At 58.9% G+C, this 40,545-nt stretch carries 37 protein-coding genes (1 of these 37 running past the window's edge); 17 read left to right on the forward strand and 20 right to left on the reverse strand.

What is annotated here, in order from left to right:
• Together MMG91_RS24785 and MMG91_RS24790 are read left to right on the forward strand one after the other, a co-directional pair.
• Window positions 1–162 carry the final stretch of a pilin gene (locus MMG91_RS24785; protein WP_310660988.1) on the forward strand. Its footprint begins 264 nt before the window's first position, so 162 of the gene's 426 nt are visible here — the last part of the coding sequence; its start codon lies off the left edge, out of view; it ends in the stop codon at window positions 160–162.
• A gap of 317 nt (window positions 163–479) precedes the next feature.
• The gene (locus MMG91_RS24790) at window positions 480–836 is read left to right on the forward strand and encodes a BON domain-containing protein (RefSeq protein ID WP_310660989.1); all 357 of its coding nucleotides are present in this window, start codon (window positions 480–482) and stop codon (window positions 834–836) included.
• Between the two features lie 179 nt (window positions 837–1,015).
• Here MMG91_RS24790 and MMG91_RS24795 read toward each other — a convergent pair whose 3' ends face one another.
• From MMG91_RS24795 to dksA, 15 genes are all read right to left on the reverse strand, one after another.
• Window positions 1,016–1,312: a DUF2845 domain-containing protein gene (locus MMG91_RS24795; RefSeq protein ID WP_305449860.1), complete on the reverse strand. Its 297-nt coding sequence runs from the start codon at window positions 1,310–1,312 to the stop codon at window positions 1,016–1,018.
• The gene (locus MMG91_RS24800) at window positions 1,312–4,302 is read right to left on the reverse strand and encodes a DUF748 domain-containing protein (protein ID WP_310660990.1); all 2,991 of its coding nucleotides are present in this window, start codon (window positions 4,300–4,302) and stop codon (window positions 1,312–1,314) included. Before MMG91_RS24800 ends, MMG91_RS24795 begins: the two co-directional genes overlap by 1 nt.
• Window positions 4,303–4,363: 61 nt before the next feature.
• Window positions 4,364–5,380, reverse strand: coding sequence for a class I SAM-dependent rRNA methyltransferase (locus MMG91_RS24805; protein ID WP_305446923.1), 1,017 nt, complete (start codon window positions 5,378–5,380; stop codon window positions 4,364–4,366).
• Window positions 5,381–5,673: 293 nt separating this feature from the next.
• Window positions 5,674–7,611: an acetate--CoA ligase gene (gene acs / locus MMG91_RS24810; protein ID WP_305446922.1), complete on the reverse strand. Its 1,938-nt coding sequence runs from the start codon at window positions 7,609–7,611 to the stop codon at window positions 5,674–5,676.
• A 229-nt stretch (window positions 7,612–7,840) separates the two neighbouring features.
• On the reverse strand, window positions 7,841–9,505 hold the full coding sequence (gene pgi / locus MMG91_RS24815; protein WP_305446921.1) for a glucose-6-phosphate isomerase: 1,665 nt from the start codon (window positions 9,503–9,505) through the stop codon (window positions 7,841–7,843).
• A 229-nt stretch (window positions 9,506–9,734) separates the two neighbouring features.
• Complete coding sequence (gene panD, locus MMG91_RS24820) at window positions 9,735–10,115, reverse strand: aspartate 1-decarboxylase (RefSeq protein WP_003228271.1); 381 nt, start codon at window positions 10,113–10,115, stop codon at window positions 9,735–9,737.
• 195 nt (window positions 10,116–10,310) lie between these two features.
• Window positions 10,311–11,171, reverse strand: coding sequence for a pantoate--beta-alanine ligase (panC, locus tag MMG91_RS24825; protein ID WP_310660991.1), 861 nt, complete (start codon window positions 11,169–11,171; stop codon window positions 10,311–10,313).
• Complete coding sequence (gene panB / locus MMG91_RS24830) at window positions 11,168–11,968, reverse strand: 3-methyl-2-oxobutanoate hydroxymethyltransferase (protein WP_123361272.1); 801 nt, start codon at window positions 11,966–11,968, stop codon at window positions 11,168–11,170. The genes panC and panB overlap by 4 nt, the downstream gene beginning before the upstream one ends.
• 376 nt (window positions 11,969–12,344) lie before the next feature.
• The gene (gene folK / locus MMG91_RS24835; RefSeq protein WP_305446919.1) at window positions 12,345–12,830 is read right to left on the reverse strand and encodes a 2-amino-4-hydroxy-6-hydroxymethyldihydropteridine diphosphokinase; all 486 of its coding nucleotides are present in this window, start codon (window positions 12,828–12,830) and stop codon (window positions 12,345–12,347) included.
• A 3-nt stretch (window positions 12,831–12,833) separates the two neighbouring features.
• A complete protein-coding gene (locus MMG91_RS24840; RefSeq protein WP_008068509.1) occupies window positions 12,834–14,234 on the reverse strand; it encodes a polynucleotide adenylyltransferase PcnB in 1,401 nt (466 codons plus the stop codon).
• Window positions 14,235–14,945: 711 nt separating this feature from the next.
• The gene (locus tag MMG91_RS24845) at window positions 14,946–16,382 is read right to left on the reverse strand and encodes a sigma-54 dependent transcriptional regulator (protein WP_310660992.1); all 1,437 of its coding nucleotides are present in this window, start codon (window positions 16,380–16,382) and stop codon (window positions 14,946–14,948) included.
• 22 nt (window positions 16,383–16,404) lie between these two features.
• Complete coding sequence (locus MMG91_RS24850) at window positions 16,405–19,359, reverse strand: ATP-binding protein (RefSeq protein WP_310660993.1); 2,955 nt, start codon at window positions 19,357–19,359, stop codon at window positions 16,405–16,407.
• Window positions 19,343–19,519, reverse strand: a complete 177-nt coding sequence (locus tag MMG91_RS24855) for a hypothetical protein (protein ID WP_003176118.1) — start codon at window positions 19,517–19,519, stop codon at window positions 19,343–19,345. The genes MMG91_RS24850 and MMG91_RS24855 overlap by 17 nt, the downstream gene beginning before the upstream one ends.
• 77 nt (window positions 19,520–19,596) lie before the next feature.
• On the reverse strand, window positions 19,597–20,493 hold the full coding sequence (gluQRS, locus tag MMG91_RS24860; RefSeq protein ID WP_305449859.1) for a tRNA glutamyl-Q(34) synthetase GluQRS: 897 nt from the start codon (window positions 20,491–20,493) through the stop codon (window positions 19,597–19,599).
• A 207-nt stretch (window positions 20,494–20,700) separates the two neighbouring features.
• Complete coding sequence (dksA, locus tag MMG91_RS24865; RefSeq protein ID WP_305446916.1) at window positions 20,701–21,144, reverse strand: RNA polymerase-binding protein DksA; 444 nt, start codon at window positions 21,142–21,144, stop codon at window positions 20,701–20,703.
• 333 nt (window positions 21,145–21,477) lie between these two features.
• On the opposite strand from dksA, the gene MMG91_RS24870 reads away from it, so the two are divergent.
• Both MMG91_RS24870 and sfsA read left to right on the forward strand, forming a co-directional pair.
• Window positions 21,478–22,650 carry a pyridoxal phosphate-dependent aminotransferase gene (locus MMG91_RS24870; RefSeq protein ID WP_310660994.1) on the forward strand — a complete coding sequence of 391 codons (1,173 nt, stop codon included), beginning with the start codon at window positions 21,478–21,480 and terminating at the stop codon, window positions 22,648–22,650.
• Complete coding sequence (gene sfsA / locus MMG91_RS24875) at window positions 22,650–23,363, forward strand: DNA/RNA nuclease SfsA (RefSeq protein ID WP_123361265.1); 714 nt, start codon at window positions 22,650–22,652, stop codon at window positions 23,361–23,363. Before MMG91_RS24870 ends, sfsA begins: the two co-directional genes overlap by 1 nt.
• Here sfsA and MMG91_RS24880 read toward each other — a convergent pair.
• Window positions 23,360–23,677: a Rieske (2Fe-2S) protein gene (locus MMG91_RS24880; RefSeq protein ID WP_305503301.1), complete on the reverse strand. Its 318-nt coding sequence runs from the start codon at window positions 23,675–23,677 to the stop codon at window positions 23,360–23,362. The genes sfsA and MMG91_RS24880 overlap by 4 nt on opposite strands.
• 160 nt (window positions 23,678–23,837) lie before the next feature.
• On the opposite strand from MMG91_RS24880, the gene MMG91_RS24885 reads away from it, so the two are divergent.
• From MMG91_RS24885 to MMG91_RS24900, 4 genes are read left to right on the forward strand one after another with little or no spacing between them, the layout of a single operon-like run.
• Window positions 23,838–24,710: an ABC transporter substrate-binding protein gene (locus MMG91_RS24885; RefSeq protein WP_310660995.1), complete on the forward strand. Its 873-nt coding sequence runs from the start codon at window positions 23,838–23,840 to the stop codon at window positions 24,708–24,710.
• A 50-nt stretch (window positions 24,711–24,760) separates the two neighbouring features.
• Entirely contained in the window at window positions 24,761–25,744 is a 984-nt protein-coding gene (locus tag MMG91_RS24890) for an iron ABC transporter permease (protein WP_310661010.1), read from the forward strand.
• Entirely contained in the window at window positions 25,744–26,511 is a 768-nt protein-coding gene (locus MMG91_RS24895; RefSeq protein ID WP_310660996.1) for a heme ABC transporter ATP-binding protein, read from the forward strand. The genes MMG91_RS24890 and MMG91_RS24895 overlap by 1 nt, the downstream gene beginning before the upstream one ends.
• Window positions 26,512–26,532: 21 nt before the next feature.
• Window positions 26,533–27,399 (forward strand): ChaN family lipoprotein, encoded by an 867-nt coding sequence (locus MMG91_RS24900; protein ID WP_310660997.1) that lies wholly within the window; start codon window positions 26,533–26,535, stop codon window positions 27,397–27,399.
• Between the two features lie 269 nt (window positions 27,400–27,668).
• Here the strand turns inward: MMG91_RS24900 and MMG91_RS24905 are convergent, their stop codons facing one another.
• The 3 genes from MMG91_RS24905 to MMG91_RS24915 form a co-directional block, all read right to left on the reverse strand.
• Window positions 27,669–27,941: a TfoX/Sxy family protein gene (locus MMG91_RS24905; protein ID WP_007902045.1), complete on the reverse strand. Its 273-nt coding sequence runs from the start codon at window positions 27,939–27,941 to the stop codon at window positions 27,669–27,671.
• Between the two features lie 244 nt (window positions 27,942–28,185).
• Window positions 28,186–28,530, reverse strand: coding sequence for a pentapeptide repeat-containing protein (locus MMG91_RS24910; RefSeq protein WP_052967693.1), 345 nt, complete (start codon window positions 28,528–28,530; stop codon window positions 28,186–28,188).
• Window positions 28,531–28,621: 91 nt separating this feature from the next.
• A complete protein-coding gene (locus MMG91_RS24915; RefSeq protein ID WP_310660998.1) occupies window positions 28,622–30,178 on the reverse strand; it encodes a bifunctional aminoglycoside phosphotransferase/ATP-binding protein in 1,557 nt (518 codons plus the stop codon).
• Between the two features lie 118 nt (window positions 30,179–30,296).
• Between MMG91_RS24915 and mrcB the strand changes: the two genes are divergently transcribed.
• From mrcB to MMG91_RS24930, 3 genes are read left to right on the forward strand one after another with little or no spacing between them, the layout of a single operon-like run.
• Window positions 30,297–32,615 carry a penicillin-binding protein 1B gene (gene mrcB / locus MMG91_RS24920; protein ID WP_310660999.1) on the forward strand — a complete coding sequence of 773 codons (2,319 nt, stop codon included), beginning with the start codon at window positions 30,297–30,299 and terminating at the stop codon, window positions 32,613–32,615.
• A gap of 16 nt (window positions 32,616–32,631) precedes the next feature.
• Window positions 32,632–33,366, forward strand: a complete 735-nt coding sequence (locus MMG91_RS24925; protein WP_310661000.1) for a tetratricopeptide repeat protein — start codon at window positions 32,632–32,634, stop codon at window positions 33,364–33,366.
• On the forward strand, window positions 33,366–33,701 hold the full coding sequence (locus MMG91_RS24930; protein ID WP_310661001.1) for a YqcC family protein: 336 nt from the start codon (window positions 33,366–33,368) through the stop codon (window positions 33,699–33,701). Before MMG91_RS24925 ends, MMG91_RS24930 begins: the two co-directional genes overlap by 1 nt.
• On the opposite strand, the gene MMG91_RS24935 is transcribed toward MMG91_RS24930, so the two are convergent.
• Window positions 33,702–34,124 carry a DUF4124 domain-containing protein gene (locus tag MMG91_RS24935; RefSeq protein WP_310661002.1) on the reverse strand — a complete coding sequence of 141 codons (423 nt, stop codon included), beginning with the start codon at window positions 34,122–34,124 and terminating at the stop codon, window positions 33,702–33,704.
• A gap of 401 nt (window positions 34,125–34,525) precedes the next feature.
• Here MMG91_RS24935 and MMG91_RS24940 point away from each other — a divergent pair, with 401 nt between their 5' ends.
• From MMG91_RS24940 to msrQ, 6 genes are all read left to right on the forward strand, one after another.
• A complete protein-coding gene (locus MMG91_RS24940; protein WP_310661003.1) occupies window positions 34,526–36,250 on the forward strand; it encodes an acetolactate synthase 3 large subunit in 1,725 nt (574 codons plus the stop codon).
• Window positions 36,251–36,252: 2 nt separating this feature from the next.
• Window positions 36,253–36,744, forward strand: coding sequence for an acetolactate synthase small subunit (gene ilvN / locus MMG91_RS24945; RefSeq protein ID WP_003176102.1), 492 nt, complete (start codon window positions 36,253–36,255; stop codon window positions 36,742–36,744).
• A gap of 48 nt (window positions 36,745–36,792) precedes the next feature.
• The gene (gene ilvC, locus MMG91_RS24950; RefSeq protein WP_003185459.1) at window positions 36,793–37,809 is read left to right on the forward strand and encodes a ketol-acid reductoisomerase; all 1,017 of its coding nucleotides are present in this window, start codon (window positions 36,793–36,795) and stop codon (window positions 37,807–37,809) included.
• Between the two features lie 146 nt (window positions 37,810–37,955).
• Window positions 37,956–38,813 carry a CDP-diacylglycerol--serine O-phosphatidyltransferase gene (gene pssA, locus MMG91_RS24955; protein WP_008006914.1) on the forward strand — a complete coding sequence of 286 codons (858 nt, stop codon included), beginning with the start codon at window positions 37,956–37,958 and terminating at the stop codon, window positions 38,811–38,813.
• A gap of 63 nt (window positions 38,814–38,876) precedes the next feature.
• Window positions 38,877–39,890: a protein-methionine-sulfoxide reductase catalytic subunit MsrP gene (msrP, locus tag MMG91_RS24960; protein ID WP_310661004.1), complete on the forward strand. Its 1,014-nt coding sequence runs from the start codon at window positions 38,877–38,879 to the stop codon at window positions 39,888–39,890.
• Window positions 39,890–40,510 carry a protein-methionine-sulfoxide reductase heme-binding subunit MsrQ gene (gene msrQ, locus MMG91_RS24965; RefSeq protein ID WP_310661005.1) on the forward strand — a complete coding sequence of 207 codons (621 nt, stop codon included), beginning with the start codon at window positions 39,890–39,892 and terminating at the stop codon, window positions 40,508–40,510. Before msrP ends, msrQ begins: the two co-directional genes overlap by 1 nt.
• Window positions 40,511–40,545 lie beyond the last annotated feature (35 nt).

Here is a 40,545-nt window from a genome sequence, read left to right on the forward strand (position 1 = left end):
GGTGTGGGCAGTATTGGTTGCACGATTCTCAATGCACCGGGGCCGGTGCTCGGCAAAACCATCACGCTTTCGCGCACGCTCACTGGCGGCTGGACTTGCGCCACGACGGTTGAACAGGAATACGCGCCTAAAGGCTGCACTGGCGTTGCCGCTGCTGGCTGATCCATTGTCATCCTGTCGAATGCCCTGCGTTTCACGACGCGGGGCATTTTTTTGCTCGTCATTTGTAGGTCAATTCAATAATCAAAAAAATCCCCGACAATTCATGGCTTTAGGCCTGCGTTAAAACCCGCATGTTGCATGTAGATAATTTCGCAGTCATGCAATTTGCATGATCTCGAAAATTGCCATTGTTGTTAAGTTATTGATTTATAAGTGTTTATTTTTTATCTGACAGTTGGCACACCGTTCGCACTATCTCCTGTAACCCTGCTGACAAGACACGCAGCAGACTTTCCAGAAATACAGGAGTTACTCGTATGAAGAAGTTCGCTATCGCTGCCGCTACTGCTACCGCGTTGACCCTGACCATGGCCAACGCTGCATTCGCACAGACCACCCAAGCGACTCAGGCACCCATGATGCTGGCCGCCGGTGAAGTCACTGAAGCGAAAGAGGATGTTTCCGATACCTGGATCACAACCAAAGTCAAAGCAGACCTGGTGACCGAAAAAGGCATCCCTGGCACTGACATCAAAGTCGAAACCAACAAAGGCGTTGTTTCCCTGTCTTCCATGACCGTTCTGACAGATGCCCAGAAAGACACCGCCGTGGCTATCACCAAGAAAATCAAAGGCGTCAAAGCGGTGTCCGCTGACGGCCTGAAAACCGAGTAAAACAAGGCTTCTCGCCTGGACCGGGAGAAGGTGCGGTAGGCGGGCCGAGTCATACGTCTGCCGCTACTTGAGCGTTCATGCGAAGGCCACAAGGATGTGGCCATTACAGGCCCCGGCATTTGTGTCGGGGCCTGTTCTATTTTGGGGAACAAAGATCAGAAGAAAGATCTTTTGATTGTTCAGTTGCCGCGCTTGCTGGTGATTCGAACCAACCGGTTTCCTTCAAAGCGCAGGTACTGGTACATCCCGCTGTTGGGTCCGTAGGTCCATTCCTCGACCTGAAACTCTTCCCGTCGATTGGCGCTACGCTTGTAGCCCAACAAGTCGCGGGCAACCGGCTCTCCGCATTTCTGCAGTACTTCGCCGGCCCTGTCCCCAACGCTGATCAATTGGCTGCCACAGCGCAAGGTGTCGGCCGCCGCAGCCTGGCCGGCAACCAGCAACAGAGCCAGGCTCAGAAGCCCGCGTGCGCCCATCACTCGGCATCCAGATGCATGGGGGTAATAACCCGGCCATCGCTTTCTGCCTCTGCAAGGCTGGCGTCGATGAAGTACACGCGGTCATCGGCCAACTGACCCTTGTCCACCAGATAATCCTTGATGCTGCTGGCCCGTTCTTGCCCCAGTTGACGTAACAGCACCTCGCTGGAGCTCCAGAAGGCGATCACGCTTTCACGCATTTTTTTGCTGCGTTCTTCCTTGCCCAGGTCCTTCCATTCGGCGGGCGGCTGGGTCTTCAGGCGCGTGCGGTAGATCCCTTCGAGCAGCGGGCCTTTCTCGCTGTCCGGCACTTCCAGCAATGAGGCCTGGGCCGGCACCTTGTCACCGCGGCGCTGGAGCATTTTGTAGTAGTTGTACTGGTATTCCCGCTCCAGGCGTTGCTCGGCAATCAGCGGGCCATCGCTGCTCTTGGCGGCGGTGCCTTCGATTTCCAGGCGCAGGGCCGGACGTTCCTTGAGCGCCTGGGACAGCTTGACCAGTGCCGCTTCGGCGTCTTTACTCAGGTCGCTTGAGCCCGGTGCAAATGCCACGGTGCCCAAGTCTTCCGAACCACCGCCGCTGACCAGCCCGCCAATCATTTTGAATGGCGCTGCGGCGGCTTTCACGATCAGGTTGCGCAGGGTCTGCCAGATAATAGGCATGACACTGAACTGCGGATTGTTCAGGTCGCCGCTCACTGGCAGTTCGATGGAAATCTTGCCGTCGACATCCTTGAGCAAGGCAATCGCCAGTTTCAGCGGCAGGCTCACGGCGTCTGGACTGTCGACCTTTTCACCCAGTTGCAGCTGCTCGACCACCACTTTGTTTTCGGCCAGGAGCTGGCCGTTGGTGATCTTGTAATGCAGGTCGAGATTGAGCCGGCCCTTGCGGATACGGTAACCGGCGAACTTGCCGGAGTAGGGCGTCAGCGTGGTCAGTTCCACCCGTTTGAAACTGGTGGCGATGTCCAGGCTGGCCATAGGGTCGAACGGGTTGACCGAACCCTTGATGGTCACCGGCGCATAGCGGTCGACCTTGCCTTTGACGTCGACGCTGGCCGGTTTTGCCTGGCGGCTGTCGATGGTGCCGATCTTCCCGTTGAGCTGTTGAACCGCTGTGGCGAAGTTCGGGGTCAGGCTGAAGTCGGCGAAGTTGGCCGAACCGTCATTGATGGCAATGCCGCCAACGTGGATGCCCAGCGGTTTTTCTTTCCCGGCTGCCGGTTTGGCCGCAGCGGTGGTTGTGGCGCCGGAGTCGGCCGGTTGCGGGATCAGCAAGTCATCGATGTTGGTGGTGCGATCATCGTTGATCATGAAGCGTGCATAGGGCTGGAACAGGTTGACCTTGTCGATCGACAGGCTGTCGCCATGTTGATAATTCAGACCTTCGAGCACCAACTGTTGCCACTTGAGGAAGTCGCGGGTTTTCAGGGTGTCGAGGGTATGCAGTTGATCGACCTGGGCGCGACCGGTGATGTTGAACGCCAGCGGCTCGGTGCTTTTCAGGTCGACCGCCAGATCACTGCCCAGCATGCCGCTGCGCAGTTCGAGACGAATGAACGGGTTGATGTAGGACTGGGCGACGCGCAGGTCGATGTCCTTGGTCTGCACGTTCAGTTTGGCGCTGATCGGGGCCAGATTGACCACGCCGTCCGCCAGGATCTTGCCTTGCTTGCCCACGCCGGTGTCGAGCTTGAGGTTGAAAGGTGAGCCATTGAGGCTGTCGAAATTTTGCAGGTCCAGGTTCAGTGGGCCCAGCTCCAACGCCACCGCCGGTTGTGCCTTGCGGTCGGCCAGGTGCACCTGATAATCGCGCAGTTGCACGTCTTTGAGCAGCACCTGCCAAGGCTTGCTCGGTGCGGTCGGTTCAGGCTTCGGCGAATCGGCAGCCGCTGGTGCGCTGGTCGGCTCGGCATTGGCCTTGGCGGCCGCTTTGGACGGCTGACTGGCGAACAGTTTTTGCCAGTCGAGTTGCCCGTCGGCTTCGAGGGCGGCCCAGGTTTCCAGTTTCTGGCTGCGAATCTTGCCGACCACCACTTGCTGCTTGGCCAGGTCCACGGTGGTTTCGCTGATGTCCAGCCGCTCGAGCTTGGCCAGCGGTCGACCGTCCGCAGTCTTGATGGCGAAAGGCGCGACGCTGACGGCAACGTTGCTCAGCAGCAGTTCGGTTTCCTTGGCCAGGTTGAGTTTGTAGTCGGTGCTGAGGCTGACGACGCCATCTTCGAGTGCGAGTGGGACAGCATCGCGCACATAAGGCCAAAAGGATTTCATCTTGCCATCGGTGATTTTCAGCTTACCTTCGGAGGCGATCGGGATCAGGCTGAAGTTACCGGTCCAGTCGATCTGACCACCTGCCGGGCCGACGGCCACCAACGTCATGTCGGCGCTGTCTTCGGGCAAGGTGCTGAGGTTTTTCAGTTCGAAGTCGAGTTTGTCGTAGAGGAATTCGATGGGTTCGCTGGGCCGTGCATCCTCGAAATGGACGGAGCCGCTGGCCAGTTTGATCCGCTCCACACGCAGCGGGAATGGTTTGGCGTCCGGATCGGCCGGGGTCGGTTCGCTGGCGGGGATTTTGAACAGGCCGAGCAGGTTGAGCTTGCCGTCCTTGCTGAAGAGGATTTCGGTCTTGGGTTTGTCCAGTTCGATATCGGACAAGTGCAGCGCCTTGGTCCAGAGGCTATCGATCTGCAGGTTGGCGTACAGCCGTTCGAAGCCCACCTGTTCCTTGCCCGGCTCGCCGATGACCAGGCCCCAAAGGGTGACTTCAAGGCTGAACGGGTTGAGTTCGATCCGCGAAATCGTGGCGGGCGTCGTGGCGTAGTTGGCCAATTGTTGGTTGGCGATTCGCAACGCGATGCCCGGCAAAATCAGAAATCCCAACAGGCTATAAAGAGCCAGGGCAGTCAACAAGGCGCCGATAGCGCGAATCAATCCTTTGGGCATGTGCGGCTTCATCTGTCGGAATCGGAGTGCCTTGGAGTATGGCATGCGTTTGCGGTTCCGAAGCAACCACGCTTTATAGGATTTATCTGATTATCGGCGTGAAATTTCAGAGCTGCAGGATCAGCGTTTTCAGCGGCGGCTGCAGGTCCATCGACGGGAAATCGCTGCCCGGTGTCAGCGCTGTCCACTCACGCACCGGTCGCCCGGCCTTCTCTGCGCAGCGCAAAACCTGTTCGCGCCAATCGTCCATGCTGACCTTCGCCAGGTTGTTGCAGCAGATCAGCACGCCATCGTCGGCGGTGGTCAGCAGCGCCGGTTTGAGCAGGCTCTGGTAGTCACGTAACAGGTCGACCGTGCCAAAGGCACTCTTGGCCCAGGCCGGTGGATCGAGCAGCACCAGATCGTACTGACGCGGGTCCAGACGTTGATAGCTCGGCAGTTTCTGGCCGCGACGCTGGCTGATCGGCAGGCCGGCCAATTGACGAATCGCCGGGAAGTAATCGGACTGGATGAATTCCATGGTCGGCAATTGCGGGTTGAGCAGACCGTTCTCACGACCGACCGCCAGATTACCTTCGGCAAAGTCCAGGTTACACACCTCGCTCGCACCACCTGCCGCGGCGCTGAGGCCGACGCCACAGGTATAGGCAAACAGGTTCAGTACACTTTTGTTTTTGCTGTGCGCCTTGACCCAGCCGCGAGCGTTGCGCAGGTCGAGAAACAGCAACGGATCCTGGCCAGCGTGGCGCCCGCGAACCCGGTAGTTCAGTCCCCATTCGTGGCCGATCAAATCTTGCAGGGCGGCTTCGTCGGCGCGGTAGACGGTGTCTTCGCGGTCGATGCGCGAGTTGCCACGGGAACGGTCGTTGTAGACCAGCAAGGTGTCGAGGCCCAGTTGTTGATTGACGATCTCGTGCAGTTGCAGCAGGGCGTCACGCTCCAGTGCCTGGTGAAAACTCTGCACCAACAGTTGCGGGCCGTAGCGGTCGATGGTCAAGCCGCCGGCGCCTTCCTGGCTGCCGTGGAACAGGCGATAGCAATCGGTGCCTTGCTGATGCAACTCGGCAAGCAGGTCCTGACGACGATCGAGGGCGGCGCGCAGCGCCTGATTCAAGGGAGACATGCTGGGCGCCTTGCAGGAGGGAATTGGGGGCGCGGGAGTTTAACAGCTATGGACTGATCGTTCCCACGCTCTGCGTGGGAATGCCTCACCGGACGCTCTGCGTCTGCTTCTGGGACGCGGAGCGTCCCCTGGCTGCATTCCCACGCAGAGCGTGGGAACGATCATTGCGCGAACGATTTACGAGTTCAGGCGNGGAATGCCTCACCGGACGCTCTGCGTCTGCTTCTGGGACGCGGAGCGTCCCCTGGCTGCATTCCCACGCAGAGCGTGGGAACGATCATTGCGCGAACGATTTACGAGTTCAGGCGTTTGTCGATCAAACCCTGCACCACGCTCGGGTCGGCGAGGGTCGAGGTGTCGCCCAGGCTATCGAGTTCGTTACAGGCGATCTTGCGCAGAATTCGTCGCATGATCTTGCCCGAACGGGTTTTCGGCAGGGCCGGGGCCCATTGGATCAAATCCGGTTTGGCGAAGCTGCCGATTTCCTTGCTGACATGCGCCAGCAATTGGTTCTTCAGTTCGTCATTGGCTTCGGTGCCGTTCATGGGCGTGACGAAGGCATAGATGCCCTGGCCTTTGACGTCATGGGGATAACCGACCACGGCAGCCTCGGCGATGCTGTCGTGCAGCACCAGCGCGCTTTCCACTTCGGCCGTGCCGATGCGGTGCCCGGAGACGTTGATCACGTCATCGATGCGCCCGGTGATCCAGTAGTCGCCGTCCTCGTCGCGACGTGCCCCATCACCGGTGAAGTAATAGCCGGGGTAGGGTTTGAAGTAGGTTTCGATCATCCGTTTCGGATCGCCGTAGACGCTGCGGATCTGCGCCGGCCAGCTGGACTTGATGGCCAGTATGCCGCTGCCGGCGCCTTTGATTTCCTTGCCGTGTTCGTCGAGCAATACCGGTTGCACGCCGAACATCGGTTGGGTGGCGCAGCCGGGTTTGATCCGTTGAGTGCTGACCAACGGGCTGAGCATGATGCCGCCGGTTTCGGTTTGCCACCAGGTATCGACAATCGGGCAGCGTTGCTCGCCGACCGTATTGAAATACCACTCCCAGGCTTCCGGGTTGATGGGCTCACCGACGGTGCCGAGTAACCGCAGACTCTCGCGGGACGTTTCCTTCAGCGGCTCGGGGCCTTCACGCATCAGCGCACGCAACGCGGTCGGAGCGGTGTAGAAGATGTTCACATGGTGCTTGTCGATCACCTGCCAGAAGCGCGAGGTGCTGGGGTAGCTCGGCACACCTTCGAAGATCAGCGTGGTCGCCCCGTTAGCCAGCGGCCCGTAGACGATGTAGCTGTGGCCGGTGACCCAGCCGACATCGGCGGTGCACCAGAAGACTTCACCGTCGCGATAGTCGAGCACGTACTTGAAGGTCATGGCCGCTTGCAACAGATAGCCGCCGGTGGTGTGCAGCACGCCTTTGGGTTTGCCGGTGCTGCCGGAGGTGTAGAGGATGAACAGCGGGTCTTCGGCGTCCATCGGCTCTGGCGGGCAATCGTCGCTGACGTCGCGCAACGCCTGGTGGTACCAGATGTCCCGATCGTCGACCCAGTTAATCTGGCCTTGGGTACGTTCGACCACGATCACGGTATTCACGTTGGGGCAGCTTTGCAGCGCCGTGTCGACGTTCTGTTTGAGTGGCACGAACTTGCCGCCGCGCACGCCTTCGTCGGCAGTGATCACGGTGCGGCAATCGGCGTCGAGGATCCGGTCACGCAGCGAGTCCGGGGAGAAGCCGCCGAACACCACCGAATGAATCGCGCCGATCCGCGCGCAGGCGAGCATGGCGTAGGCGGATTCGGGGATCATCGGCATGTAGATGCACACGCGGTCGCCTTTCTTCACGCCACGGCTTTTGAGCACATTGGCCAGTCGGCAGACGTTGTGATGGAGTTTCTTGTAGGTGATCTGGGCGGATTCGGCGGGGTCATCGCCTTCCCAGATGATCGCGGTTTGATCGCCGCGTTTTTCCAGGTGACGGTCGATGCAGTTGTAACTGACGTTTAACTTCCCGCCGGCGAACCAACTCGCCTCACCGGTTTTCAGGTCGTAACGCTGGACGGTTTTCCACGGTGCGCTCCAATCAAGAAAGCGTGTGGCCTGTTCGGCCCAGAAGGTGCTGGGGTGCTCGATGGATTGGCGGTACAGGCGTTGGTAGTCGTCTTGACTTAACTGTGCGGCCCGGCGGACGGCATCGGCTTTGGGGAACGTGCTGATATCGAACATGACGGTTCCTTATTCTTGTAACGACAAGTAATAAAGATGCGCCGAGTGGGGAAAGGGTTCAAGTCAGATGCCGGTGTAGAAGGTGCCGGCCGCAAAATTTTGTGACCGCCATAAACCAATGTGGGAGCGAGCCTGCTCGCGATGGCGTCAAAACATTCAACATCATTTGAATGTCAGACCACTATCGCGAGCAGGCTCGCTCCCACAAGGGCAACCGGGTGGCGTCAAATCAACCGCGGTGACGACCGCGGAAGTAGTTGATCAGGCCTTGGGTGGAGGCATCGTCAGCCGGGGTTTCTTCGCTACCGACCAGACGGTTGTAGACGCCTTTGCCCAACTCTTTACCCAGCTCTACGCCCCACTGGTCGAAGGCGTTGATGCCCCAGACCACGCTTTGCACGAATACTTTGTGTTCGTACAGCGCCACCAGTGCGCCAAGACGACGCGGGCTGATGCGTTCGACCACCAGGGTGTTGCTTGGACGGTTGCCCGGGATCACCTTGTGTGCCGCCAGCTTCTGCACTTCATCCTCGCTCATGCCCTTGTCACGCAGCTCGGCCTCGGCCTCGGCGCGAGTCTTGCCCAGCATCAGTGCCTGGCTTTGCGACAGGCAGTTGGCGTACAGCCACTGGTGGTGGTCGGACACCGGGTTGAAGCTGACGATCGGCACGATAAAGTCGGCCGGAATCAGCTGGGTGCCCTGGTGCAGCAACTGGTGGTAAGCGTGCTGACCGTTGCAGCCGACGCCGCCCCAGATCACCGGGCCGGTATCGGTGGACACTGGCGTACCGTCCTGGCGCACGCTCTTGCCGTTGGATTCCATGTCCAGCTGTTGCAGGTGTTTGGTGATGTTGCGCAGGTAGTGGTCGTACGGCAGGATCGCGTGGCTCTGCGCGCCCCAGAAGTTGCCGTACCAGACGCCGAGCAACGCCAGCAGTACCGGCATGTTCTGTTCGAATGGCGCGCTCTGGAAGTGCTGGTCCATGGTGTAGGCACCGGACAACAGTTCCTTGAAGTTCGACATGCCGATGGCCAGTGCAATCGGCAGACCGATAGCCGACCACAGCGAGTAACGGCCGCCGACCCAGTCCCACATCGGGAAGATGTTTTCTTCGCGAATACCGAACGCAACCGCCGCAGCATTGTTACTGGAAACGGCAATGAAGTGACGGTACAGCTCGGCTTCCGAACCACCCTGAGCCAGATACCAGGCGCGTGCGGCCTGGGCATTTTTCAGGGTTTCGAGGGTATTGAAGGATTTCGACGAGACGATGAACAGCGTGGTCTCGGCGCGCAGCTTCATGGTCAGTTCGTGGAATTCACTGCCATCGATGTTCGCCAGGTAATGGCAGCGCACGCCTTTCTGGGCGTAGGACAGCAGCGCTTCGGACACCAGTTCAGGGCCGAGGAAAGAGCCACCGATGCCGATGTTGACCACGTCAGTGATCGGCTTCTCGGTGTAACCGCGCCACAAACCGTCGTGGATGCGGCCCACGAGGTCGGTGATCTGGTTCAGAACCTTGTGCACGTCAGGCATCACGTTGACGCCGTTGACCGACAGTTTGTCGCCCACCGGGCGGCGCAGTGCGGTGTGCAGCGCGGGGCGGCCTTCGGAAGAGTTGACGATTTCGCCATCGAACAGCGCTTTGATCGCGCCTTTGAGGTCGACTTCGTTGGCCAGGCCCACCAGCAGATTGCGGGTCTGGGCGTTGATCAGGTTTTTCGAGTAATCGAGAAACAGGCCGCAGCTGCTGAGGGTGAATTGAGTAAAACGCTGCGGATCGGCATTAAAGGCTTCGCGCATGCTGAAATCCTGCATGGCTTGGCGGTGGTCATTCAACGCTTGCCAGGCGGGCAGAGCGGTAACGTCGTGGGGAGTGCGGTAGTACGCCATCGCTGCGGTTTTCCTTTTTACTTGAACGGCCTTTTGAACACTAAAAATCCCGGAGCGCTGTGGGTGGGCGTCCGGTCAACTGCGTCGACACGATTTCATGGCGCAGGGCGAATACAGTAAACCTCGCGCTGCAATCTGTCTTGACTTTGTCTGACCTGCTCCCGGTACTTTTTTAACATTTAAGCAGGAGCGGTCCGACAAACGGAAGGCTGACAGGGGAGTGGCTCGATCAGGCGACCTGAACCGGAATGGCATTGCTGGTGTGGCTCAGCTCGTTACCCGGTGCCATGTAGAGCATGCGCGGTTTGAAGTTGAGCAGTTCGGCTTCACTGTAATGGGCGTAAGCGCAGATGATCACGCGATCGCCGACCTTGGCCTTGTGCGCCGCAGCACCGTTGACCGAAATCATGCGCGAACCTTCTTCGCCACGAATCGCGTAGGTGGTGAAGCGTTCGCCGTTGTCGACATTGTAGATCTGGATCTGTTCGTACTCACGAATGCCAGACAGGTCCAGCCATTCGCCGTCGATGGCGCAAGAGCCTTCGTAATCGAGTACAGCATGGGTGACTTCGGCGCGATGCAGCTTGGCCTTTAGCATGATGGCGTGCATGAGTGTTTCCCCAGGTCGGAATCGAACGGCGGGCAGTTTGCCCGAAGGCATGAAGGGCGGCAATACGATGTGGAAATTGACACAGGACCAATGTGGGAGCGGACTTGCCCGCGATGGCGTACTAACAGTCAACATCTCTGTCGACTGCTAAATCGCTATCGCGGGCAAGCCCGCTCCCACAGGGTTTGGTGGTGTTTATGCGGGTACGTCGAGGTTCAGATGCAGGTTGTCGATCAACCGCGTCGTGCCCAGGAACGCCGCTACCAGAATCACCAGATCCCGATCTTCCGCCGTCGCCGGACGCAAGGTCAGCGCATGGCGAATTTCCAGATAATCCGCACGCAGGCCAGCGGCTTCAAGCTGTTTGATCTGCTCGTTGATCAACGTCGGGTAATCCCGCTCACCCTGTTTAATTGCATCGGCAATATGGGTCAGGGTGCGATAGACGACTGGCGCGACGGCCCGCTGTTCTTCGCTGAGGAAACCATTGCGCGACGACAGCGCCAGACCGTCGGCGGCACGCACGGTGGGTTCGCCGATGATCTGGATCGGCATGTTCAGGTCATGCACCAGGGCGCGAATCACCGCCAGTTGCTGGAAGTCTTTCTGGCCGAAGATCGCCAGGTCTGGCTGGACCATGTTGAACAGCTTGCTGACTACGGTCGCCACCCCTTCGAAATGCCCCGGACGGCTGGCGCCGCACAGGCCTTCGGACAGTTGCGGAACGCTGACGCGGGTTTGCCCGGCCATGCCGTCGGGGTACATTTCTTCGACGGTCGGTGCGAACAGCAGATGGCAACCGGCCTGGAGCAGTTTCTCCTGATCGGCGGCCAGGGTCCGCGGGTACTTGTCGAGGTCTTCGCCGGCGCCGAACTGTAGCGGATTGACGAAAATGCTCGCGACCACGAAATCAACCCGTTGGGTGGCTTTGGTAATCAGCGCGATATGCCCGCTGTGCAGGTTGCCCATGGTCGGCACGAAGCCGATGCGTTTGCCTTCGCTACGGGCACGGGCCACGGCGGCCCGCAGTTCGCGTACGGTTTTTACGGTGTTCATGCAGAGAATCCGTGTTCGATGCCAGGGAAAGTCGCCGCTTTGACTTCAGTGACGTAAGCGCTCAAGGCGGCTTGAATGCTGGTTTGGCCAGTCATGAAGTTCTTCACGAATTTGGGCACGCGGCCGGTGATGGACAGGCCAAGCATGTCGTGCAGGACCAGTACCTGGCCGTCGGTGCCGCTGCCGGCACCGATGCCAATCACCGGGATCTTTACCGCCTGGGTGATTTCTTCGGCCAGTTCGCTGGGCACGCATTCGAGCAGCAGCATGGCCGCGCCGGCCTGTTCCAGGGAGATGGCGTCGGCCCGCATTTGCCGCGCCTGGTTCTCGTTGCGGCCCTGGACTTTATAGCCGCCGAGGATGTTGACCGATTGCGGCGTCAGCCCCATGTGGGCGCACACCGGGATGCCACGTTCGGCCAGCAGACGGATCGAGTCCGCAAGCCACAATGCCCCTTCAACCTTGACCATGTGCGCACCGGCCTGCATCAACAGGGCGCTGTTGGTCATGGTTTGTTCAATGGTGGCGTAGGCCATGAAGGGCAGGTCGGCGAGGATCAAGGCATCGGCGTTGCCGCGTTTGACGGCTGCCACGTGGTAGGCCATTTCAGCGGTGGTCACCGGCAGAGTGCTGTCGTGACCTTGCAAGACCATGCCGAGGGAGTCGCCCACCAGCAGCACTTCAACCCCGGCCTCATTGCAGGCATGGGCGAAGGTCGCGTCATAGCAGGTCAGCATGGTGATCTTTTCACCTTTCTGCTTGAGGCTCTGGAGCGTGGTCAGGGTGATGGCTGGCATGAAAAAAATCCTCATTACAGGCGCTATGGAAACTACTGCGAGTAACGCGCGTGATTCGTCATTTATACAGGCGCACCTTCTTTCGTGGTGCTTGTAAGGCCTGGATTGCGCCCTTTGGCGCCGCGTTGGCGGCAGCGGGACGCCTATAGTCGTGAGGAGAACCAGGGAAGTCAATTGCGTGTGTTACCGCATTGTTACGCGTGGGGTGTTACCGGCGTTACTGATGCGATTCAGCAGATTTTTGCTGCTGCAAATCTTGATACGACAGAAACCATTGTGGGAGCGGGCTTGCCGGCGATAGCGACTGTACATTCAACATCAATGTTGACTGATAGTCCGCCATCGCGGGCAAGCCCGCTCCCACAGGGATTTTTTGTCAATTCGGGGAGAGGCGTTCCAACCCGACGAATGGGCAGGCGGCGAGTAATTCTGTGAGGGTGCGGCCATCGACCAGGCGCAAATCCGCCGGCGCCAGCTCGGCCAGCGGATAGAGCACAAAGGCCCGTTCCTGAAGGTGATAGTGGGGGACTTTGAGGCGAGGTTCGTCGATCAGTCGATCGCCGAACAGCACGATGTCCAGATCCAGCGTGCGCGGGCCCCAGCGTTCAAGGCGCTCGCGGCCTTGGCCATTCTCGATGGCTTGCAGCGCATCAAGCAGGTTCAGCGGCGCGAGGCTGCTGTCGAGGGCGGCGACCGCATTGGTGTAACGCGGTTGGCCGGGCAGCAGCGAGTCGCTTTGATAAAACCCGGAAACCCCGACCAGTTCGGTTTGCGGCAATTGCGCCAGCGCTGCGACAGCGTTGCGTAGTTGTTCGGCGGGGTCAGCCAGATTGCTGCCCATGCCGATGTAGATGCGTTCCATGGCTTATTCGCCTGTAGCGCTCGGTGCGCCGGCAGCGCGCTTGCGCTTGGCGCCGCCACTGCGGCGACGTTTGCGTGGAGCACCGGTGCCGTCGTCCTTGCCACTGAGGTCGCGGATCATGTCCCGGCGTTCGCTGTCGTTGGCGTCCTGATAGTCGGTCCACCATTCGCCCAGGCCATCGGTCTGCTCACCAGCGCTTTCACGCAGCAGCAGGAAGTCGTAACCGGCGCGGAACCGCGGATTGTCCAGCAACAGGTCGGCGCGTTTGCCGCTGCGCCGTGGCAGACGCTCCTGCATGTCCCAGATCTCGCGGATCGGCATGGTGAAGCGTTTCGGAATGGCGATGCGCTGGCACTGTTCGGCGATCAACTCGTGAGCGGCTTCCTGCATCGCCGGAATCGGCGGCATGCCGCGTTCTTGCAGACGCAACACACGGGCCGGCAAGGCAGGCCAGAGCAGGGCGGCAAACAGGAACGCCGGGGTGACCGGTTTGTTCTGTTTGATTCGCAGGTCTGTATTGATCAGCGCTTCACTGATCAGCGTGTGGGTGTAGGTCGGGTTGTACTCCAACGCTGCCGCACTGGCCGGGAACAGCGGATCGAACAACTGCAGGTCGACCAGCATTTCGAAGGTGTCCGCGGCATAGCCGGAGAGGAACAACTTGAGCACTTCTTCGAACAGACGAGCCGACGGGATCTCGCGCAGCAACGGCGCCAGTTCGCGGATGGGCGTGGCGCTGTGTTTTTCGATGCCGAAATTCAGTTTGGCGGCGAAACGCACGGCCCGCAGCATCCGCACTGGGTCTTCCTGGTAGCGTTGCTTCGGATCGCCGATCAGGCGGATCAGATGATTGCGGATGTCGTGTACGCCGTTGGCGTAGTCGAGAATGCGCTCGCTGACCGGATCGTAATACAAGGCGTTGATGGTGAAGTCGCGGCGTTGCGCGTCTTCTTCCAGGGTGCCATAGACGTTGTCACGCAGAATGCGCCCGCTTTCGTTACGCGACGATTGGTTGCTGTCTTCGTCCTCGTCGTTTTGCGGGTGATTGGCACGGAAGGTCGCGACTTCAATGATTTCGCGGCCAAAGTGGATATGCACCAGTTTAAAACGCCGACCGATAATCCGCGCGTTGCGGAATTCGGCACGTACCTGTTCAGGCGTGGCACTGGTGGCAACGTCGAAATCTTTCGGCGTAATGCCGAGCAGCATGTCACGCACACAGCCGCCGACCAGGTAAGCCTGGTAACCGGCGTTCTGCAGGCGTTCGACGATATTCACCGCGTAACGGCTGAATTGCGCCTTTTGCAGCGAATGTTGGCCGCTGTTGAGCACTTCAGGCGTACTGCGAATGTGTTGCGTATGACGCTTGGGAGAACGGAATGACTGGAACAACTTCTTCAGCATGGGATGCACTGTTTGAAGGAATGTTCGGCCATAACGAAGAATGACCGCATGATGGGCCGGGATTCTAGCATTTAGTCGGGGGATGGTGTAGGAAGCTGAGCAAGCGTGTGGAAGGGGATGTCGCGTGGCGTGCCCAAACGCCAGAAACCACAAGGGGAGCCGAAGCTCCCCAAGAAGTAGTTGCATGCTCTATTTTTATTATTGGTTTCGGGCTTCTTGTTTTTGTTGAGCGCCCTCGCCATGAAGTGTTCCTTCATGACCCTCCCAATCGGGAGCCAAGAGCAAACGGATTGCTTTGGTCGCTGTGTTGCTGTGATCGTTCGATCCAACCAGTTCAGGCACTGTCTTGAGACAGTTTTTTATTATTCTCGGCCTGGTCGTGGGGCAAGCCCCAAATGCAACGCCTCTCCAAAAGAATCAGTTAGCTACGCCTCTCGCCGTCTTGTTTTTATTGTGCGTGAGTCGATACGTCTTATTTTTATTGTCTTGTGCATTGCTTGTTGTTGTTCTTGTACTAAACATATAGCAGGGTGCGTGCCAACTTTTGTGATGCCCAGTAAAACAAGGGGTTAGGTGGGCTGATGGTGTTTTTCGAGGCCCAAAAAAACCGGGGCTTCGTTACCGTAAGCCCCGGCTTCTGTTACGCGAAAAAGCTGAGGTAACAGTTTTTTCACAATGTCATGTGTTACCCGCACATCCGACAGCTGCGGTTCAGCTCTCGCTGGCCACCCCGGTCTTGCGCCGCGGAATGCCCAGGCGCTGACGGCGTTCCCACAGGCATTTGCGACTGACCCCGAGTTTGCGGGCCAGTTCGGTTTCGGTCATGTGGTCCTGATGCTCGAGAACGAAATGCTGGAAGTAGTCTTCCAGGGACAAATCTTCGGTCGGCTCGTGGCTGGTGTTACCGGCGCCGTTGCCCTGCTGGGGCGCCAGGCCGATGAAGTCATCGTCATCCAGATCGCTCAGTTCGATGTCGATGCCTAGCAGCTCGGCGGAAATTTCCGGGCTCTCGCACAGAATCACCGCACGCTCGACCGCGTTTTCCAGTTCGCGAACGTTACCCGGCCAGGAGTAATGCCGAATCGCCTGTTCGGCATCCAGGGCGAATTTCAGATCGGTGCGGTTGACCCGTGCGCTTTGCCGTGCGAGGAATGCAGTGGCAATTTCATTGACGTCCGCGCCGCGCTCGCGAAGGGCCGGCAGCTTCAAGGCGATCACGTGAAGACGGTAATACAAGTCTTCACGGAACTGGCCAATCTTCGCCAGGCTCTTGAGGTCCCGGTGGGTCGCGGCAATCAGGCGTACATCAACCTTCTGCGACTGCACCGAACCGACCCGGCGGATTTCCCCTTCCTGCAACACGCGCAGCAGGCGGGCTTGAGCTTCCAGTGGCAGTTCACCGATTTCATCGAGGAACAAGGTGCCGCCGTCCGCCGCTTCCACCAACCCGGCACGCCCGGCACTGGCGCCGGTAAACGCGCCTTTTTCGTGGCCGAACAGCTCGGACTCGATCAGGCTTTCCGGAATGGCCGCGCAGTTCACTGAAATCATCGGCGCCTTGGCGCGTTTGGACAGGTTATGCAGGGCGCGTGCTACCAGTTCTTTACCGGTACCGGATTCACCTTGGATCAGGACGTTGGAATCGGTTGGCGCAACTTTACGGATCTTGCTGTAGAGGTCCTGCATCGGTGGGCAGGAGCCGATAATGCCAATTTCGCCGTTGCTGTTGTCGACACCGTTTTTCGCGGCACCATGGGTCGTTTTGCCGACGACCGGTTCACCGCTGGCTTGCGCCGATTGCCGGTCACGCAGGATTCGCGCTACGGCCTGGAGCATTTCGTCATGATCGAAAGGCTTGGCGATGTAATCCACCGCGCCCATCTTCATGGAGTCGACGGCCGAACGCAGGCTGGCGTAACTGGTCATGATCAGCACCGGAGTGCCCTGGCCAAGTTTGATCAACTCGGTACCGGGTGCGCCTGGCAGACGCAGGTCGCTGACGATCAGGTCAAATGTGGGAATGCTGAAACGCTCTTGTGCTTCCTGCACGGATCCGGCTTCGCTGACCTGGTACTGGTTACGTTCCAGCAGACGGCGCAAGGCGGAGCGGATAATTGTTTCGTCTTCGACGATCAAAATGTGCGGCATTGATTCGATACTCTCGACGGTCTCAGTTCACAGCGGACGTCGCTTCGACATGACGCGGCAAAGTTACCCGGATACGGGTGCCGCGTTGGCTTTGAACATCAGCCGGGCTGTCGATGGTGATTTGTCCATAATGCTCTTCAACGATGGAATAGACCAGTGCAAGGCCCAGACCGGTGCCTTCGCCAGGGTCCTTGGTGGTGAAGAAAGGTTCGAACAATCGGTCCATGATGTTCTTCGGAATACCGCTGCCTTCGTCTTCCACGATCAAATCGACCGTGTGTTCGCCGGCTTCGCTTTTGACTCGTACCGCACTGCCCGGAGGCGAGGCGTCGCGGGCGTTTGAGAGCAGATTGATCAATACCTGGGCGAGCCGCTGCGGATCACCTTCAACCCAATGATCGGGATCGCACAGGTTGTAGAACTGTACTTCGAAATTGCGCCGGTTCAGGGCCAGCAGGCCGATGGCGTCCTGAGCCACTTCCGCCAGACAGACGGGCTCGTCACTGTGCTGATAACTGCCCGCATGGGCGAAGCTCATCAGGGACTGAACGATGCGTGACACGCGTTTGGTCTGTTCGAGGATCTGCCCGCTGATTTCCGTGAGTTCGGCGTCTTCTTCACGCTCTTCGCGCAGGTTTTGCGCGAGGCAGGCAATGCCGGTGATCGGGTTGCCGATTTCATGGGCCACACCGGCTGCCAGGCGGCCGATGCTGGCCAGACGCTCGGAGTGCACCAGTTTATCTTCGAGCATCTGGGTTTCGGTCAGGTCTTCTACCAGCAATACCAGGCCACTGTTACCCGGCGCCAGCGGTTCATCGATCGCCGCTTTGTGCAGGTTCAGCCACCGCGTCTGACCGTCGAGGGCCAGGTGCTGTTTGTGCAAATGCTCGTCCGGCAGATTGATGAAGCCTTGCAGCAGTTCTCTCCACGGATCGCTAATGGTGCTCAGGCGTGAACCGACCACACGCTGTGCGGCAATCCCGGTCAGTTCCTCCATGGCTTTGTTCCACATGAGGATTTCCTGATCCTTGGCCAGCGAGCACACGCCCATCGGCAATTCCTGCAAGGTCTGGCGGTGGTAGCGGCGCAGGGCATCGAGTTCGGCGGCGAGACCGGTGAGGCGCGAGTGGTAGTCCTCAAGGCGGCTTTCGATGAAGTGGATGTCTTCGGTGACGTAGTTTTCGCCGCCAGCCTTGTAGGGCAGGAAGGTTTCGACCATGTCCTGCGCCACGCTCGGCCCCATCAGGCCGGAGAGGTTGGCTTCGATACGGTCACGTAGACGGCGCAAGGCGTATGGACGGCGTTCATCGAACGGCAGATAGAGGTCCCGCAGCGCCTGTTCGACTTCTTTCTGTGCTGCCTTGGCACCCAATGGTTTTGCAAGCTGAGTGGCGAATTCCTGAGGTGAAGCGGCATGCAGTTCGCGGCGTTGCGGGCGACGAACGTTGTCCACCGCGCAGGCTTCGGCGGCGCTGGCCTCTTCGGGGCTGGCGTTGGTGAACAACGAGATCAGCGTGAACATCAGCACGTTGGCGGCCAGCGAGGCGATTGCTGCCATGTGCCAGCTGGTGTCGTCCAGCACGTAAATCATGTTCAACAGTGGGATGTAGAAGCCTTGCAGATTGCCGACCAGCGGCAGCAGCATGGTCACCAGCCACACCAGAATCCCCGCCAATAGACCTGCGATGAAGCCGCGACGGTTGGCGGTCGGCCAGTACAGTACCGACAACACCCCCGGCAGGAATTGCAATGTGGCGACGAAGGCGACGATGCCGAGGTTGGCCAGGTCTTGCTCGGCGCCCAGCATCAGGTAGAAACCGTAACCGGCCATGATGATCGCGACGATCAGCGCCCGGCGGGTCCACTTCAACCAACGGTAGATATTGCCTTCGGCCGGCGGCTGATAGAGCGGCAGCACCAGATGGTTCAGCGCCATCCCGGACAGCGCCAGCGTGGTGACGATGATCAGGCCGCTGGCCGCCGACAATCCGCCGACATAGGCCAATAGCGCCAGGGCTTTGCTGTTGGCGGCGATGCCGATGCCCAGGGTGAAATATTCCGGATTGGTCGTGGCGCCGAGTTTCAGCCCGGCCCAGAGAATCAGCGGCACCGCGAGGCTCATCAACAGCAGAAACAGCGGTAAACCCCAGCTCGCACTGACCAGTGAGCGTGGGTTGAGGTTTTCGGTAAAGGTCATGTGGTACATGTGCGGCATCACAATCGCCGAGGCGAAGAACACCAGCAGCAGCGTGCGCCACGGGCCTTCCTGCAATGGCGTGTGCAAAGCGGCGAGGGCGGTCTGGTTTTGCAGCAGCCACAGTTCCAGCTGCTGCGGGCCATCAAACACGCCGTACAGCGCATACAGACCGACGCCGCCAAGCGCGATCAGTTTGATCACCGACTCGAAGGCAATCGCAAACACCAGGCCTTCATGTTTCTCGCGGGTGGCGATGTGGCGTGAGCCGAAGAAAATCGTGAACAGCGTAATCAGTGCGCAGAAGCTCAGGGCCACGCGATGCTGCACCGGCTCGCGGGTGAGGATGCTGATGGAGTCGGCCACAGCCTGAATCTGCAACGCCAGCAACGGCAGCACGCCGATCAGCATGAAAATGGTCGTCAGTGCGCCAGCCCAGGTGCTGCGGAAGCGAAACGCGAACAAGTCGGCCAGGGACGAGAGTTGATAAGTGCGGGTGATTTTCAGGATCGGGTACAAAAGCACCGGCGCCAGCAGAAAGGCCCCGGAAACCCCGAGGTAGCTGGACAGAAAACCGTAGCCGTACTGATAGGCCAGGCCCACCGTGCCGTAAAACGCCCAGGCACTGGCGTAGACGCCCAGCGACAGGGTGTATGTCAGCGGGTGGCGAATGATCGCCCGGGGGATCATGCCCCGTTCGCTGATCCAGGCCACACCGAACAGCACCGCCAGGTACGCGGCGCTGATCAGGATCATCTGGGTCAGGCTAAAGCTCATCGGCATCTTTTTGGCTCTGCAGGATGAAGGTCACGACGATCAGAATCAGCCAGAGCAAATACGGGCGATACCAGGCCCCAGTGGCGTCGATCCACCAATCCATGATGGCCGGGGAGAACAGATAAATCCCCACTACCAGGAGCAGGACCAAGCGATAAATATACATCCCGGCCTCTCTTTTTTATGCGCGTGCCCGAAAACGTGCGGCGATGGTAACGGATGGGCGCGCCACTGCAAGTGGCATCACTGCAGTTGCGCTTCGGGCAGCGTCAGTGTGCGCGGGATCAGCGATGCATCCCAGTGGGCAATGCCCCAGTTCAGCACCTCCCGTGGTGTGGCGTCATTCAGTTCGATCACAGGCTTGTGCCCCAGTGCCCGCAATGCGCGCAGCAACAGCGGCGTGGCCTGATCTTCGGTCAGCGGCGGCGAGCGATAGGATTTGCCGAGTTTGTGGCCGTCCGGCTGGGTAATCAGCGGGATGTGCAGGTAGCGCGGTTGCGGCAGGCCGAGCAGTTCTTGCAGATAGAGCTGGCGCGGCGTGGAATCCAGCAGGTCGGCGCCGCGCACGATATCAGTGATGCCCTGCCAGGCGTCATCCAGCACCACCGCCAATTGATAGGCGTAGAGCCCGTCGCGGCGACGAATCACGAAATCGCCGACTTCCCGGCCCAGGTGTTGACGGAACTCGCCCTGCACCCGGTCGATGAAGTGGTATTCCAGTTCCGGTACGCGCAGGCGAATCGCCGCGTTCTCGGTGCCGTGCCCCGCGTTGCGGCAGAATCCGGGATAGATGCCGTGATACGGCTCCAGTTGCTTGCGCGAGCAGGTGCAAGCGTAGGCCAGGCCCTGATTGAACAGGCGATTGATGACTTCGTCATAGGCAGCGTGCCGCTCGCTCTGTCGGACCATGTCGCCATCCCACTCGAACCCGTAGCTTTCCAGCGCCTTGAGAATCGCTGCCTGAGCGCCGGGTTCTTCGCGCGGCGGATCGAGATCCTCCATGCGCACCAGCCAACGGCCGCCAACCGAACGGGCGTCGAGGTACGAGGCCAGCGCGGCGACCAGCGAACCGAAATGCAAGTGGCCACTGGGCGTAGGGGCGAAACGTCCGATGTAGGCGGGGGGAACGATGGTGGTCATAAGGGTGGCGTCAGGCTGTTCAATCGTTTTGAGCATGGCTTGAAGCCGCCTTCGCGAGCAAGCTTCGCTCCTACAGAAGATTGCGCTAGCTTTTGGAGGAGCGAAGCTTGCTCGCGAAGGCGATCTTAAATACGCAACAAATCAGCAAAGTCAGAAACAAAAAAACGGAGCGTTCGCACGCTCCGTTCTTCATTCAAGTCGCAAAGATTACTTGCCGACTTGTTTTTCCTTGATTTCCGCCAGGGTCTTGCAGTCAACGCACATGTCGGCGGTAGGGCGGGCTTCCAGTCGCTTGACGCCGATTTCGACGCCGCAGGACTCACACCAGCCGTATTCTTCGTCTTCGATCAATTGCAGGGTTTTGTCGATTTTCTTGATCAACTTGCGCTCGCGGTCGCGGGCGCGCAATTCGAGGCTGAACTCCTCTTCCTGGCTGGCACGGTCTGCCGGGTCAGGGAAGTTGGCCGCTTCGTCTTTCATGTGATCAACCGTGCGGTCGACTTCCTGCATCAAGTCCTGTTTCCACTTATTCAGGATCTTGGTGAAGTGAGCGCGCATGGGTTTGCCCATGTACTCTTCGCCCTTCACTTCTTTGTAGGGTTCGAAGCCGCTGATCGACTGGTTCGGTTGTTGCTTTGCTTGGGTGGGCATGAAATGGACCGCCTCTACTCTTGTAATCCATTGCGCAGGATTGCTCCATCACCGACACCTGCCGGCCCTGCGGCTGCAAGCGGGCGAACTTACCAGATCAAATCGGGCCGCGCTACTCCCGGATGTCGAGCCCGCGGCCCGTGGGCCTTGCAAAAGATTGCAAAGCCTTGCCTGGTGGCTCTGGAGACCTGATCAATTATTGATTTTAGTCAAACCTGGAGCATACGCTTGAACCGTTTGAGACCAGCGTTATATGGGCTCTGACCGCTTTAGGTTCTCGCTCGTTCCTGCGCTTGGGTAGAATCGATTCTTTTCCCGTTGTAAGGAAGGCTAATGGCTCTGTCCTACAGTGCGCGCAGTCGCGCTATCGAACCGTTTCACGTCATGGCCCTGCTGGCGCGGGCCAATGAGCTGCAAGCGGCCGGCCACGACGTGATTCACTTGGAAATCGGCGAGCCGGACTTCACCACCGCCGAGCCGATCATCCAGGCCGGCCAGGCCGCGCTGACGGCGGGGAAGACCCGTTATACCGCCGCCCGCGGCCTTCCCGAATTGCGTGAAGCCATTTCGGGCTTTTATCAGCAGCGTTACGGGCTGAACATCGATCCGCAACGCATCCTCATCACGCCCGGCGGTTCAGGGGCGTTGCTGTTGGCCACGGCGTTGCTGGTCGATCCAGGCAAGCATTGGCTGCTCGCCGATCCGGGTTACCCGTGCAACCGGCACTTCCTGCGGTTAGTGGAAGGCGCGGCGCAACTGGTGCCGGTCGGCCCGGACGTGCGTTATCAGCTGACCCCGGACCTGGTCGCACGTCACTGGGATCACGACAGCGTCGGCGCCCTGGTGGCATCGCCGGCCAACCCGACCGGGACCATTCTGACCCGCGATGAACTGGCCGGGCTCTCTGCAGCGATCAAGGCCCGCCACGGCCATTTGGTGGTCGATGAGATCTACCATGGCCTGACGTACGGCACGGATGCGGCCAGCGTGCTGGAAGTCGATGACAGCGCCTTCGTCCTCAATAGTTTTTCCAAGTATTTCGGCATGACCGGCTGGCGTCTCGGTTGGCTGGTAGCGCCAGAAGCCGCGGTCGGTGAGCTGGAGAAACTTGCCCAGAACCTCTACATCAGCGCGCCGAGCATGGCGCAGCACGCCGCATTGGCTTGCTTCGAACCCGCCACCATCCAGATTTTCGAGGAGCGCCGCGCCGAGTTCGGCCGACGTCGGGATTTCCTGCTGCCCGCTCTGCGGGAATTGGGCTTCGGTATCGCTGTAGAGCCTGAAGGCGCGTTCTACTTGTACGCCGATATCAGCAAGTTCGGCGGCGATGCCTTCGCGTTCTGCCAGCATTTTCTCGAAACCGAGCACGTTGCGATTACCCCGGGCCTGGACTTCGGGCGTTATCAGGCCGGGCATCATGTGCGGTTTGCCTACACCCAAAGTCTTCCACGCCTGCAGGAAGCGGTTGAGCGCATCGCTCGTGGTTTGCGGAGCTGGCAAGGCTGATGCGTTTTCATCCTCCCCTCGAAGAAGGTCGTTTGATTCGTCGCTACAAACGTTTTCTTGCCGATATCGAAACCGTTAGCGGCGAGTTACTGACCATTCACTGTCCTAACACCGGTTCGATGCTTAATTGCCAGGTCGAAGGCGGGCAGGTCTGGTTCAGCCGTTCCAACGACCCCAAGCGTAAGTTGCCCGGCACCTGGGAAGTCGGGGAAACCCCACAGGGGCGACTGTTCTGCGTAAACACCGGACGCGCCAATGGTTTGATTGAGGAGGCATTGCGGGCAAATGTCATCACCGAGCTGAACGGCTTTACCGAACTGAAGCGCGAAGTGGCCTACGGTCAGGAAAGCAGTCGCATCGATTTCCGTCTCGATTACCCGAGCGGGCCTGCGTATGTGGAAGTCAAAAGCGTCACCCTGGGCTTCGATGGCTCGTTGGTGGCGGCATTTCCCGACGCGGTGACCCAGCGCGGGGCCAAGCATTTGCGGGAGTTGGCGCATTTGGCCCGGGACGGGATTCGTGCCGTGCAGTTGTATTGTGTGAACCTGACCGGCATCGACTCCGTGCGTCCTGCCGAAGAAATCGATTCGGCCTACGCGGCGGCGTTGCGCGAAGCAGTGGCGTGTGGAGTCGAAGTGCTGGCGTATGGCGTGCACTTGACCCACGAAGAGATGGTGGTCGATCGGCGGCTGGATGTTTTGTTGAACGGTTAAAGCGTGACCCAGATCCCTTGCTCGTCTTCGCGGCAGGGGATGGTGGTCAGGGATTGCCCGGCGCACGGGCCGGCGACGCATTCGCCGTCTTCGATCAGAAACAGTGCGCCGTGGGTGGCGCACTGGATCAGGCTGTTGCTGGGGTCTAGAAACTGGTCGGGCTTCCATTCCAGTCCGACACCCCGGTGCGGGCAGCGATTTTCATACACGTACACCCGACCATCCCGGCGCACGGCCAGGAGCTTCTGACCGTCGACGTCGAAACCGCGACTGCTGGCGTCAGCCAATTCGGCGCCTGTGCAAAGAAGCTTCATGTCTATCCTCAAGTCCTGCTCGTGACCAGATATGTCCGAGCTTGACGTTCAAATGCAAACAATTATCAAATGGCCGCTCACCCACAGGGCGATTGCCGGATGCCGAGGATACTTGGCCTGTCCTCTCGATGCCCGGGAAAACCTCTAAAGGAAGCTGTTTATGCGCCTGAGTACCCGCGTTGCTGTGCTCTGTGTCGGACTGTTCATCAGTCACCAGGCCTCGGCAGCCGAGTTGCCGCAACGTTGGGTCAGTGCTGGTGGTGCCTTGTCGGAATGGGTCAGTGCGCTGGGTGGTGAGTCGAAACTGGTGGGTGTCGATACCACCAGTCAGCACCCCGAATCGCTGAAGGCTCTGCCGAGCATCGGCTATCAACGGCAACTCTCGGCAGAGGGGGTTCTGAGTCTGCGCCCGCAGATCCTTGTGGGCACCGAAGAAATGGGGCCGCCACCGGTACTTTCACAGATTCGCAGCGCGGGCGTTCAGGTCGAACTGTTCTCGGCCCAGCCAGATTTGGCGACATTGCGGGGCAATTTGCAGCATCTGGGCAAATTGCTGGGGGCTGAAGATCGGGCTTCGCAAGTGTTTCTGAGTTATCAACAGCAGCTCGATCAGCAACAAGCCCGGGTCAGTCAGGCGCAACTCAAACACAAAGCACCGGGTGTATTGCTGCTGTTGGGTCACGCGGGCGGCAAACCGTTGATTGCCGGTAAAGACACCGCCGCCGATTGGTTGCTGCAACAGGCCGGTGGCCACAATCTGGCAACCCATACTGGCTACAAGCCATTTTCCGTAGAGTCCCTGGCCAGTCTAAATCCCGAAGTGCTGGTGTTTGCCGACCGTGCGCTGACGGGCGATGCGGCGCGCGCGGCGTTGTTCAAGGAAAATCCGATCCTCTCGTCCACCCGCGCGGCCAAGGACGGGAGAGTCATGGAGCTGGACCCGACGTTGTTGGTGGGGGGGCTGGGGCCACGGTTGCCGGAAAGCCTTACCAGGCTGGCTGACGAGTTCTATCCCGGTATGACCGGCCAATGACCCTTCTGGTTAAACCCCGTGCATTATTCATTGGCCTGAGCCTGCTTTGCTTGCTGGCGATCTGGTTGTCGCTGGCGTTGGGGCCGGTGAGTTTGCCGTTGTTCGACACGTTGCGTGCGGCGTTGCGGCTGATTGGTTTACCCATCGCACCCGACGGGTTGGAGCAGGCCGAGTTGATCCTCGGGCAGATTCGCTTGCCACGAACCTTGCTCGGCCTGGCGGTGGGCGGCGTTTTGGCGCTGTCCGGTGTGGCGATGCAGGGCTTGTTTCGCAACCCTCTGGCCGATCCGGGATTGGTCGGGGTCTCCAGCGGCGCGGCATTGGGCGCGGCCATCGCGATTGTCGGTGGCTCGGTGTTCGGCAGTCTGCCTGAGTCCTTCGGGCCATATCTGTTGTCGGTGTGCGCGTTCCTCGGCGGGCTGGGTGTGACGGCGCTGGTCTATCGACTGGGGCGACGCAATGGCCAGACCAATGTCGCCACCATGCTGCTGGCCGGTATTGCCTTGACTGCCCTGGCCGGTTCGGCGGTTGGGCTCTTCACCTATCTGGCGGATGACGCGACCCTGCGCACGCTGACGTTCTGGAACCTGGGCAGCCTTAACGGCGCCAGTTATTCGCGACTCTGGCCATTGCTGTTGGTGAGCACTGGTGTGGCGCTGTGGTTGCCGCGTCGGGCCAAGGCCTTGAATGCATTGCTGCTCGGGGAGTCGGAGGCTGGTCACTTGGGCATCGACGTCGAAGGCCTCAAGCGCGAACTGGTGTTCTGCACGGCGCTGGGCGTCGGCGCGGCGGTTGCGGCAGCCGGGATGATCGGCTTTGTCGGGCTGGTGGTGCCTCATCTGGTGCGGTTGCTGGCCGGTCCTGATCATCGTGTGCTGTTGCCGGCGTCGGTATTGGCGGGGGCCAGTCTCTTATTGTTTGCCGATCTGGTGGCGCGACTGGCCCTGGCGCCGGCCGAGTTGCCGATCGGGATCGTCACGGCTTTCATCGGCGCGCCGTTCTTTCTGTATTTACTGCTCAGAGGGCGTGCCTGATGTTGCGAACGCAGAACCTGCAAATCCGGCGCGGTCGAAAGATTGTTCTCACGGACATCACCCTTGAACTCAAACCGGGCGAAGTTCTCGGTGTGCTGGGCCCCAACGGTGCCGGCAAAAGCACCTTGCTCGGCGCCCTTTGCGGCGAATTGCAGGCGGACCACGGCAGTGTCTGGCTCGATGAGCGCGAGCTGAGTCATTGGGCCGGGGCGCAGCGAGCCCAGCGCTTGGCGGTGTTGCCGCAGGTGTCGACCCTGGACTTTGCCTTTCGCGTTGAAGAAGTGGTTGGCATGGGCCGTTTGCCTTATCAAAGCGGCCGGGTCCGGGATGACGAGATCGTCGCCGCCGCGCTGCGCGCGGCCGATGCGCGGCACCTAAGTGGCCGCAGCTATCTGGCGCTGTCTGGCGGTGAGCGTCAGCGTGTACATCTGGCGCGCGTCCTGGCGCAGCTGTGGCCGGGGGAGGCGGGGCAAACGTTGTTGCTTGATGAACCTACATCGATGCTCGACCCGCTGCATCAACACACTACTCTGCAAGCGGTGCGCGAGTTCGCTGATCGTGGCGCTGCGGTGCTGGTGATTCTGCATGATCTGAATCTGGCAGCACGTTATTGTGATCGTCTGTTACTGCTCGAAGGTGGGCGTCCCGTGGCGCTGGATACGCCGGAGCAGGTGCTGCGCCCGGAACCGCTCAAGGCGGTGTTCGGGCTGGAAGTACTGGTGCAGCCGCACCCGGAGCGTGGGCATCCGCTGATCATCGCCCGCTGAGCATTTCATCGAGGTGAAAACATGCGTGTGAGGGTGATACTGGCTGTGCTGTTACTGAGTGCCTGTCAGCATGTGCCGGTGGTGCCGCCACCCGTCAGCGGCGAGATCCGGGAGCTGCGCAGCGGTCAAACCCTGGCAGCGCAGGAACTACTTGCACGGTTAGCCAAACCTTCGCGGCTGATCGTTGGCGAGCAGCATGACAACCGTGATCACCATCAACTGCAATTGTGGTTGTTACAGGCGCTGGGTGATCGGCGGCCCCAAGGCAGTTTGCTGTTGGAAATGCTCACGCCGGATCAACAAGTGCGCGTCGATCATGTTCGACATGCTTTACCGCTACCAACTGACTTGCCCAATGCATTGGCCTGGCAATCGGGTTGGGACTGGAATCTGTATGGGCCGATCGTTGGTTTTGCCCTGACTCAGCCGTACCCGTTGCTGGCGGCCAATCTGGATACGCTTGAAGTCCGTACTGTCTATGCCAAACCGCCAACACTGAATGGTTCGCGCTCCAACGCCCCGATGGTCAAGGAAACGTTGCTGGCACAAATCAGCGATTCTCACTGTGGCTTGCTGCCCACATCGCAAATGCCCGCGATGCTGACTGTCCAGCAGCAACGTGACCGGCGGATGGCCGAGCGATTACTGGTCGCACCTGCGCCTTCACTGCTATTTGCCGGCGCGTACCACGCGCGCAAGGATGTCGGGGTGCCGATCCATGTGCAGGACTTGGGTGAGCACGAGGCGCCAACCGTATTGATGCTGGCAGAGCAGGGCGCCGAGGTCACGCCGGCCATGGCCGATTACGTCTGGTATACGCCCGCCACGCCACCGCAGGATTACTGCGCGCAAATGCGTAAACAGTTCGGCAAGCAGTCAGGGCAGTAAAACCTGGCGAGTTTTCCACAGGCAAAAAAAGACCCGGCAAGAGCCGGGTCAAATAACCGTGATTAGCCTGATGAGGAGATAATCTGAGAGTCCGAACCAAGGGCTTTTCAGAATATCGACCAGTCTCGCGACCAGTTGTGATAATCATAGCGATTCTCATTACCATGTCAACCGCTGATTCTTGATTTCTGTGAATCTCCCCCAGTTCCCTTGGTGAAGGCCCTGCAATCATTGGTCTTCAGGCTGTGTACGTAAGCGTCATTACCCGTTCAAATCTTGTGGCGTGACGAGATAGCGTCCAGTTGTTTGTTCAAGGCTTCCTTGCGTTCGGCGGGGATGTCGTTCCAGTGAACATCCATCAGTGCGCCTTCGATCGCATACAACAACACCTTGGAAGCCCGAAAACCGCGCGTGCGCACGGCCCGATAAGCATCCACAGCTCCCAGCCGACGCAAATCCGATGCACTGTGGATGCCCACGGCATGCAGCCATTGCGCCGACGTCTTGCCAAGATTTTTCAGGTGTTGCAGTTCATCATTCATCAAGCCTCCTTGCGACAGCCGAACGGTGCGTGGGCGAGCCTCTCAGCAGTGTAGCCATCAGTAGGAAAAGCGTGATTGTTTGGTCGGTTTCGACGCAAAAGCTTCTAAGAGACGGGCTCAAGAAGCTGCGTGAAAAGGCTGCGAGTGCTGTCGGAAGACGGGCGGAGGGCTGAGTTTCAGGGTAGAAAAAAGTACAGGGTCCAGCGCAAAGCAGCGGCGCCGGACCTGGTAAAAAACGTCGCTTTTAGCGGGTGCGATAACGCAGTCGCGTACCAAAATTCATCGACATCAGAATCTCATCGGCACTCAGCTCTGGCGGGAAGTAGGCGCCGGAGATCTGCGCGTGGGCCAGGCTCGCACCTTCCAGGGAAGAGTTGCGAAAATCGATGCCGCGCAAGTCGGCAGAGCGGAAATAGGCATCGGTGAAGTCGACGCCGTCGGCGTTCAGTTCACGCAGATCGAGACCACGAAAGTCGCCACCGACCATGTCGATAGGTCCATCTTTCGGGCGCTCATTGTTAAAGCCTGTGATGTCGTCTTTGTGCAGCAAGGCATAAAGCGGGGTGTCGAGAAGTTTCGGCTGGCTCATGTCGCATCACCTGATGGTTTTATGACGCCAGTATAGTGCCACTATCTGACAGCCGTGAAGCCGGTGAAGGCTTCACGGTTGAAATAGTTTTTTACAGGCCTGGCAGGCGTTGGCGAATCTGCGCAACGACGGTATCGAGCGTGCCACTTTCATTGGTCTGGACGCGTTTGCTGCACAGAATTTCTGCTGGCGTCAGGGCCTCGCGGCTGGCTTGCTGGGCGGCGATAACGGTCAGGTTGGCATCGGACGGATCCTTATTGTCTGCTTGACGTTGCTTCAACCAGCTCTCGATCACCGCTTGCGGTGCGTCGCAATCGAGGATCAGGAACGGCGCACCGGTGGCTTCGGCGATTTTTGCCGCGCCGTCGCGCTGGTCGCGCTTGAGGTACGTGGCATCGATCACTACCGGGAAACCGGCATGCAGAATCACACCGGCAACTTCATGCAGACGGCTGTAGGTGGCAGCGCTGGCATCAGCACTATAGATGCCGGCCTGCGGGTCGTTCGGTACGGTTTGCTCGCCGAACATACGCTTGCGCTCGACATCGGAACGCAGGCGAATGGCGCCCAGCGCTTCCACCAGGCGCATGGCCACGTGACTCTTGCCGACGGCGGAAACACCGTGGGTAATCGCCAGGAAGCGCGAAGGAATGGTGCTGTAGCTTTCCGCCAGGTTGGCGTAGTTGCGGTACTGACGCAGAGTAGTGGCGCGCTGCACCGGATCGGCCTCGGCCGGCATGCTGAACAGGCTGACCTTGGCGCGAACCAGTGCGCGGTAGGCTTTATAGAAGTTCAGCAGCTCAAGGCCCTGATAGTCGCCGGTCAGCTCCAGGTATTGGCTGATGAAACGGCGCGCCAGGCTCTTCAGGCCACGGTCTTCCAGGTCCATTGCCAGGAAACCGGTATCGGCGTAAACGTCGGTGAAGCGGAATGGCTCGTTGAACTCGATGCAGTCGAAGATCACCACGTTGCCGTCGATCACGGTGGCGTTGCCCAAGTGAATGTCACCGTGGCATTCACGGATGAAACCGTCGGCCTTGCGCTGGGCGAACAGCGGCTTGAGGCGTTCGAAGCTGCTTTCGGCCCAGGCTTGCAGCGCATCGAGTTGCAGCAGGTCGGCCTTGTCGCTGAGGAACGGGCGGATCTGTTCGAAGTTCTGCCGTACCGGCGCCATGACGCTGTCCGGCGTGCCGGCTTCGTGTTCGGCAGGCACTTTCGGTGCGCTCAGGTGGAATTGAGCGATTTGTGCGGCCATCTTGTCGATGTGCGTGGTGGTCAATTCGCCGTTGGCTTGCAAGGTGCTGAGCAATTGGCTTTGTGGGAACTGACGCATTTTCAGGGCGTAATCGACAACCGGGCCATCGCCGCCCAGTTGTGGTGCCTCGGCGCTGCCGGTGATCGGCAACACTTCAAGATACAAATCATGGGTCAGGCGTTGGTTCAGACGCAGCTCTTCAGCGCAGAAATGCTCGCGAGCCTCGAGGCTGGTGAAGTCGAGGAAGCCGAAATTCACTGGCTTCTTCACTTTATAAGCGTAGGGGCCGGTGAGCAGCACCCAGGAAATATGGGTTTCGATGACCTGAAACCCTTCTACGGGATGCGGGTAGAGGGCCGGGTTTTGCAGGGCAGCGATCAGGGACTGGCTCACAGGCGATCCTTCAGAGTCTGGGGAAAATTCAAGGCCGCCATTATGGCCGCAAGTCCGCCCGACGCAAACCTCAGCGGGCTTCTGTTGAGTATGAATAAAGTGCGTATAATCCGCCGCCATGACTCGTACTCGATCCCCTCGCCCCCCCAAAAAACCACCTTCCAAGGGCATGCGCCCCTGGCTGGGCTGGGCCCTTAAACTCAGCCTGGTCGGCCTTGTGGTGCTGGCCGGGTTCGCGGTTTACCTCGACGCCGTGGTCCAGGAGAAGTTTTCCGGCAAGCGCTGGACCATCCCGGCCAAGGTGTACGCGCGCCCGCTTGAGCTGTTCACTGGCCAGAAGCTGAGCAAGGAAGACTTCCTCACCGAGCTCGATGCCTTGGGCTACCGACGCGAAGCCGTCAGCAACGGCCCCGGCGCGGCGGCGGTCAATGGCAATACCGTCGACTTGAATACCCGCGGCTTCCAGTTCTATGAAGGCATGGAGCAGGCCCAGCCCGTGCGTGTGCGCTTCTCCGGCGATTACGTGGCCGAGCTTTCGGCGACCAACGGTTCGAAGCTTTCTGTGGTGCGACTGGAGCCGCTGCTGATTGGCGGGATTTATCCGAAAAACCTTGAAGACCGCATCCTGATCAAAATCGATCAGGTTCCGCCGTATCTGCTCGAAACCCTGATTGCCGTAGAAGACCGGGATTTCTACCACCACTGGGGCGTGTCGCCGAAGTCGATTGCCCGAGCCATCTACATCAACACCTCGGGTGGCAAGATGACCCAGGGCGGCAGTACGCTGACGCAACAGTTGGTCAAGAACTTCTATCTCACCAGCGAACGCAGCCTGACCCGTAAGCTCACCGAAGCCATGATGGCGATGCTGCTTGAGTTGCATTACGACAAGCGCGAAATTCTTGAGGCTTACCTCAATGAAGTGTTCGTCGGCCAGGATGGTCAGCGCGCGGTCCACGGTTTCGGCCTGGCCAGCCAGTTCTTCTTCGGGCAGCCATTGTCCGAGCTGAAACTGCATCAAGTCGCTTTGTTGGTGGGCATGGTCAAGGGGCCGTCCTATTACAACCCGCGTCGCAACCCAGAGCGGGCGCTGGAGCGGCGCAATCTGGTGCTCGATGTTCTGGGGGAACAAGGCGTTGCCACCGCCGAGCAGGTTGAGGCAGCGAAGAAAATGCCTCTGGGCGTGACCACTCGCGGCAAGTTGGCCGACAGCTCGTTCCCGGGCTTCCTCGATCTGGTTAAACGTCAGTTGCGCGAAGACTACCGCGACGAAGACTTGACCGAAGAGGGGCTGCGGATCTTCACCAGTTTCGACCCGATCCTGCAGATGAAAGCCGAAGCCTCGGTCAACGACACGTTCAAGCGTCTGGCCGGACGCAAGGGTTCTGATGAGGTTGAGGCGGCGATGGTCGTGACCAACCCGGAAACCGGAGAAGTCCAGGCGATGATCGGCAGCCGTCAGGCGGGTTTTGCCGGTTTCAACCGGGCGCTGGACGCAGTACGACCGATTGGCTCGTTGATCAAACCGGCGGTTTATCTGACAGCCCTTGAGAAGCCGAGCCAGTACACGCTGACCAGTTGGCTGTCGGACGAATCCTTCTCGGTCAAAGGTGCGGACGGTCAGGTCTGGAAACCGCAGAACTATGATCGCCGCTCCCACGGTACGGTGTTCCTTTATCAAGGGCTGGCGCATTCCTACAACCTGTCGACCGCGCGTCTCGGGTTGGCGGTGGGCGTACCGAATGTCTTGAAGACCCTGGCACGTCTGGGGGTGAGTCGCGAGTTCCCGGCGTTCCCGTCGATGTTGCTGGGGGCCGGTGGCTTGACCCCGATCGAAGTGGCGACCATGTACCAGACGCTGGCCAACGGCGGGTTCAATACGCCGATGCGCGGGATTCGTAGCGTGCTGACTGCCGAGGGCGAGCCGCTCAAGCGTTATCCGTTCCAGATTCAGCAGCAGTTCGATCCGGCGTCCATTTACCTGGTTCAGAACGCCATGCAACGAGTCATGCGTGAAGGTACGGGCAGTTCGGTTTATAACGTGTTGCCGAAAACCCTGACTCTCGCCGGCAAGACCGGTACCAGTAACGATTCGCGGGACAGCTGGTTCGCCGGTTTCAGTCAGGATCTGCTGGCAGTGGTCTGGCTGGGGCGCGATGATAACGGCAAGACGCCATTCACCGGTGCCACCGGTGCGTTGCAGGTCTGGACCAGTTTCATGCGCAAGGCCGATCCGCTGCCGCTGGACATGCCGCAGCCGGACAACATTGTTCAGGCCTGGGTCGATTCGCGTACCGGGCAAGGTTCTGAAGGCAGCTGCCCAGGCGCAGTGCAGATGCCGTATATTCGCGGCAGCGAACCGCCTCCCGGTCCTGCTTGCGGTGGCGAAAACCCCGCTGAATCGGTGATGGATTGGGTCAAGGGCTGGATGAATTAAGCAAAGAGGATTTGAAGTGAACAAGTGGTTGATTCCAGCGGTGACTGCCGTGGCTTTGCTCAGCGGCTGCTCCACCGTACAACGTGGTTCGATCCCGGTTGTGGATTCCGGTACCGCCGTCTCCAACAGCGAACGGATTTCGGCGAATGGCGGTTTCCGGCAGTCGACGGTGAAACGTCCTGCACAAGCCCAGACTCAGGCAATCCCGCAAGGTGATACTGGCGTTGTGGTGATGGTGCCGGGTGGTGGCGCCGTTTCCTCGGCACCGATCAGCACCTCGCCAATTACCCCAGGCCCGATCACTCCGGGGCCGATCGATACCTCGCCGGTCCAGTCGGCACCGATCAACCAGGGCAGCTACAGCATGCCATCGACGCCGAGCGGGATTCCTTCGGCGAACTCCGGCGGCCTGTCTGCCGATGAGCAACTGGACGGTCCGGTCCTGGCATTGTTGACCACTGCCCAGCAGCAACAGGCCAGCGGCGACCTTAATGGTGCGTCTTCCAGTCTCGAACGCGCCCAACGTGTCGCGCCGCGTGAGCCGCAAGTGCTTTATCGTCTGGCTCAGGTACGCATGGCTCAAGGCGACGCGGCACAAGCCGAACAATTCGCTCGTCGTGGTTTGACGTTCGCCAATGGTCGTCCGGCACTTCAGGCCAGCCTGTGGGAATTGATTGCCCAGGCTCGTGAGAAGCAGGGTGACACCGCCGGTGCAGCGTTGGCGCGTCAGAAGGCCAAGGTCTCGCTGTGATGGATGCACGCTTCCCGAAGATTGCCGAGCAGTTGCTGTTGATCGAACGCGAGCTGCGTGTCCAGGGCTGGTGGGACGAAGTTCCGCCGTCCGCTGAAGCGCTATCCAGTGTCGAGCCATTTTCGGTGGATACGCTGGATTTCGAGCAATGGCTGCAATGGATCTTCCTGCCGCGGATGAAGACCATTCTTGAACAGGATCTGCCGCTGCCCAACGCATCGGGGATTCAGGAGATGGCCGAAATGGTCTTCGCCGTCCGTAATGTCCAGGGCAAGGATCGGCAGCTTCAGGTCTTGCTCAAAGAGTTCGACCTGTTGATCACCGCCTCTCACTAACTACTGGCAGTTTTTCGCAATCTGTTTCTGTGCTTCGGTGATGCGCTCCTGACGTTGTTGGTCGGTCAGGCGGCGCATCTCACCTTCGACATCCTCTCGTAGTCGCGGATTATTCTGCAGTTGAGCCAGGTTCGTTCGGGCCTGTTCGCAGAATACTTTTAGCTGGGCTTGCTGCTCGGCGACCTGCTTTTTCACTTTATTGTCGATGGCCCGTTGATCGCCTATGACGTTACTGCGCGTTGGCGTGTCCGGTTTGCCGACGGGCTGGGCGGGCGTTACCACGAGGGTGGACTCCTGGCCTGTGGGCGGTTGCGCATCGAAATGGGTGACGCCCTGGGCATCGACCCATTTATAGATCTGACCCGCCATGCACAAAGGGCTCAGGCTGATCAGCAAGCCGGCGGTGAAGAAGAACGTTCGCATGCCATTTCCTTGTCATGAGTGCGCAATCGAAGCTAACACAGTTGCGGTTTAAAGGTTTTTTCTTGCGTTCTCATGCGCTTAGTTCGAATAAAGCACATTGACGGCTTGACTTGCGATGGGCGAAACAGAAGAATCCAAAGTCCGCTGTAGAGGGACTGCCAGAAGCAGACCCACTCGGCAGATCATGAGGCGCACATCCGCGCCGACCTGTTACACCCGCAACGCGTTACCTCGCGCTGGGTGGGAAAGGCCCGCAACACTTGGGACGATCCCAATACTTGCTCAGTCAGTGCTGACGTAGTCGGCGACCACCGTCGCTCATGCTCTGCCGAGAAGTAAACCTATTAAGACCCGTCCTCTTTGTATGTGGGCGGTATTCTGGCGTTTTAGAGGTGAACAACGTGGAGCTTTTATCTGGCGGTGAGATGCTCGTCCGCTTTTTGCGTGACGAAGGCGTCAAATATATCTACGGGTACCCGGGTGGTGCTCTTCTTCATGTCTACGATGCCCTGTTCAAAGAACCGGAAGTGACCCACATCCTGGTTCGTCACGAGCAGGCTGCGACCCATATGGCTGACGGCTATGCCCGTGCCACCGGTAAAGCCGGTGTGGTACTGGTAACTTCCGGCCCGGGCGCAACCAACGCCATCACCGGTATTGCCACGGCCTACATGGACTCCATTCCGATGGTGATCATTTCCGGCCAGGTGCCTAGCACCATGGTAGGCACCGATGCGTTCCAGGAAACCGACATGATCGGTATCTCCCGGCCGATCGTGAAGCACAGCTTCATGATCAAGCATGCGTCGGAAATCCCGGAAGTCATGAAGAAAGCGTTCTACCTGGCGCAATCCGGTCGTCCTGGTCCGGTCGTTGTCGATATCCCGAAAGACATGACCAACCCGGCCGAGAAGTTCGAATACATCTTCCCGAAAAAAGCCAAGCTGCGTTCCTACAGCCCGGCCGTTCGCGGTCACTCCGGGCAAATCCGCAAGGCAGCCGAAATGCTTCTGGCGGCCAAGCGTCCTGTGTTGTATTCGGGCGGCGGCGTGATCCTCGGTGGTGGTTCCGCGCCGCTGACCGAGCTGGCGAAGATGCTCAACCTGCCGGTGACCAATACCCTGATGGGGCTGGGTGCCTACCCTGGCACCGACCGTCAGTTCATTGGCATGCTCGGCATGCACGGCAGCTATACCGCCAACCTGGCGATGCACCATGCCGATGTCATCCTTGCAGTCGGCGCGCGCTTCGATGACCGCGTGATCAACGGCCCGGCCAAGTTCTGTCCGAATGCCAAGATCATTCACATCGACATCGACCCGGCTTCGATCTCCAAGACCATCAAGGCAGACGTGCCTATCGTCGGTCCGGTCGAGAGTGTCCTGACCGAAATGGTCGCGATCCTCAAGGAAATCGGCGAGACCCCTAACAAGGAGTCCGTTGCCAGTTGGTGGAAGCAAGTTGACGAGTGGCGCGGTGACCGCGGCCTGTTCCCTTACGACAAGGGCGATGGCAGCGTAATCAAACCGCAGACCGTGATCGAAACCCTGTGTGAAGTGACCAAGGGCGACGCCTTTGTGACCTCCGACGTGGGGCAGCACCAAATGTTTGCCGCGCAATACTATACGTTCAACAAGCCAAACCGCTGGATCAACTCCGGTGGCCTGGGCACCATGGGCTTCGGTTTTCCGGCGGCCATGGGCATCAAGCTGAGCTTCCCGGATGAAGACGTCGCCTGCGTAACAGGCGAGGGCAGCATCCAGATGAACATTCAGGAGCTGTCGACCTGCCTGCAATACGGTTTGCCGGTGAAGATCGTCATTCTGAATAACGGTGTATTGGGTATGGTTCGCCAGTGGCAGGACATGAGTTACGGCAGCCGTCACTCGCACTCCTACATGGAATCGTTGCCTGACTTCGTCAAGCTGGCCGAGGCCTATGGTCACATTGGCGTGCGCATCACCGAATCGAAAGATTTGAAGTCGAAGATGGAAGAGGCGTTCGCCATGAAAGATCGCCTGGTGGTTATCGATATTTCGGTCGACACCAGCGAGCACGTCTACCCGATGCAGATCAAAGACGGCTCCATGCGCGATATGTGGCTGAGCAAGACGGAGCGTACTTAATCATGCGGCACATTATTTCCTTGCTTCTGGAAAACGAACCGGGCGCTCTGTCTCGTGTAGTCGGCCTGTTCTCGCAGCGCAACTACAACATCGAAAGCCTGACCGTGGCACCGACCGAAGACCCGACCCTGTCGCGTCTGACGTTGACCACGGTCGGCCATGATGAAGTCATCGAACAGATCACCAAGAACCTGAACAAACTGATCGAAGTGGTAAAACTGGTCGACCTGTCGGAGAGTGCTCACATCGAGCGCGAACTGATGCTGGTCAAGGTCAAGGCCACCGGCGCCCAGCGCGCCGAGATCAAGCGCACCACCGATATTTATCGTGGGCAGATCGTTGATGTCAGCGCTAGCGTGTATACCGTTCAATTGACCGGTACCAGCGACAAGCTCGACAGCTTCATTCAATCGATCGGGACCGCCTCGATTCTGGAAACCGTACGCAGTGGCGTCACCGGGATTGCCCGCGGCGACAAAGTACTGAGCATCTAAACCAAATTAGCGAATGGCCTGAACAGCCAGGATATAGAGGGGAAATTCATGAAAGTTTTCTACGATAAAGATTGCGACCTGTCGATCATCCAGGGCAAGAAAGTTGCCATCATCGGTTACGGCTCCCAAGGCCACGCTCAAGCGTGCAACCTGAAAGACTCCGGCGTTGACGTTACTGTTGGTCTGCGTAAAGGTTCGGCCACTGTTGCCAAAGCCGAAGCCCACGGCCTGAAAGTGACTGACGTTGCTTCCGCCGTAGCAGCTGCCGACCTGGTCATGATCCTGACCCCGGACGAGTTCCAGTCTGCCCTGTACAAGAACGAAATCGAGCCGAACATCAAGAAAGGCGCCACCCTGGCCTTCTCCCACGGTTTCGCGATTCACTACAACCAGGTTGTGCCACGTGCTGACCTCGACGTGATCATGATCGCGCCGAAAGCTCCGGGCCACACCGTGCGTTCCGAGTTCGTCAAAGGCGGCGGTATCCCTGACCTGATCGCTATCTACCAGGATGCTTCGGGCAACGCCAAAAACGTTGCACTGTCCTACGCCGCTGGCGTTGGTGGCGGTCGTACCGGCATCATCGAAACCACCTTCAAGGACGAGACCGAAACCGACCTGTTCGGCGAACAAGCCGTTCTGTGCGGCGGTACCGTTGAGCTGGTAAAAGCCGGTTTCGAAACCCTGGTTGAAGCTGGCTACGCGCCGGAAATGGCCTACTTCGAATGCCTGCACGAACTGAAGCTGATCGTTGACCTCATGTATGAAGGCGGTATCGCCAACATGAACTACTCGATCTCCAACAACGCCGAGTACGGCGAGTACGTGACCGGTCCGGAAGTGATCAACGCCGAATCCCGTCAGGCCATGCGCAACGCCCTGAAACGTATTCAGGATGGCGAATACGCCAAGATGTTCATCAGCGAAGGCGCCACCGGCTATCCTTCGATGACCGCCAAGCGTCGTAACAATGCCGCTCACGGTATCGAAATCATCGGTGAGCAACTGCGCTCCATGATGCCGTGGATCGGTGCCAACAAGATCGTCGACAAAGCCAAGAACTAAGTCCCGAGCTTGTACGGAAAACGCGGCCTAGGCCGCGTTTTTTCGTTTGGATCCGCCGGTTCTGGTATAAAGCTGCATTGTTTGTGGCCGAACCGTCGTCCCTGACACCTGTCGAAACTTTCCACCCCGTTGCAAGGTAAATGTCCATGAGCGAACGTCCCGAAGAGCCAAAGCAGGCTTCTGACGCCGAAAGCCTTCTGCCCATCGATGAACACATCGAAGAAGGGCATGACGCTGAAGGTCGTAAAGTCCGGCATCGTGGTATCTATCTTCTGCCGAATCTGTTCACCACTGCGAACCTCTTCGCAGGGTTCTATTCCATCATCAACTCAATGAGCGCCCAGAGCGCCTTGAGTGCCGGTGATGCCATCGGCGCGAGCAAATATTTTGCATTTGCCGCCATCGCGATTTTCGTCGCCATGGTGCTCGACGGCCTCGACGGTCGCGTTGCTCGTATGACCAATACCCAAAGCGCTTTCGGTGCCGAGTACGACTCGCTGTCGGACATGGTTGCCTTTGGTGTGGCGCCGGCATTGCTGGCATTCGGCTGGGCCTTGGGCGATATGGGCAAGGTCGGCTGGATGGTCGCCTTCATCTATGTGGCGGGGGCGGCATTACGTCTGGCTCGTTTCAACACTCAGGTCGGCACCGCAGACAAACGTTACTTCATCGGTCTGGCCAGCCCGGCTGCCGCCGGTGTGGTCGCGGGTATCGTCTGGGCATTCAGCGATTACGGCATCCAGGGTTCCAAGATGTCTTTCCTGGTTGCACTGATGGTTGCCGCCGCTGGCATGCTGATGGTCAGTAACATCAAGTACAACAGCTTCAAGGAGCTGGACTTGAAAGGGCGCGTTCCTTTTGTCGCGATCCTCGCAGTGGTATTGGTATTCGCCGTTGTGTTCAGTGATCCGCCGCGCATCCTGCTGCTGGTTTTCCTTGCCTATGCGGCTTCCGGGCCGGTGCAGTACCTGCTGCGCCTTCGTCGGCATAAAAAAGCCGAGTGATGTAATTTCCCTCATACTCCGCAGTCTATGGGTGCAACTGTCCTCCAAAGCTGCGGAGTTGTCATGCTGATCAAAGTCCCCAAAGCGTCTGACTGTCATGAGTCGGACGTCACGCCTGAATCCCTCTACCTTTCTCGCCGCAGTGTATTAGGTGCCGCTGTTGCCGGTTTGGCTGTGAGCAGTCTGCCGCGTTGGGCGGGTGCCGACGATGTTGCGCGTTATGCTGATGTAGAGCCTGGCAAGGCACCGTCCTGGTTTACCGAAAAGCTTCCTTCTACCAAATGGGGGGCGGTCAACGTCAAAGACGAGGCGATCACGCCTTTCAAGGATGCGACCCACTACAACAACTTCTATGAGTTCGGTACCGATAAAGGTGATCCCGCGACCAACGCCGGTGCGCTGAAAACCGAACCCTGGAGCGTGGTGGTGGACGGGGAGGTGGGGAGGCCGGGGCGGTATGCGCTGGAAGACTTCATGAAGCCTTATCAACTGGAAGAGCGCATCTATCGTCTTCGCTGTGTGGAAGCCTGGTCGATGGTCATTCCGTGGATCGGTTTTCCTATTTCGGCTTTGCTCAAGGAGGTCGAACCAACCTCAAAAGCCAAGTTCATTCGCTTCGAAACTTTGCAGGATCCCAAGAGTATGCCCGGGCAGCGTTCCGGTTTTGCCCTGATCGACTGGCCTTATGTAGAAGGGTTGCGTCTGGATGAGGCGATGAATCCGTTGGCGATTCTTGCTGTGGGCATGTATGGACGGGAGTTACCGAATCAGAACGGTGCGCCGCTGCGTCTGGTGGTGCCTTGGAAGTACGGCTTCAAGAGCATTAAATCCATCGTGCGGATCAGTCTGGTTAGCGATCAGCCGAAAACTACCTGGCAGAGTATCGCTTCGGATGAGTATGGCTTTTATGCGAACGTGAACCCGACAGTCGATCACCCGCGTTGGACCCAGGCACGGGAACGGCGTTTGCCGAGCGGTCTGTTCAAGCCCAATGTGCGGGACACGCAAATGTTCAATGGCTACTCGGATGAAGTCGCTTCTCTATATACAGGGCTCGATCTGCGGAAGAATTATTGATGCGATATCCGTTCTGGCGTATTGGCGTCTTCATCGCTGCAGCGATTTGGCCGCTGCTTTGGTTGTATCAGGCCTGGGCGGATGTGCTGGGGCCTGATCCGGGCAAGGTGCTGGTTGACCGGCTGGGGCTGGGGACACTGGTCCTGCTGCTTATCACGTTAAGCATGACGCCTTTGCAGAAGCTCACCGGTTGGCCGGGGTGGATAGCTGTCCGACGACAGTTGGGGTTGTGGTGCTTCGCTTATGTGGTTCTGCATTTGAGCGGTTACACAGCGTTCATCCTTGGCTTTGATTGGTCGCAACTGGGTATCGAGTTGCGCAAGCGGCCGTACATTATTGTCGGGGGCCTGGGATTTCTCTGTTTATTGGCATTGGCTGTTACCTCCAATCGCTACAGTCAGCGGCGTTTGGGTTCTCGCTGGAAGAAGTTGCATCGGTTGGTGTATGTGGTTCTTGGGCTTGGATTGCTGCATATGTTGTGGATCGTGCGTGCCGATCTGAGGGAATGGGCGATCTATGCTTCTATAGGTGCGTTGTTGTTGGTATTGAGATTGCCACCTGTAATCCGCCGGATTCCACGTTTAACAGCCAAAAAGGCAGCTTCTGCAAGAAAAGCGTAATTAGAGGTTGACGGCAGATTCTGGAAGTCTATAAT

The sequence above is a fragment of the Pseudomonas sp. JL3 genome (genome assembly GCF_031570575.1).
GTDB lineage: Bacteria > Pseudomonadota > Gammaproteobacteria > Pseudomonadales > Pseudomonadaceae > Aquipseudomonas > Aquipseudomonas cucumis.

Coding starts and splice junctions, on each gene's coding strand:
- MMG91_RS24790 (WP_310660989.1), top strand. CDS start 480: ATGAAGAAGTTCGCTATCGCTGCCGCTACTGCTACCGCGTTGACCCTG.
- MMG91_RS24795 (WP_305449860.1), bottom strand. CDS start 1,312: ATGGGCGCACGCGGGCTTCTGAGCCTGGCTCTGTTGCTGGTTGCCGGC.
- MMG91_RS24800 (WP_310660990.1), bottom strand. CDS start 4,302: ATGCCATACTCCAAGGCACTCCGATTCCGACAGATGAAGCCGCACATG.
- MMG91_RS24805 (WP_305446923.1), bottom strand. CDS start 5,380: ATGTCTCCCTTGAATCAGGCGCTGCGCGCCGCCCTCGATCGTCGTCAG.
- acs (WP_305446922.1), bottom strand. CDS start 7,611: ATGTTCGATATCAGCACGTTCCCCAAAGCCGATGCCGTCCGCCGGGCC.
- pgi (WP_305446921.1), bottom strand. CDS start 9,505: ATGGCGTACTACCGCACTCCCCACGACGTTACCGCTCTGCCCGCCTGG.
- panD (WP_003228271.1), bottom strand. CDS start 10,115: ATGCACGCCATCATGCTAAAGGCCAAGCTGCATCGCGCCGAAGTCACC.
- panC (WP_310660991.1), bottom strand. CDS start 11,171: ATGAACACCGTAAAAACCGTACGCGAACTGCGGGCCGCCGTGGCCCGT.
- panB (WP_123361272.1), bottom strand. CDS start 11,968: ATGCCAGCCATCACCCTGACCACGCTCCAGAGCCTCAAGCAGAAAGGT.
- folK (WP_305446919.1), bottom strand. CDS start 12,830: ATGGAACGCATCTACATCGGCATGGGCAGCAATCTGGCTGACCCCGCC.
- MMG91_RS24840 (WP_008068509.1), bottom strand. CDS start 14,234: ATGCTGAAGAAGTTGTTCCAGTCATTCCGTTCTCCCAAGCGTCATACG.
- MMG91_RS24845 (WP_310660992.1), bottom strand. CDS start 16,382: ATGCCGCACATTTTGATCGTCGAAGACGAAACAATTATCCGCTCCGCC.
- MMG91_RS24850 (WP_310660993.1), bottom strand. CDS start 19,359: ATGCCGATGAGCTTTAGCCTGACCCAGATGATCCTGATCAGCGCCGCG.
- MMG91_RS24855 (WP_003176118.1), bottom strand. CDS start 19,519: ATGTATATTTATCGCTTGGTCCTGCTCCTGGTAGTGGGGATTTATCTG.
- gluQRS (WP_305449859.1), bottom strand. CDS start 20,493: ATGACCACCATCGTTCCCCCCGCCTACATCGGACGTTTCGCCCCTACG.
- dksA (WP_305446916.1), bottom strand. CDS start 21,144: ATGCCCACCCAAGCAAAGCAACAACCGAACCAGTCGATCAGCGGCTTC.
- MMG91_RS24870 (WP_310660994.1), top strand. CDS start 21,478: ATGGCTCTGTCCTACAGTGCGCGCAGTCGCGCTATCGAACCGTTTCAC.
- sfsA (WP_123361265.1), top strand. CDS start 22,650: ATGCGTTTTCATCCTCCCCTCGAAGAAGGTCGTTTGATTCGTCGCTAC.
- MMG91_RS24880 (WP_305503301.1), bottom strand. CDS start 23,677: ATGAAGCTTCTTTGCACAGGCGCCGAATTGGCTGACGCCAGCAGTCGC.
- MMG91_RS24885 (WP_310660995.1), top strand. CDS start 23,838: ATGCGCCTGAGTACCCGCGTTGCTGTGCTCTGTGTCGGACTGTTCATC.
- MMG91_RS24895 (WP_310660996.1), top strand. CDS start 25,744: ATGTTGCGAACGCAGAACCTGCAAATCCGGCGCGGTCGAAAGATTGTT.
- MMG91_RS24900 (WP_310660997.1), top strand. CDS start 26,533: ATGCGTGTGAGGGTGATACTGGCTGTGCTGTTACTGAGTGCCTGTCAG.
- MMG91_RS24905 (WP_007902045.1), bottom strand. CDS start 27,941: ATGAATGATGAACTGCAACACCTGAAAAATCTTGGCAAGACGTCGGCG.
- MMG91_RS24910 (WP_052967693.1), bottom strand. CDS start 28,530: ATGAGCCAGCCGAAACTTCTCGACACCCCGCTTTATGCCTTGCTGCAC.
- mrcB (WP_310660999.1), top strand. CDS start 30,297: ATGACTCGTACTCGATCCCCTCGCCCCCCCAAAAAACCACCTTCCAAG.
- MMG91_RS24930 (WP_310661001.1), top strand. CDS start 33,366: ATGGATGCACGCTTCCCGAAGATTGCCGAGCAGTTGCTGTTGATCGAA.
- MMG91_RS24935 (WP_310661002.1), bottom strand. CDS start 34,124: ATGCGAACGTTCTTCTTCACCGCCGGCTTGCTGATCAGCCTGAGCCCT.
- ilvN (WP_003176102.1), top strand. CDS start 36,253: ATGCGGCACATTATTTCCTTGCTTCTGGAAAACGAACCGGGCGCTCTG.
- ilvC (WP_003185459.1), top strand. CDS start 36,793: ATGAAAGTTTTCTACGATAAAGATTGCGACCTGTCGATCATCCAGGGC.
- pssA (WP_008006914.1), top strand. CDS start 37,956: ATGAGCGAACGTCCCGAAGAGCCAAAGCAGGCTTCTGACGCCGAAAGC.
- msrP (WP_310661004.1), top strand. CDS start 38,877: ATGCTGATCAAAGTCCCCAAAGCGTCTGACTGTCATGAGTCGGACGTC.
- msrQ (WP_310661005.1), top strand. CDS start 39,890: ATGCGATATCCGTTCTGGCGTATTGGCGTCTTCATCGCTGCAGCGATT.